The organism is uncultured Megamonas sp., assembly GCF_958438645.1.
Classification (GTDB): domain Bacteria; phylum Bacillota; class Negativicutes; order Selenomonadales; family Selenomonadaceae; genus Megamonas.
Genome location: NZ_CAUBSM010000008.1, coordinates 1 through 57,671 on the forward strand (window position 1 = coordinate 1; position 57,671 = coordinate 57,671).

Genomic DNA, 57,671 nt, shown 5'->3' on the forward strand with positions numbered 1-57,671 from the left:
TATTCGTTAGAATACTTGACCGAGAACCCTGCGACTTTAGTCGTGGGAGGTTCAGGTATTGGCTAATATTTGTCTAAAAAAGTCTCAAGGATTTAAATATAAATTATATGGATTTTTGGCAATCAGTTTAGTCGGATTTGCGTTTTTATGTTTAGCTTACGTTATTAGCATCATGGATTTAAGCATTGCTTATGCCTTATTTGGTGCTTGTGGTTTACTATTAACTACAATTATTGATAAATTATTTTTCGGTCTACGCATTAAACCTTTAGGTATTATCGGTTTAATAACTATGCTCATAGGAATAATCTTAATAAAAATGATTTAAATAAATAAAACCACTATTTAGTATGAAATTATATCTTTAACATTATACTATAATAGTGGTTATATTTATTCACGTCATTGAACAATTTTATCAAAATCTTTTCGTGGTCTAACTACAGGTTTTTCATCAGCATAACCCAATAATGCAATATAATCTATTATTTCACCCTTTTTATTTAACCAATGTTTTAATTCTGGATATACAAAGAAAATATCTCCTATCCATAAACTTCCTAATCTTAAATTGTTAACAGTTAATAACATATTTTCAATACTTGCACATATTGCTTGAATATCACAAATTTCAGCAATATGTTCCTCAAAACTCAAGAATTTTCTATATTCTTTAGATGATGTATTTATTACAAAAATAAGTACTGTAGCTTCTTGCATAATTTTAAAACTATTTTGAGCACTATTGATATAGTTAACATAATTAGGTAATAATGATTGCATTAATTCCCTAGTTATTCCTTAATTTAAAATCTGCATACATTCTTGTTTTGATTTATCCATAACCACTATAAAATACCATGGTTGTCTATTCTTAGCAGAAGGAGCTTATCGTCCAGCTTCTAAAATTTTTTAATTAAATCTTTTGTTACTTATTCTGCTTAAACTTATGTATACTTCTCCAATTTTCAATATCAATTATCATAGATATTCACCTTCTTATTATATAAAAATAACCACTATCTAATAAAAAATTGGGCTAGATAGTGGTTATTTTTATTTTTCTTGTAAAGAATCCCATAATAATAAAATATTATTACCTACTTCTGCATAAAAACGAATACTTTTTGTTTGTTTTCTTTCTTCCCAAGCTACATGGTTTTTTGATTTTTCCTGTGCATATTTTTCTTTAAAAACTTTTAACATTTTATCATTAAACTGTACATCAATCATCATATTATATCTTTGAAAATTTTTATCTACTAAAATATAATGATTATCTAATACTTTTAAATTATATTTTTTCTCAATTAAATCAACATAACCTTTTGGTAATTTATAATCCATATCTTAAAAATCCTTTCTTCATTTATAAATAAAGGCGTAATCCCTAAGGATACGCCTTTATTATTCATTTTAAATCAAATGGAGATAAGTTTCTTAAACTATTTTCATTAATATCAGCATTAGCAAATTTATCTATCAACTGTTGCACTGCTAGTGTTGCAGATAATTTTCCATTAATTACATCTTCTTCAATTTTTCCTTTGTTTTTTATAATCTCTGGACAACGATAAAATAAATTATGCAAATGTTCTTCTATCATAGTATACACCCAAGAAATCGTTTGTTGTTTTCGACGTTCCTTCAAAACACCATTAGCAAAACCTTGTTTCATAAAAACTTTCACAACATTTTGCCAAAAATCCATAATTCCTTCACCTGTATATGCTGAACAAGTATAAGCATGTGTAGTCCAGTGCTCTGTTGCTTGTCGCAAAAATTGCAAAATACGTTCATATTCTGCACGAGTCACCAATGCTCTTTGCTTATTATCTCCATCAGCTTTATTTACTAAAATAGCGTCAGCTAATTCCATAACACCTTTTTTCATGCCCTGTAATTCATCACCAGCACCTGTTAATACAACTAAAAGGAAAAAATCTACCATAGAACGTACTGTCGTTTCACTTTGTCCTACGCCTACCGTTTCCACTAAGATTGTATCATAACCAGCAGCTTCACATAAAAGTAATGTTTCTCTACTTTTACGTGTTAATCCTCCCAAAGTACCTCCAGATGGTGATGGTCGAATAAAAGCATTTGGCTCTCTTGATAACTGCTCCATTCTAGTTTTATCCCCTAAGATACTACCACGTGTAACTGTACTAGATGGGTCTACTGCCAATACTGCTACTTTATGCCCTTGTTGACATAATTTAGTTCCTAAAGCTTCAATTAAAGTAGATTTACCTGCACCTGGTACACCTGTAATTCCAATTCGCATAGATTTTCCAGTATAGGGTAAAATTTTTTGAATTACTTCTTGTGCCATAGCAAAATGTACACTTGCATTACTTTCAATTAAAGTAATAGCTCTTGATAAAATCATACGATTTCCAGCTAAAATACCTTTAACATAATCATCTACTGTTAATTTTACTCGTTTAACTATTTTAGGTTTATTTACATGATGTTCAGTTTTATTTTGTTCACTCATACCATCATGTCCACCTTCTACACCTCGCATAACTCTACAGGCAAATTTATCATCATTATTATCAGGTCTCCATGAAGGCTTATACGTATCAGTCATAACATTAGTCCTCCAGACGTTTGTTAAGAAGCTCCAATACTTTTTTTGCACAAACAGGAATTATCGTACCTGGTCCAAAAATGGCAGCAGCACCATGTTCATATAAGAAATCATAATCTTGAGCAGGTATTACCCCACCAATTACTACCATAATATCTTCACGACCACGTTTTTTCAATTCTTCAATGAGTTGTGGCATTAAAGTTTTATGACCAGCTGCCAAGGAACTCATACCTACAATATGCACATCATTATCAACAGCATCTTGAGCAGCTTCTTCTGGTGTTTGGAATAATGGACCAATATCAACATCATAACCCATATCAGCAAAAGCAGTAGCAATTACTTTTGCTCCACGATCATGACCATCTTGTCCCATTTTAGCAATATAGATACGAGGACGACGACCATATTCCACTTCAAACTTATCTGTCATATCACGAACTTCTTTAATAACATCATCATCACTAAATTCACTACTATATACACCAGATATAGAACGAATAATTGCTTTATGTCTACCACAAACTTTTTCTACTGCATCAGAAATTTCACCTTTAGATGCACGTGCTCTTGCTGCTTCTACAGCTAATTCTAATAAGTTACCTTCACCTGTTTCCATAGAACGAGTGATAGCTTCAAGACAAGAACGAACTTTGTCATTATCACGATTTGCACGTAATTTTTTAAGTCTTTCAATCTGAGCTAAACGAACTGCTGTATTATCAACTTCTAAAATATCAAGTGGATCTTCTTTATCTAAGCGAAGATAATTTACGCCAACAATTTTTTCACTACCAGAATCAATATGAGCTTGACGACGTGCTGCTGCTTCTTCTATACGCATTTTAGGCAGACCTGTATCAATTGCTTTAGACATACCGCCGAGAGCTTCAATTTCTTGAATATGTGCCCAAGCTTTTTTAATGAGTTGATTTGTTAAAAATTCTACATAATACGAACCACCCCATGGGTCAATTACCTTACATACTTTAGTTTCATCTTGAATGTATAATTGCGTATTACGAGCAATACGAGCTGAAAAGTCTGTAGGAAGAGCTATAGCTTCATCTAGTGCATTTGTGTGTAAAGATTGTGTATGACCAAGAGCTGCTGCCATAGCTTCAATACAAGTTCGAGTAATATTATTAAATGGATCTTGTTCTGTAAGACTCCAACCAGAAGTCTGAGAATGTGTACGTAAAGCCATAGATTTTGTCTTTTTAGGATGAAAAGAATTGACAATTTTAGCCCAAAGCATACGACCAGCACGCATTTTAGCAATTTCCATGAAATAATTTTTCCCCATAGCCCAAAAGAAAGATAATCGTGGTGCAAATTGGTCAATGGTTAATCCATGTTCTGTACCTGTACGCAAATATTCAAGACCATCAGCTAATGTATAACCTAATTCAATATCTGCTGTTGCACCTGCTTCTTGCATATGATAACCAGAAATAGATATACTATTAAATTTAGGCATATATTTAGAAGTATACTCAAAAATATCACCAATAATTCTCATTGAAGCTGCTGGTGGATAAATATAAGTATTACGTACCATGAACTCTTTTAAAATATCATTTTGAATAGTACCTGCCATAACAGCTTTATCTACACCTTGTTCTTCACCAGCCAAAATATAAAAAGCCATGATAGGAAGTACTGCACCATTCATAGTCATGGATACTGACATCTGATCAAGTGGAATGCCTTTAAATAATATTTCCATATCTAAAATAGAGTCAACTGCTACTCCTGCTTTACCAACATCTCCTACTACACGAGGATGGTCTGAATCATAGCCTCTATGTGTTGCTAAGTCAAAAGCAATAGATAAACCTTTTTGCCCAGCTGCAAGATTTCTACGATAAAAAGCATTTGATTCTTCTGCTGTAGAAAAACCTGCATATTGTCGTACTGTCCATGGTCTTGTTACATACATAGTTGCATATGGACCACGCAAAAATGGTGGAATACCTGCTACAAAATCTAAATGATTACAATCTTTATAAACATTTTCATCATAAAGTGGTGCTACATCTATTTGCTCCATAGTGCGATAAAAATTTTCCTCAAAAGATTTTCCAGTTTCTGCTTTTAAACTTTCTTTCCATTTAGCAAAAGCGACCTCACTCTGTATTGCTTGCTGAAAAGGAATTTGTGTAAAATCTGGTATTTTAGACATTATTCAATCATCCCCTTTTCTTTTTGCATACGAAGTAAAGTTTCATAGCAATTAGAACGAACACTTATATAATCGTCCATACCCGCTTCATCGCATGCTTTTTTTAATTCTGGTGTTGGTGCACCTGCTAAAAAAACTTTCATACTAGGTTTTACAGCCTTAATACCAGAAGTAACAGCTGGTGCGAGTTCTGAATAAGTTGAATCTGTAGAACAAACAATAGCTACATCAGCATTTGAATCAATAGCTGCTTGTACAGCTTCTTCTACTGTTGGAAAACCATTATTAGTAAGTACATTAAATGCTGCTACTTGCATAAATGAAGTAACAAAATCTGCACGTGCTTTATGCTGTGGAATAGGTCCCATATTAGCAAGGAAAATATTTACATTTTCCCCTGTTTTTTCTAGATACTTTTCTGTGCGATGACGAAGTTGTTCATATCTTTCAGTCCAGCGATGTGGCAAAATAGCTTCTATAACTTCACCTGTCGCCTCTCCTGTAAGTGCTGTAGATATTTCACCTAAAGTGGCACCCGCTTTAATAGTCTGTTTAACTGTATTTATTAATGAACCATGTTCACTAAAATCACGTTTACTAATTTCCGATAATAATAATTTAACATAATCATTATCACGTACTTTTACATTAACTTTAAGTGCCATTTTTCTATCTGCTATAATTTTATCAAAATCAATTTCTGGTACTTCCAATAATTTTTCAGTCATATTTGGATACATATTATTACCAACAGCACGATCTTTTCTTGTTGCTAAATTTTTAAAACGAGCTTGTAATACTTCATTAATAGCTATCTGTACAGTATTATTTTCTAAAGCTTTTATTAAACCACCATGAGCTTCAATTTCTTGAAATTTTGCCCAAGCCTTTTGAGTAAACTCTTCTGTCAATGGTTCAAGATACCAACTACCACCAGCAGGGTCTATTGGTTGAATAAAATTAAATTCATGTTGCTCCATAATTTGAATATTTCGTGCAATACGACGAGAAAATTCATCACTAGGACGTATACAATGGTCAAATGGCTTTACAAACATACCATCCATACCACCAACAACAGCAGAAAATGATTGTGTAGCTGCACGAAGTAAATTTACATAAGGATCATATACTGTTTGACAAAAAGACGATGTACTTACATATACATTAATTTTTTGAGCTATATCATCTCCACCACAATTTTTAACAATTTGAGCCCAAATCATTTTCACACTGCGTAATTTAGCAATTTCCATAAAAAAATTTGCACCTATACTAAAATGAAAACGTAAATGACGACAAAAAGTATTCACATCAATGCCACGTCGTTCCATAGATTTCATATATGTTACAGCTTCATTCATGGCATATGCTACTTCTTGGATATCATTTGCACCACCATTGTGATAAACATCTGTATTTACTACTACAGTCTTTAATTCTGGTGCAAATTTTTCTGCCCAACAAATACTATGAGCCATTTCATCATAATATTCATCAAGAGGTCGTGTAAGCTTTCCATCTAAAGCTAATTCTCCAATAGGATCTGCTGTAATAGCACCATGAAGTTTTTTTAGTGATAATTTTTTCTGTTCACACACCACTGCAACAGCAGAAAGTAATGCTATATTAGAAGCACCTGCATAAATATCAATTTCAAATTTTTCTAAATCAACATCATCTAATAATTTATTTACATCTGATAAAGTCGATAAAGAAACACCAATATCTGCGATTTCTTCTTTATTAGCTGTATCTACATCATAACCTTTACGTGTTGCTGTATCCAAAACTACACTTGCAGCTGTTGAACCTTTTAATAATTCATATTTTACCATTTCATTGGCTTCACTAGGAGTTTTAGCATCACACTTTTGAGCTATTGTCCATGGTTTATGTATATAACCACTAGCATTAGCTCCACGTAAATTACTTTCCATTCCTGGATAAGTCTTATTATGAGTTAACCCTTCCAAATCTTCCATACGATAAATAGGGTTTAATGTAATACCTTCATAAGTTTTAGTAAACATACTTTTTTCAAAAGGTTTTCCCTTTAATAATACCACTACAGCTTCTTTCCATTCTTCATATGAAGGAATTTCAAACTCATCAAAAGTAACAGCAGGAATATCTTGTTCTTGTTGTTCTTCTTGTCGAATTTCTTCGCCAAGTGTTTTATCTTGTTCCATATATAATAATTTCCCTTCTCTACTTCTGCATTTTCATTTAAGGGGATAATTTAATACTATTATTGAATAGTTAATAAATACTCTTATATATCTAATAAATGGTTCGAGTTCCTCCTACCTAGATATTAAATATAAAATTTATAAAAAAGCCATCACTAAATTTAGTGATGGCTGGATTGGTAATATATATTCCCCAAATATTATTTACCATTTTTATTAAATTATTCAAGCATTTATGCTAATCATAATAATGATTAAATTTTTCAGTAAATTAAACATAATTTACAACAAATTAATATGATACATCGATGGCACTTGCTTAAGATAATCATGAGCCATCTTCATGGATTATCTCTATAAACAGAAAAACCGCTTTTCATAAACAATATATGAAAAACGGTAGAAAATTATAATCAGAATTTACATGTATAAAAAACATATACATTCTACTACATCTCTCCCCGTCTCTCGCAGGTCAAACGACGATGCTTCTTATAGGCAGTTCTTCTGACTCAGTATCATTGCTCACTTCGCCTTCCCAGTTTCCCAGTGACATTCATGAAGTTTGCTCCTCTTTACAGCGGCGGGACCGTGCCGGATTTTAACCGTCTTCCCTATTAAGCATAAATATGCACCTATAAGGTTTCATTATCAACTTGTCGCCTTTATTATACTTTTTATTTTATATATTTGTCAACGATAAATTAAAATAATTTTAAGATAATTATTTTATATAGAGTATTGACACAAATTCTATATAGTGATATTCTAAAAAAGAACTGAATATAGTTCAATGAATCAGGTGTCCATTTGGACTTAATAGGGAATTCAGTACGTGATTATTCACTAATCTGAAACGGTCCCGCCACTGTATGAGGGAACTTATCCAAAATATGTCACTGGGAAACTGGGAAGGCTTGGATATAGTAATGAACTCGAGTCAGGAGAACTGCCTGATTAACAATCACCGTGTGCAATTGATTTATTTTAATTGCCATACCTGCGAGCGATGGGGAGGAGATTAGACAGTAAATTTTTAAATTTACTCAATTCGTCTATTCACCTCTTTTCAAAGCGAAAAGGGGTTTTTTATTTATCGGTTTTACTTTATGTCTTCAGCAAACATAAGGTAATCATTGCTCAAAATTCCAAACTAATCATTATATTGTTTTATTATTATGCGTATAGCATGCTTAAGTATTATCCTAAGCATGCTATTTTTTTCTTATAATTTGATTTTAAAGATAGCTTTTTTTATAGTTTGACTTTGTTGACAAATAATAGCAGTGCGATGAGCATCTTCTGGATAACAAATTAAAAAATCACCTTTGTTGATTAAGTTAACAGTAGCTTTTTCTTCACCTGTTAATTCCACAAAATCGCGATTTTCATCAAATGATTTTATTTGCATATCATCGCAAAAGTTCACATCAATACTTTCTTTACCTTCAATAATCACATGCACATCAATATATTTTTTATGTGCTTCCCAAAAACGCTCTTCACGTTTTACTGTAGCATAGTTTTCGATATTAACAAAAAACTCATCGCCATTTATTTTATAACTACCTTTTTCATATGTAGCTAAATCATGTTCTTTTGCATAAGTGAAACAAGCTTTTATTTTTTCTGTCAAAAAATCATATTTATCTGCGTATTTAATATTGCCAAAAATCACTTTTATAACCTCTTTTCTTAATTTATTAAAATAATTATATCATGATATTGAAAAAATATTCTTCTCCATTTATCATTAAAGCTAAATATTAATATTATAAGTGAGATGATTTTATGGTACACATACCAAAATTAAATACATTACAAACTGAAAATAAAATTTCCTTTAAAGTAGAAGCACCTTTTGAACCTACAGGCGACCAACCTCAAGCGATTGAAGCTCTAGCTCAAGGCATTCAAAATGGTCAAACATCGCAAGTTTTATTAGGTGCTACAGGTACAGGAAAGACTTTTACTATTGCTAAATTAATTGAAAAAGTCCAAAAACCTACACTCGTTATTGCTCATAACAAAACGCTAGCTGCACAGTTAGCTAGTGAGTTTAAAGAATTTTTTCCGCATAACGCTGTAGAATATTTTGTCAGTTACTATGATTATTACCAACCAGAAGCTTATATTGCCCAAACAGATACTTATATCGAAAAAGATTCTTCCATCAATGATGAAATCGATAAACTTCGCCATTCTGCAACTTGTTCTTTATTTGAACGTCGTGATGTCATCATTGTTGCTAGTGTATCTTGTATCTATGGCTTAGGTTCACCAGAAGATTATTATGATTTAGTCTTATCTGTGCGCGAAGGTCAAGAATATCCTCGTGATGATATTTTACGAAAATTGGTTTCTATTCAATATGAACGCAATGATATAAATTTTGACCGTGGTAAATTCCGTGTTCGTGGCGATGTCATTGAAATTTTTCCTGCTGGTTATAGTGATAGAGCCATCCGCATTGAACTTTTTGGTGATGAAGTCGACCGCATTTTAGAAGTAGATACTCTAACTGGTGAAGTCTATGGTCAACGCAAACATATTTTAATTTACCCTGCTTCTCACTATGTAACTTCTAAAGAACATATGAAAGAAGCTATCGACTCCATACAAGAAGAGCTTCAACAGCAATTAAAAATCCTTGAAGATGATAATAAACTCTTAGAAGCTCAACGTTTAAAACAACGCACAAATTATGATTTAGAAACTATGGAAGAAATGGGATATTGCTCTGGCATCGAAAATTATTCACGCCATTTGACAGGCAGAAAAGCTGGTGAAGCTCCTTATACACTTCTTGATTATTTCCCTGATGATTTTTTAATCGTCATTGATGAATCTCATGTTACTATACCCCAGATAAAAGCCATGTATGCAGGCGACCGCTCACGCAAAGAATCACTTGTTGCTAATGGTTTTCGTCTGCCTTCTGCCTTTGATAATCGCCCTTTACGCTTTGAAGAATTTCTCGATCATATCAATCAGATAATCTATGTTTCTGCTACACCAGCACCATTTGAATTAGCACAAGCAAATCAAGTAGTAGAACAGATAATCCGCCCAACAGGTTTATTAGATCCTGAAATAGAAATTCGCCCACTTGAAGGGCAAATGGACGATTTACTTGGAGAAATAAAAATCCGCACTAAGAAAAATGAACGCGTGCTCATCACTACTTTAACTAAAAAAATGGCTGAAAATCTCACTGATTATTTAAAAGAAATGGGTATCAAAGTTCGTTATCTTCATTCTGATATTGCCACTATTGAAAGAGCAGAAATCATTCGCGATTTGCGTTTAGGAAAATTTGATGTACTCGTAGGGATTAACTTATTGCGTGAAGGATTAGATATGCCAGAAGTTTCTTTAGTAGCTATCTTAGATGCTGATAAAGAAGGCTTCTTGCGTTCAGAGACATCTCTCATTCAGACAATCGGTCGTGCTGCTAGAAATGCTCATGGTAAAGTAATCATGTACGCCGACCGCATCACCGATTCTATGCAAAAAGCCATTGATGAAACTATGCGTCGTCGAGAAGTCCAAGATAAATATAATCAAGAACATCATATAACACCGAAGACAATTCAAAAGAAAATAAAAAATCTCATTGAGACTACTATGGTTGCAGAAGAAAAAGCAAGTTATGATGCTGAAAAACCAAAGAAAAAATTGAAAATGACTGCTAAAGAAAAGAAGAAATTAATTCTTTCTTTAACTAAAGAAATGCAAGAAGCTTCTCGCAACTTAGAATTTGAACGAGCTGCTCAAATTCGCGATATCATCTTTGAATTAAACGAAAAAAAATAATTTATTTTATCTATCTATACTACAAAAAAGCACTATAGCATAAAAACTATAGTGCTTTTTACTTATTCATCATAAAGATGACAACGTACATATCTGTTATTTATCATTTTCATTTCAGGTAATTTCTGTCCGCAAATTTCTTTAGCTTTTGGGCAACGCGTATTGAATGGACAACCTTTTGGCGGATTTAACGGACTTGGCAATTCACCTTGCAAGATAATTCGCTGTTTATGTTTTTCTTTTTGTGGATCTGGCAATGGAATTGAAGATAACAAAGCTTTTGTATATGGGTGTAGAGGATTTGTATATAAAGCTTCTGTATCAGCAAGTTCTACAATTTGCCCTAGATACATAACTGCTACTTTTTGGCTGATATAACGCACCATAGCTAAATCATGAGCGATAAATAAATATGTCAAACCTAATTCATGCTGTAATTTTTCTAGCAAATTTACGACTTGTGCTTGAATAGATACATCAAGTGCCGAAATCGGCTCATCGCAAATAATCAGTTTAGGTTCACAAGCAAGTGCTCTAGCTATACCGATACGCTGTCTTTGTCCACCACTGAATTCATGAGGAAAACGGTTTGCCTGCTCTTTACTCAATCCCACTAATTCCAACAATTCATAGATACGCTCTTGTCTTTGTTTTTTATCTGTATATAAATTATGCACAAGCAAAGGCTCTTCAATGATATCTGCCACTGTCATTCTTGGATTTAATGAAGCATATGGATCTTGAAATATCATTTGAATATCTTTTGTCATCTCTTTATTTTGTGAAATATCTTTGCCTGCAAATATGATTTTGCCTTTTGTCGGTTTATACAATCCGATAATAGTCCTGCCTGTAGTTGATTTTCCACAGCCTGACTCACCTACAAGACCTAATGTTTTTCCCTCTTCTATAGAAAAACTGACATCATTTACTGCTTTCAAAATCTGTTTTGGTCTTCCCCAAAAAGAACGCTTCACTACAAAATCTTTATGTAGATTTTTGACTTCTAATAAATTCATCAAAATTCCTTCCTATTCTCTTTGGGTGCAAATTCATGCTCCAACCAACATTTTACATAATGATCTTTATTTAATTGTGTCTTTTCTGGCATCAACTGCATACAAATTTTCATTGCTTTTGTACAGCGTTTGACAAATGGACAATAATCAATACTTTCTTTTAAATCTGGTGGCTGTCCATCGATCACATATAATTTATCTTCTTTATTTAAATTTAAATGAGGTAAAGATTTTAATAAGCCTCTCGTATAAGGGTGATGTGCATGATAAAACAAATCATCAACATTTGCTTTTTCTACAATTTGCCCTGCATACATAACTGCTACTTCATCGCAAATATTGGCAATAACCCCTAAATCATGCGATATCATAATGATGGACATATTCAATTTTTCTTGTAAGGATTTCAATAAATCTAAAATTTGTGCCTGCACAGTTACATCAAGAGCTGTTGTTGGCTCATCTGCTATCAATAATTCTGGCTCACAGGCAAGTGCCATTGCAATCATCACACGTTGACGCATACCGCCACTGAATTGATGGGGATAATCTTTTAATCTTTTTTGGGCAAATGGTATCCCTACTAAATTTAATAATTCTACAGCTTTTTCTGTCGCTTCTTTATCCGATAATTGTTTATGCAAAAACAAAACTTCTTTTATCTGCATACCAATCGTAAGTACAGGATTTAAAGATGTCATCGGGTCTTGGAATATCATCGCAATTTTATTGCCACGAATTTTGGCTAAATCTTCATCTTGAAAATTGACTAAATCTTGACCTTGCCATAAAATCTGACCATTTTCAATAATACTATTTTCCTTAGGCAACAAACCCATGATAGCATGAGCCGTCACTGATTTTCCACAGCCTGACTCGCCCACTATTCCCAAAGCTTGTCCTCTTTTTAAATCAAAGCTGACATTGCGTACTGCTTTTACTTTTCCTCGATAAGTTTGAAAAGCAACTGCTAAATCTTTTACTTGTAAAATTTCTTTATTTTCTTCCATGATAAACACTCATTTCTTCACTATTTTAACGACGCATCTTAGGGTCTAAAACATCTCGCAGACCATCACCTAAAAAGTTAAAAGCCAACATAGTGACACTGATAGCTACTGCTGGAAAAAATAATTGAAAAGGATATGCACGCAAATTATTTACGCCCTCTGACGCTAAAACGCCCCAACTAGCCATCGGTGCAGAAACACCAAGTCCGATAAAACTCAAAAAAGCTTCTGTAAATATTGCATCAGGAATAGCTAATGTCATTGTTACAATGATTGCACCCATAGCATTTGGCAATAAATGTCTAAATAAAATTCTTTTTTTCGATACACCTATTGTTCTAGCTGCCAAAATAAATTCTTGTTCCTTCATCGATAAAATTTGACCACGCACAATTCTTGCCATTTGTAGCCAATAACCAATACCTAAAGCAATAAAAATATTTATAAGTCCCGGTTTTAAAATTACCATCAATAAAATCACATATAACAAAGTCGGTACACTATATAAAATATCGACAATATTCATCATTATGCGGTCAATCTTGCCACCGCAAAAACCTGCTATTCCGCCATAGATTACACCAATAAAAAGATTTAATAAACTAGCCACTATACCAATAGCTAGAGAAATTCTCGCACCATATAACACGCGAATAAAAATATCTCTCCCCAAATTATCCGTACCAAACCAATGCTCCCAACTTGGAGAACTATTCGTCATCATCAAATTCTGTTCATCATAAGTATGGCTAGAAAAAATAGGGCCCAAAATAGCTACAACTATCAAGCATACGATAATAATTAATCCCAACAAAGCCATTTTATTTTTCTTTAATCTAATCCACGCATCTTGCCAATATCCCAAAGTTTCTTCTTTTTTTTGCACCTGCAAAATTTCTCGCTCTAAAGGAACAAATAAATCTTTATTTATCATCTTCATTCACCTTTTTCTTCACCGATTTTAATGCGTGGGTCTAATAATGGATAAAGTAAATCCACTACCATATTTAAAACAATTACAATCACACTATAAAAAATTGTTACACCTAAAATTACAGTATAATCTCGATTATAAATACTAGTTACAAAATATTGCCCCAATCCTGGTATCGCAAAAATAGTTTCAATGACGAAGCTACCTGTCAAAATACTAGCTGTCATTGGTCCTAAATAAGTTACTACAGGAATTAATGAATTGGGCAAAGCGTGTTTTATCAAGACTCTGCTCCATGATAAACCTTTGGCTCTCGCTGTTTTTATATAATCTTGTGATAAAATATCCAACATACTAGAACGCGTCAATCTAGCGATAAATGACATTGGCATTCCTGATAAAGCTAAAGCTGGCATGATTTCATATCGCCAACCATTCCACATAGCAGCCGGCAATAAATGTAATTTTGTCGATAATACATATATAAGTAATGCCGCCACAACAAAACTAGGCACAGCAACACCTAAAGTCGTAAAAAAATTAACTGCCCTATCTTGCCATTTATCTTTTTTCACACCTGCTAATATTCCCGCTGGTATACCGATGATAATTGCTATTAAAATTGCTTCTATACCCAATTTAAATGATACTGGAAAACCGTCTTTGATGATATCATTTACACTACGACCTGGATATTTAAATGATGGTCCTAAATCGCCTTGTACTAAATTGCATAAATAATCACCATACTGCTTATATAAAGGATCATTTAATTTATATCTTTCTTCTATACTATGTAATACATATGGAGGTAAAGATTTTTCTGCCGTAAAAGGCCCTCCTGGTATAGCATGCATTAGAAAAAAAGTTATCGTTATAACTATCCATAAAACAATAAATGCGTTAAAAATTCGCTTGATTATATATCCCATATTTCATCTAACCTCCAATATAGATTAAACTATATTATAAAATTTAATCATCTAAACTGCAAATTTATTATATCATCAAAATTTTATATCTATAAATTTATAAACAAAAAGACTCAAATCAGCATTTACACTAATTTGAGTCTTTTTCATATTTCAATAAAAATTCAATTTAAAATTATAAACATTGTTCAGTTCTGCCGATGATATCATCTTGAGTTTTCTTAGACAAAACATTGAAAAAGGCACTATAACCTGCTACGCGTACGATTAAATCTTTATGTTTTTCTGGGTGTTTTTGTGCATCAATTAAAGTTTCTCTCGATACGATATTATATTGAACATGATATCCATGCAATCTATTGAAGAAAGCACGAATTAACATTTCTAATTTTTGTTTATTTTCTTCTGTAGAAAGCATTTGCGGTGTCATTTTTTGATTTAATAACACTCCACCAGTTATTTTTTCTGTAGGCAATTTAGCTACAGATTTAAATACAGCTGTTGGTCCATTTTTATCTGCATTATGTGCAGGGCTACAACCTTCCGCAAGTGGTTCATAAGCATTTCTTCCATCAGGTGTTGCCATTGTTCCCATACCTTGACCTACATTAGCACTGATTGAAGATGTACCGCCATAGCGAATGCCACCGATTGGGCCTCTATGATAACGAGTATTTGGATATTTTTTGATTTCATCTAAATAAGAATCATAAGCTTCTACTACTAGATTATCTACATAATCAATATCATTACCATATTTTGGCACTTCATCAATCAACATTGCTTGAATTTTTTTATTTTCATCAGATTGGAAATCATCTAAAATAGCACTCCAAAGTTGAGTTGGTGTGATTTTCTTTTCTTCAAAAACTAATTTTTTAATTGCAGCTAAAGAGTCTGCCATATTGGCAATACCGACTTGAAGTCCAGATATGAAATCATATACTGCACCGCCTTCTTTGATAGTTTTTCCTCTACCAATACAATCATCAGTAAGTGCAGAACATAAAATATCTGGCACATCTCGCTCAGAAGCTTTATCAATAGCATTTTCGACAATAACACTATAACGAGTCATTTCACGTACAGTTTTATCCCATGCAGATAATAATTCTTCATAGCTCTTCATATCTTTAAAATAGCCATAGCCTTTAGTGAAGCGTTTTCCTGTAGTTAAATCCACACCATCATTCATAGCACAAAGAAGCACTCTTGGGAAATTTATATAAGACATACCAGTACAACGATAGCCCCATTTTCCTGGAACAGCAGTTTCTACACAACCAATAGCACTATAATTATAAGCGTCTTCTTCTTTTACACCCCAATTGATAAAAGATGGAATGATGATTTCATCATTATTTAAAGCAGGCATACCAAAACCTAATTTCATAACTTCAATACAATCATCAAAGAATTTTTTATTGATATTTTTATGATAACGAACTGTTAAGTTTGGCTGTGTAAGTCTAGTCTGTGCTACAGATTGCAATACCACAAAACTCAATTCATTGACAGCATCTTTTTTGTCTGGAGTTTGTCCACCGATAGTGACATTTTGATACATTGGTGAACCTGCTGAACTTAAAGTATGAGCTTGAGAACGCACTTTATTAATTGTTAAAGTTTTTATCCATAAACAAGTCAAAAGTTCTAAAGCTTCATCTTTGATTATGACTTTTTCTTGAATATCTTTTATATAGTAAGGATACATATATTGGTCAAATCTGCCATAGCTCAAAGAATGACCATTGGATTCAATCTGTAAAATCAATTGAATAAACCATACAGATTGCACTGCTTCATAAAAAGAAGTTGCTGGTTCATATGGAACTTTAGCACAAATTCTACTTATCTCTAATAATTCTGCTTTTCGTTTACTATCTTTTTCTTTATCGACTAATTCTTGAGCTAATTTACTATAACGCTGTGCAAATTGATGAACGGCTTCAATAACGATTAACACAGCCTTATAAAATATATTTTTATCAATGCTATCTGGATCAGTAAGGTCAAGCTTTGCTTTTAAATCTTTTACTCTTTCTTCATAGCCTTTTAAGCCAAAAGCTAAGATTTTTTCATAATTGACAGCTAAATGAGCATCTCCTGCATTTAATTTTCCTTCCATGCCAAAGACACCAGTTTCCATAAATACGCTGACTTCTTCTGGTAAAAGAGCTTCACCTCTAGCACGAAGATTATTATTTTCCCAAAATGGAGCTATATCTCTCAATTGCTGTTTTGTTTCTTCTGTGATATAAAAAACATCACCATCTCTTTTTTCAAAAAGGTCTAATTCATTTAATACAAACTCCATAGTATATTCTGGGAAAATTGGGGCATTTTTATTTTTTGTAGCCTGATTACCTACAATCAAAGTTTTATCTTCAATATAAATGCTCATGTTTTCTAAAATTTTTTGTAACATGAGTGCTCTTACCATTACACGTGGCTGATTTTGATTTTCTCTATATACTTGTGTAGCTAATACAGCTCTTTGAGCATCAATATATGGCTTTTCATCTAAAACTTCCTCACGAAAAGCTTTCATTCTATCAGTTAATGAGCCAAAATATGCTTTATTTTCCATAATCAATACCTCCAACAAGTATAAAAAAAAAAAATATTTCAATTCGTAAATATTATCTATTTCATCTATAATTAAAATAACTTATTTAAACTCATATGTCAATATTTTTTATTTTAATAAATAATTTTACTTTCAAATGAAAGTTTTATGTTTTATTTTTATTAACGAAAATGATATAATTTATATAAAGTAAAATTAAGCGAGGAAATTATCATGCGTAAAGCTAATTATATGCAAACAGGTGTAATTTTTAATATTCAAAAATTCAGTATAAATGATGGCCCTGGTATCCGCACTGTAGTTTTTTTCAAAGGTTGTCCTTTGCATTGTAAATGGTGTGCTAATCCCGAAAGTCAATTAGCTAAAATCCAAATTCTCTGGGATAAGAAGAAATGTCTTCATTGCCATCATTGCTTAGAAATTTGTCCCGTAAAAGCTATTTCCCTAAAAGATGATAATATTTTTATTGATACTAATAAATGCACTTTATGCAAACAATGTATAAATATATGTCCACAAAAAGCATTAACAAGTGAAGGAAAAATTAAAACTGTACAGCAAGTTTTAGATATAGTGCTTCAAGATGAAGTCTTTTATGAAGAAAGTGATGGCGGTATCACTCTATCTGGTGGCGAATTTCTCATGCAAACTCAATTTGCCGAAGAATTATTAATCGCAGCTAAAGAAAAAAATCTACATACATGCTGTGAGACGACTGGCTTTTGCACTCCCGAAAAATTTCAGCATATCATACAATATATAGATTATATTTTATTTGATTTAAAACACTGGGATAGCCAAAAACATCTCGAAGGTACTGGCATAGATAATAAATTAATCTTAACTAATATGAAGTATGCTATCTCTATGGGTAAAACAGTTCTTCCTAGAATTCCTATAATCCCAAAATTCAACGACTCCTTAGAAGACGCTAAAAAATTTTGCGAAGTTCTACACGCTGTAGGTAGTAATCAATGTCAATTATTGCCATTTCATCAATTCGGAGAAAATAAATATCATCTTTTAAATAAAAAGTACGCTTATGAAAATCAACCTGCACTTCACCGTGAAGACTTACAAGATTATTTGCAAATATTTTTAGATAATGATATCCATGCCTTTTTCTAATTTTTATAATCGTTTAAGCTTATGTTATACTAATAGATAATATTTCTATTAAAGATTGGAGTCTACAATGAAAAAATGAAAAATAGAGCAAATAAAATCTTAGAATTGCTTACACTCTCACCTGAAAATAAAATGGAAGTAACTGCACTTGCAGAAAAATTACAAGTCTCTCAAGTAACTATCCGCAAAGATTTAGATGCTTTAGAAAATAAAGGTATTATCAAACGAGAACATGGTATTGCTCTTTTATGTAGCACTGATGACATCAATGGCAGAATAGCTTATCATTATGAAGAAAAACGCAAAATCGCTCAAAAAGCTGCTGAACTCGTAAAAGATGGCGATACTATCATGATTGAAAATGGCAGTTGTTGTGCTCTTTTAGCTGAAAACTTAACCTTATCCAAAAAAGATTTAACCATCATCACCAATAGTGCATTTATTGCCGACTATATTCGCGGTAAAGCTAATTTTCAAATCATTCTCCTCGGTGGAATTTATCAGCCTGATTCCCAAGTCATGGTAGGCCCTATGGTTCGCCAAGGTGCAGAGAATTTTTTTGTAAATTTCTTTTTCATTGGCACTGATGGTTATTCCTCAAAAATAGGTTTTACCAATAAAGACCAAATGCGTGCTCAAGCTGTACGCGATATGGCTCTTCAAGCAGAACAAGTAGTCGTCTTGACTGAAAGTGAAAAATTTTCTAAGCATAGCGTTGTTCCTTTAAATTTAAAAGACAGTGTAAAAATAGTAATAACTGATGATAATATCACAGATACCATCAAAGCTGAATTAGAAAGTAAATCCATCCAAGTCATAATTTCATAGAGAATAATAAAAAAATAGCATTATCTTTAAAGATAATGCTATTTTTATTGCTAACTTTATATTTATTTTTTATTTACTTTTATTATTTACCTTTTGCTGGTTCAATATTTAATTTATAACCTTTAATAGTATTTCTATGCATTACAGATATTACTTTTTCAGCTATATCTTTTGGAACTTCTACAAATGTGAATTTATCATAAATATTGATTACACCGATTATACTTCCCGGAATATCAACTTCTGAAGCAAATGTACGTACGATATCCTGCGGGCGAATACCTTGTTTACGTCCAATATTTAAGAATAAACGTACCATGCCAGGTGCTGCACCTGTATTTTCAAAACGTTCATCTAAAACTTTGTCTTCTTTTTCTTTTACACCTTCAATAGAAAGTTGTAAAGCTGCTGCTGCAATATCTACATAATCAAAACCTTCATTGGCAATATCAGAAATAATTAAATGATAATCTGCATACGTATTATTATTTAATGTTTTTAATAAACGTTCTTTTATTGCTTCTTTTTGACGTTCAATAACATCAGCAGGTGTTGGAAGTTCTCCTCGTATCATGCGAGATTTTGTCATGCGTTCAATTAATTTTAATTGACGATATTCTTTTGGTTCAATGAAAGTAACCGCAATACCAGTACGGCCAGCACGACCAGTACGACCTATACGATGTACATATGATTCATGGTCTTGTGGAATGTCAAAATTGATTACATGACTGATATCATCTATATCAATACCACGAGCAGCTACATCTGTTGCAATTAAAATTTCAAGTTTCCCTTCACGGAAACGACGCATAACGCGGTCACGCTGTGCTTGGCTCATATCACCATGTAAGCTACCAGCCATATAACCACGAACTTGTAATGATGCTTGGAGATCATCAACATTTTTCTTTGTACGGCAGAAAATGATATATTTACCACTATCTTCTATATCAAGTACACGACAAAGACCTTCAAATTTGTCACGAGTTTCAAAATATAATTGGTCAACTGATGGCACTGTGAGTTGTTCACGACTGATCATTACTTTTTGCGGATTATGCATATAGCTACGTGCTAATTTTTCAATTGGTGCTGGCATTGTCGCAGAAAATAATAAAGTTTGACGAGTTTCACTTTGTGCCAAATTTGACATGATTTCTTCAATATCTTCAATAAAGCCCATATCGAGCATTTCATCAGCTTCATCTAAGATGAGCATTTTTACATGGTCAAGTTTTATAGTATTACGACGAATATGGTCGATAAGTCTACCTGGAGTACCTACTACAACTTTTACGCCAAAACGGAGAGCTCTAATTTGACGGTCTATCATCTGACCACCATATACAGGTAAAGTTTTTACACGTTTATATTTACCAATTTTATTAAATTCTTCTGCAATCTGAATAGCGAGCTCACGTGTTGGTGTCAATACTAAAGCTTGAATATATTTATTTTTTTCATCAATCTTTTCAATAGTTGGAATACCAAACGCTGCTGTTTTACCTGTACCTGTTTGGGCTTGTCCTATAACGTCGTGACCTTCTAATGCTAAAGGTATTGTCTGTGCTTGAATTGGAGATGGTTCTTCAAATCCCATATCACGAACAGCATTTAATACCTTTTTACTTAATTGCATATCTTCAAATTTAATAATTTTTTCTTCCAAAAATAGTCCTCCTATTTACTTTATTCCTTCATATCAAAGAAATATAATCCATTATTTATTTTTAATATATTGTCTTATCATTTCTAATGCTTGCTGAGTTGAACGATATCGTATACGTGCTCTATCGCCTGAAAAAATATTTTCTTTTACTACTGTACCATTTTTACCAGCAATTGCAATATAAACTAGACCTACAGGCTTTTTATCTGTACCACCAGTAGGACCTGCTATACCAGTTATACCCACACCAAGGCTAGAGCCTATAGTTTTTCTTATACCTTCAGCCATTTGTTTAGCTACTTCTAGTGATACTGCACCCTTTGTATTTAAAATATCTTTATCTACATCGAGAAATTTCATTTTAGCTTCATTGCTATAGGTAACAATACTGCCTTTGATATACATAGAACTACCAGAAATAGATGTCAATCTACTAGCTAACATTCCGCCAGTACAAGATTCAGCACAAGCTACAGTCAAGCAATTATCTTTCAATAATTTAGCCACAACTTCTACCATATCTTCATCATCAACTGCATAGATATATTCACCTACACGAGCTCTTACTTGCGTTTCTACTTCAGCAATCATTTTTTCAGCTTCTTTTTTATCTTGTGCCTTTGCTGTGATGCGAATGATTACCCCTTCTGGTCGAATAAGTAGAGCTAATGTCGGATTAGACTGGGCTAAAATCAAATCTTTTATCTTTGTCTCTAATAAAGACTCTCCTATACCACAAGTATTTAATACTTTAGATACAATTACATGCTTAAAGCCAAATTTTCTTTGTAAAAACGGTTTTAGACTGCGTTCAAACATATCTTTCATTTCACTTGGTGGCCCTGGCAAATTAATTAAATATTTACCATTATTTTCCAAGACAACACCAGAAGCTATACCATTATAATTTAAAAATACTTCTGCACCTTCTGGAAGTGTTACCTGACGCAAATTATTTTCAGTCCAGACAACATGTCTTTGTGCAAAACGCTCATCCATACGTCGTTTACTTTCGGCATGGATTTTTAATTTACGTCCAAAAATCTCTGCTGATACTTCTTTTGTTATATCACCTTGTGTTGGCCCTAAACCGCCAGAAGTTATGACGATATCTGCTCTAGACAAAGCATGTTCCAATACTTCTTTCATGCGATCATGATTATCGCCAACAGTCGTTTGATACACTACATCAAAACCTAATTCATTAAGACGAGTTGACATATATGCTACATTCGTATTGATTACTTGCCCTAATAACAATTCACTACCTGTAGTTACAATTTCTACTATCATCTAAAACTCATCTCCAATTAAATTATTTATACGTCTACGCGTTCACCCACTACGTCATAATCAAAGCCCTGTAAAATTTTGACTTTAACAATATCACCTGGCTGACTGATATCATCACCTTCGATAAAGACTTGACCATCTACATCTGGAGCCTCACGATAAGAACGACCATATGCCATATGCTGTTCATCATCGCGACCTTCAATCAATACATCAAGGATTTTGCCTTCCATTTCAATATTGATAGTTTCAGAAATTTTGCTTTGAAGGCTCATCAAATCATGATAGCGTTCTTGCATTATATTTTCATCAACCTGATTTGGCATATCATAAGCAGGTGTTCCTTCTTCACGAGAATAAGAGAAAATACCCACTTTATCAAAACGCTGTTTTTCTACAAAATTACGAAGTGTAGTATATTGAGAATCTGTTTCTCCAGGGAAACCAACAATAAAGCTAGAACGAATTACAACACCTGGAATGCGTGTACGTAATTTGTCCAATAATTCTTCTACACTTTCTTTTGTATCACTGCGACGCATACGTTTTAACACATCATTATGTGCATGCTGTAATGGTAAATCTACATAATTACAGATTTTTTCCTCACTAGCAATCAAATCAATTAATTCATCTGTAAATGTATGTGGATAAGCGTATTGTATACGCAACCATTTTACTTTTTCAATCTTAACCAATTCTTTTAATAATTCCACTAAAGATGGCTTACCATAAATATCTCTACCATAGTATGTTGTATCTTGAGCAATAATATTAAATTCTTTTACACCTTTTTCGGCTAAAGCTTCAACTTCTTGTTTAATATCTTCAATAGTACGACTGCGATAATTGCCACGTACATACGGAATAGCACAATATGCACAACGATGATTACAACCTTCAGCAATTTTAATATATGCACTATAAAATGGAGTAGTAAAAATACGAGGTGTTGAAGCTGTATAAATTTCTTTAGATTCACCTGTAATCAATACACGTTTTCTTTCTTGAATAGTAGCTTCAACAGCTTCCATAATACGGCTCCATGCACCAGTGCCAACAATAGCATCTACTTCAGGAAATTCTTCTAATAATTCCTGACCATAACGCTGCCCCATACAACCAGCGATAATTAAAGAACGACATTTTCCTTTGCCCTCTTGTTTGTATTCTGCCATATTTAAAATAGTTGTAATTGATTCTTCTTTAGCAGACTGAATAAAAGTACATGTATTTACAATCAAAATATCAGCTTTTGCTGGTTCAGATGTAATTTCTATATTATTTTTGGCTAAAATACCTAGCATCACTTCTGTGTCTACTAAGTTTTTAGAACAACCTAAACTTATAAATCCAGCTTTTAACATATTTTCTCCTCCTGAGCCCAAGCCCTTTTAATTATTTTAATTTTTTAAACGTATATTTGTTACCCATTCATCTAAAATAGCATTTCTAGCATTATCATCAAAGACATTATTTTTAGCTAAAAATTTTATATTTTTACCAGCAAATTCTTTATACGTCAAAGATGTATAATTTGTTGGCACATAATAATAACGATTTTTTTGTAAACTTATTTGAACATCATCGCCCAATAACCATTTAATAAAGTGATTAGCTTCCACTTGTTGTTTACTATCTTTAACTATACCTACTGCTGTTAATTGATAAGCTGTTCCATCTTTAGGATAAATGATATTCAACGGATAATTATCATTTATATATCGTATAGCTTCACTTTGAACTGATACAGCTATATCAGCTTCGCCCATGCCAACCATACGTACAGGCGTAGATAAATATTTAGCATAGCGAACTACTTTAGGATGAATCTGTTGCATTAACATCATTGTATTTTCTACATTTTTATCTTCACTTAAAGAATATAATACATTTGCAGCTGCTGACGCAACCATAAAATCCGTCATGCCTATTTTTATATTATTATTTTGTGCCAATTCATCCCATGTAAGTGGAATATGCCAATTATTTTTCACATAATCTAAATTATAACAAAAAACAATAGGATCATACCATACACCAATCCAAGAATTATTTTTATCTTTAAATTGTTCGTTTACGATATCTTCTTCTTCTGAGATATTACTCGTTAATTTATTTGCATCACTTAAATTTTCCAACACTCGAGAATCAGTTAATACCATATCTATATTTTCTATATCATCTTGCTGAAAATGATTTAACAATTCATCTTTCGATACGGGGATAAAATTTACTTGAATATTAGCTTCTTTTTGATATTCATTAGCAATAATCGAAGCCATCTCTACAGGAATTGTAGTATATACTGTTAAAGTTTTTGTTACAGGGATAAATTTATCTGCCACTTGTTTTTTGCCAACACTTTGTGTCATGTAAAGTAAAGATGCTAATACCACAAATAAAACGCATAATCCAATTATCAATAAAGGTATATATCTTCGCATACTTTCACTTCCTGTAAAATAATTTCTTTGTTGAGCAAAAAACAGGCAATCAATGTTATGATTGCCTGTTAATAACTCTATTTACTACTATGTCTCATCCATGGTGGAAGATCTGGGAATCCCATTCCCACTTCTTCTACTGCTGGTTGTTTTGGTACTGAAGGAAATTCAGGTACACCTTCATCAGCATTTTCATCAAATCCTGTAGCTATAACAGTTATTCTTACAGTATCATCAAGAGTTTCATCAATTGCTGTACCAAAAATGATATTTGCATCTTCATGTGCTGCTTCAGAAATAATTCTTGATGCTTCATTTACTTGTGCTAATCCTAAATTTGGACCACCTGTAATATTATACAATACGCCTTTTGCCCCTTGGATAGAAGTTTCCAATAATGGACTGTTTACAGCAATTTTTGCTGCATCAATAGCTGCATTATCACCTTGGCCTTCACCTATACCCATGAGTGCAGAACCTGCATTGCTCATGATTGTTTTTACGTCGGCAAAGTCAAGATTGATAAGACCTGGAACTGCTATCAAGTCTGAAATACCCTGTACACCTTGACGAAGAACATCATCTGCGATACGGAAAGCATCTACCATTGAAGTCTTTTTATCAATGATATCCAATAATCTATCATTTGGAATTGTGATCAAAGTATCTACATTTGCTTTTAAATTGGCAATACCAGCTTCTGCCTGTTTTAAACGTTTTTTACCTTCAAAAGTGAATGGTCTTGTAACTACACCTACAGTAAGTGCACCGACTTCTCTAGCACATTCAGCTACGATTGGAGCACCACCTGTACCTGTGCCACCGCCCATACCAGCAGTTACGAAAATCATATCTGCACCTTGCAATGCTTTTATGATATCATCGCGATTTTCTTGAGCTGCTTTTTCGCCAATTTCAGGTCTAGCTCCAGCACCTAATCCACGAGTTAATTTTTCACCAATCTGCATGCGATTTTGTGCCATAGCATGAACTAATGCTTGAGCATCTGTATTAATCGCTATGAATTCTACTCCTTTTAAACCAGAAGCAATCATTCTATTTACGGCATTATTACCGCCACCACCAACGCCAACTACTTTTATTTTCGCAATTGGCTCCATTTCTTGTTCCTGATCAAACTCAAACACAACTGTTACCCCCAGTTCTTTATCCTCATAGATTTCTTATTTGTAAATATAATTTCTATTAAAATATTTGTTTCAAAAATACTATAATTTAATTTATTATTTGTTAATCAAATTATATTTATCTTTGTTTAAAAAATAATGCACTTAATAACTAATTATATACCAAAATAAATAATTAGCCAATATCATATTTTTTCATTTTAGTACTTAGCTAAAACAAAATATTTTAATCTCTCTATATATGTAATAAAAAAGCTCTTAATCCATCGATTAAACAGCTAATATAAAATTAAACTATTATCTTATTGGTATTAAGAGACTTCATTTTATCGATTGAATAAATATAATTTTACTATATCTAAATCCTGCAATAATTTAAATCCTAAAGCTAATAAAACTACATAATATAAGTCCAATCCTAAATTATCACCAATAAATACAAATAAAACTACAATTATTACATTGACAAAAAAATTCATAACAAAAATTTTACTATTAAATTTTTCTTTAATTATTGAACGAAATGCATTGCATACAGATTCTATACCAGCCAATATAGCTACAGAAAATAATTTATTATATTCTACAGGTATAATTATCGGCATCATATGACCTATAATGCCCCCTAATAAACCTGCTATTATACATAAGATAACTATATATTTCATAAAAATCTCCTAAAACCTTCTCATGGGGATATAGATGTCACATATTTAAATTCTGTAGCACCTTTATATGCAGGAATAACTATATTATTATCCTTTTTTATATCTATTTTTATTCCCCATACACTCAAACTCTCCGCTACGCCACCACGCATATTTATAGCATCTTCCATGCTTTTTGCATTTCCTATGGCTTTTATCACAAATGGAGCTGCTACTCTAGTGTTATTCACTGAAATAGTCGGCCCTGCACAGCGTATCTCTGAAGTCGAAATAAGTCTTTGATCATTTAATGATATTGCTTCAGCTCCAGCAGCTCTCAATTCATTAATTACTTTCAAAACATCTTCATCATGAATTATATATAGATTAGTATTATCCGTACTTGATATATTTTTTTTACTATCCTCTATGGATAACACCACTCCAGGACCTTTAACAGCGGTAGTTCCTGCTAAAAAATTGACTTTTTGTGGAAACTCATTATGCACATTATTATCTTCTTTTAATCTTACAACTTCTACTTTTAATTCATCACGTTCTTGTTCTGTACGCAATAACATATCAGATAATTTTTCTATTCTTTGATATTGAGTAGATGTTTTTAAATTATCTTGAGACGTCTTTAATTCAATAGACACCATAAAACCCAATAAAAAGCATATCAAAATTATCGAATAAAATTTTGTATACTTAATCATTATTTAGCCTCATTGTTTTATCTTTAAAACTGGTCGAGAATAACTAAAATCTATATATTCAATTGGAATATTTGTTACTTTCATATCATTAAAAAATTCATTTGTTTTATTTGCTAGTTCTTCTGGATTTTCTACTTTTCCCAAAATAATTTTTGTACCATTCATTGTATATGCTTCAATATTATCCACATTGGCAATATTTATCTGCATAATCTGTTGTAATAACTCTGGCTTCAAATATCCTAAATAATCTAAAACTTTGTTTATGGCTTCATTTTCTACCTTATCACCAGTATAAACATCTTCTAAAAAAACACCTATAATAACAGGCTTTTGTATTTTTTTAGGATCTTTATATGTGTCTATGATCATGCTATTCTTGTCTAAATCAACATAACCATAATTACAACTAACAACTGCGAGCGGCGTTCTTTCTACAATTTCGATATTTAAACAATTAGGAAAATCTCTCCAAACTTTAGCAGTATCTATACGCAAATCACTTTGCAAATAATTTTGAATAACATCTGTTTGCACAGAAAAAATATTTAAAGGCTCTCTTATTCTAGCTATTTTTAATACATCTTCTCGAGGTAAATATGTATTTCCAATAACTTTTACATAGCCTATTTTAAAAATAGGTGAATTAATTATAAAAATAATTGCTAGTATAGCAAAGAGGCCAATAAGGCCTCTTTTTAAATTTTTCTTGGCAATTAAACTTTTTGATTTAACTTGTTTTTTTACCATAAATTATTCCTTATTTTTCTTCTATAGCCATCTGTAAAATCATTTCACATAATTCGCCAAAAGAAATACCTACGTGTTTCGCTGCATCTGGAACTAAAGATGTCTGTGTCATACCTGGTACAGAATTTATTTCCAATACATATGGAACATCATCTTCACTTAGCATAACATCCACACGTACAACTCCACGGCAATCGGCTACTGTACATGCATCTATACATAATTTTTGAATTTTAGCTGTTAATTCATCACTAAGAGGTGCTGGAATAATATGGAAAGATTCACCTTTTGTATATTTACTCTTATAATCATATCTACCAGAATTAGTAGTTATTTCAATAATTGGTAAAGCTTTCTTTTCTTTATTTCCATAAACAGGAATAGATAATTCTCTACCTTTGATGAATTCTTCAACTAAAATAGCATCATCATATTCAAAGCATGCATCAATTGCTTTTTGTAAATCTTCTTTTTTCTCTACAATTTCTACCCCAATACTAGAACCTTGAGAAGCTGCTTTTACAACAACTGGCATAGAGAATTTACTAGCAATTTCTTCTACTAAATTTCTATCAGTATCTGTTTTACGATAAATAAGACAATTTGGTGTAGAAATTCCTGTTGAACGGAAAAGATGTTTACTAGCTACTTTATCCATTGTTATCGCACTAGATAAAACACTGCAACTTGTATATGGCATATCAATCATTTCAAGCACTGCTGCAATTCTGCCATCTTCACCATATTTACCATGAACAGCATTAAATACAATATCACAGCCACTTTCTTTGATATCTTCCACTAAAGTTTTAGGCACAAATTCCATACCTACTGCATTATAACCTTTTTCTTGCAAAGCATTCAAAATAGCTGTACCAGTCAATCTAGAAATTTCAGCTTCACTAGATGGTCCACCCATCAATACAACAATCTTTTTAAAATTCATCTTCTATTCCTCTCAATTATAAATTTTGAGCTAATTTTTCACCAACAGTATAGATATTACCTGCACCCATAGTAATAATTAAATCTCCAGCTTGAATATTTTTTTCAAGCCATGGTGCAATATCATCTAATTTTTCAATGTAAACAGCGTCTACACCTGTCTGTCTTTTAACTTCATCTACAATAGTTTTACCTGAAATACCTCCGATAGGATCTTCACTTGCTGCATAAATATCAGTTAAAACTAATACATCAGCTCCTACAAAACAAGAACCAAATTCTTTTTGTAATAATTGTGTTCTACTATAACGATGTGGCTGGAAAGCTACAATTAAACGTTTTGGATTTGTCTGTTTAGCAGCTTTTATAGTTGTTTGAATTTCAGTTGGATGATGTGCATAATCATCTACAATCCATATATTTTCATTTCTAAATTTAGTTTGGAAACGGCGTTTTGTACCAGAAAATACTTTAAATCCTTCTGCTATTTCCTCTATACTCAATCCCATTTCACGACATACAGCAATTGTAGCTAATGCATTTAATACATTATGTCTACCTGGAATATTAAGAGCTACATCTCCTAATACTTCACCTTTGTAAATAACAGTAAAGCTTGTATGTGGACCATCTACTTTAATATCTTTTGCCATATAATCAGCATCATGATCTAAAGCATAAGAAATATATTTTCTATCCACTTTATATGCTATATTTCTGATATTTTCATTATCAAAGCACAATACAGCAAGACCTGTTTCTTTATCCAAGTTCTGTACAAATTGGATAAATGCTTTAATGATATTTTCCATAGAACCGTAATGATCCATATGGTCATCTTCAATATTAGTAACAACTGCAATTTTAGGATAGAATTTTAAGAAAGAACCATCACTTTCATCAGCTTCAGCTACTAAATAATCAGATTTACCAAGTTTTGCATTGCCTTTTAAATAATCTACAAAACCGCCAATTAAAATTGTAGGATCAACTTTTGCATGCTCTAAAACTACACTGATCATAGAAGATGTAGTTGTCTTTCCATGAGCACCTGCTACTGCAATTCCTTTAGCATCATTTAATAAATAAGCTAAAATATCGGAACGATGAAATAATTTTAAGCCCTTAGCTTTTGCAGCTACAAGTTCAGGATTATCTTGATGTATAGCAGAAGATAAAACCAAGGCTTCTTTACCTTCTACATTTAAAGCATTATGACCTTTATAAATTGTAGCACCTTTTGCCTGTAAATGTTTTACTACAGCTGATTCACTCAAATCAGAACCAGATATTTCATATCCTTTATCTAACATCACTTCAGCAATGGCACTCATACCTACACCGCCAATGCCGACAAAATGTAATTTTTTTATACCTTCAAGCACTTTTCAAGTACACCTCTCAAAATTAATATTTAGGTTTCTTAGCTAATTCTACCACCATTTCAGCAATAGCTAAAGCTGCACTAGGTTTTCCCATATTACGGCTAGCTTCTACCATTTTCTGTAAACGATTTTCACTAGCAAGCATTTCTTCTAATACATTAATTAATTTTTCACCTGTAAGCTCACGATTTAAAATAACTTTAGCTGCCCCATTTTTTTCTAATTCACGGGCATTATATTCTTGATGATTTTCTGCTGCAAATGGATATGGTACCAATACTGCCGGTACACCTCTTGCTGTAAGCTCTGCTAAACTTGTAGCACCAGCTCTAAAAACAGCTATATCTGTGGCTGCCAATGCCTTTGGCATATCATATAAATATGGATAAACGGCAATATTATCTACTTTATCTAAATTAACACCTAAATCAACTAAACCATTTTTTACAAAATCATACTCATTTTTACCTGTAACATGCATAATCTGCACACGATAATTATTAGCAAAATGTTTATGAACTTCAAGCATAGCTTTATTAATACTATGAGCTCCACGACTGCCACCAGATACTAAAATAGTTTTTCTATTTATATCCAAAGAAAATTCCATTAAGCCTTCATTTCTTGTACTCAATAAAATATCGTCACGAATAGGATTACCTGTGAATACTACCTTATTTTCAGGAAAATAACTCATTGCACGTTTATATCCTACTGCTATCTTATCTACAAATCTTGCTAAAATTTTATTAGTAACACCTGGAATAGCATTTTGCTCTTGTATCAATGCTGGTATTCCCATCAAACTTGCAGCCATCAAAATAGGGCCACATACATATCCACCTGTACCAATAGCTACATCTGGTTTAAAATTTTTAACTATATTTCTAGCTTTTACCACAGCTTTAAACGCTTTACCTGCTACTACAAAATTTTTCATAGTTAAATGACGTTCAAAACCACTTATATCTAAGGTAACAAAAGGAATTTGTTCACGTGGTATAATATCTGCTTCCAATCCTTTTTTTGTGCCTACATAGAGAAATTCTGCATTTGGTACTATTTTTTTTATATTATTTATCAGTGTAATCGCTGGATAAATATGTCCTCCTGTACCACCGCCAGATACAATTATCCTCATACTTTTTCTCACTTTCTCTATTTAAAATTATTCTAATTCATTAACTATACGTTTAAAATCACGGCCACGAGCTTCATAACCTTCATACATATCAAAACTTGCACATGCTGGTGATAATAACACTACCTGCGGAGCTTTCGCTATTTTATGAGCATAATTTACTGCTTCTTGCATAGAATATCCTGCTTCATAAATTTTATCTTCTGGATAATCATGTTTTAAAGCTTCTTCTTTAAAACGTTTTGTAGCATCGCCAACTAAAATCAGATTATCTACGCGTTCATTTACTAAAGCATAAAATTCATCAAGTGGAGTATTTTTATCATCACCACCAGCGATTAAAATTATATGTGGAAAAGTAGCAATTGCTTTGTTGGCAGCTTCTGGATTTGTTGCTTTAGAGTCATTATAATATGTTACTCCATCAATAGTTTTAACAGGTTCAATGCGATGTTCCACTGGTGCAAAAGCTTTTAATGCTTTTGCCATTTTTATCGTATCGCCACCTGCCAAAAAGGCTAAACTCAATGCCGCTAAAGCATTTTCTATATTATGACTGCCTTTTATCTGCATATCATCTACATTACAAATAATATGCATTATACCTTTCCAACGAATAACAAGTTGATGATCTTTGACGAAAGCTCCTTCTTCTAATTCTTGAGAACTACTGAAAAAACAAATAGTGCTTTTAGCTCTATTTGCCATATCACGAGTACGTTCATCATCATAATTTAAAACTAAAAAATTTTCTTTTGTATGATGAGCAAATACTTTCTCTTTTTCTGCCTGATAAACTTCCATTGTTTTATGACGAGCCAAATGATCAGGAGTTACATTTAATATAGCCGCACCTTTTGTAGCAAATTCACTAGAAGCTTCCATCTGATAACTTGATATTTCAGCCACTACACAACCATCTTCACCAATACGATAACATTCTTCACAAAGTGGTGTACCGATATTACCACCCACACCCACTTTATCTTCACCGTAAATGGTCTTCATCAATTCACCTAAAAGCATAGTTGTTGTTGTTTTACCATTAGTTCCTGTAACAGCAAATATTGGAGCTTTAGCTAATTTATAAGCAAATTCTACTTCGCTAATGATTTTTACTTTTTCAGCAACTTTTTCAAAAAGTGGTAAATGTCTTGGTACAGCTGGAGAAATAATCACTAAATCTGTACCTTCAAATAAAGCTTCTGTTTGTTTTCCTAAAACTACTTTTATATCTAAAGCAGTAAGCTCAGTTAGATCGTGCTTTTCACCTAGTTTTTCATTCGCATCACTTAAAATAACATCTGCTCCTAGTTTCTTAGCGAGTTTTGCTACTGCAAAACCACTAATTCCCGCACCGATTACAATAACTTTCTTATTGCTTAAATCCATTAAAAAAACCTCCTAAAAATCCTTATACTTATTTCATTTAAGGAATGAAGAAATAACCGAAAAGAACCATTGCCTTATTTAAAATATTAACGACTATTAGCTATAATGTAAAGTCAATAACGCTAAAATGCAAAATACAAATTCAGCAAACCAAAAAGTTGTAACTACACGAGTTTCTGACCAACCTTTTAATTCAAAATGATGATGAATTGGACTCATTAAAAATACACGTTTTCCAGTAGTTTTAAAAGATGTTACTTGAATAATTACAGATAAAGTTTCGATTACAAATAACCCGCCTAAAATAATCAACAATAATTCTGTTTTAGTTAAAATACCAAGGCCAGCTAAAACACCACCTAAAGCAAGAGAACCAGTATCTCCCATGAATACTTTTGCCGGATGATAATTAAATTTCAAAAAGGCTACACATGCTCCAAAACAAGCAAAACTATAAATAGCTAAATCAGTTTTATTAAAATATAAACAAACAGCTGCAAAACCTAAAGAAGCTACTGCCATAGCACCTGAAGCTAAACCATCTAGACCATCTGTTAAATTTACGGCATTTGTTGTACCAACAAGTACACCAATTACCAATATATAATAAAACCAACCAATATCATAAGTTTGTCCAATAAATGGTATCCAAACATCTTGTGTAAGCCCAGCATAATTTATACCAATATAAGTTACAATGATTGCAATAATAAATTGTCCTAGTAATTTTTGCTTAGCTTTTAATCCTAAATTACGTTTTAAGACAACCTTAATATAATCATCTAAAAATCCTAAAACAAAATGACCTAACATCACAAATAAAGCTAATGCTACTTCTATAGTAAAATCTGCAAAAATTAAAGTTGCAATAGTAATACCACCAATGATCATAATACCGCCCATTGTTGGTGTTCCTGATTTAGCTTGATGACTCTTTGGCCCTTCTTCACGAATGCTTTGACCAAATTTTAATTTATGTAATTCTGGAATTAAAAATGGTCCTACTGCTAAAACTACGAGGGCAGCAGCTATTGCTGCCCAAATCATATTTAAATTAAATGCTTCTATCATTTATATTCTTTCTCCAATAATTCAATTATTTTTTCCATATGCATACCATGGGAACCTTTAAACAAAACAGTATCTTCTGCTTGCAATTCTCTTTTCAATACTTGCACTGCTTCTTCATGACTTGCACATTCAAAAACTTTTGCTACACCTGCTTTTTTGGCAGCTTGAGCCGTAAATTTTGTCAATTCTCCTCGAGTTATGACTATATCTACACCTAATTTACCTGCCAATAAACCAATATCTTCATGAGCTTTTTGTTCTACACTACCTAATTCAAACATATCACCCATTACTAGGATTTTACGTTTTTTAGCCACTTTAGTTAAATTTTCTAAAGCCGCTTTTGTAGACATTGGACTTGCATTATATGCATCATTTATCAAATTATATTGACCTAATCTTTTATATTCAAAACGCATAGCTGTAGGTTTAAAAGTATCTAAACCTTTTTGCATCTCTTCAACAGTAAGGCCGCAAGCATATCCTACAGCCAAAGCTGCTAAACAGTTATATACATTGTGTATACCTATCATATTTAAAGTGAAATGTGCTATTTTATCGCCAACAATCGCATCAAATTCCGTTTTACCATCATCTACAGTCTTAATATCAAAAGCCTTGATATCACCTGCATGATTAATGCCAAAATAAATTGCATGTGCTCTTGTTAATCTATTCATTTTAGCAACAAATTCATCATCAGCATTTAAAATAACTTTCCCATCAATTTCTATTGCCTGTGCCATCTCACCTTTAGCTTTCGCTATATTCTCCATGGATCCTAAAAGTTCCATATGTGTTTCACCGACATTAGTGATTACACCCATTGTAGGTTTAGCAATATCTGTCAATTCTTTTATTTGACCTAATCCTCGCATACCCATTTCTACAACAGCTACATCATAACTTCCATCTAATTGTAATAAAGTCATTGGAAGACCGATTTCATTATTAAAATTAGCTTGTGTTTTCAATACATTATATTTTCCTGATAATACAGCAGCTGTTAAATCTTTAGTTGTAGTTTTACCATTTGAACCAGTTATAGCTATTACAGGGATATTGAATTTATTACGCCAAAAATGAGCTAAATCTTGATAGGCTTTTAATGTATCATCTACGGCCAAAATATCTATATCAACATCTTCAAGCAAAGAAATATCATAATCTTTATTTACTATAGCTCCAATTGCTCCTTTTTTGGCAGCATCAGCAATAAAATCATGCCCGTCAAAATTTTCACCTTTAAGGGCGATAAATAACATTCCTTCTTCAATTTTTCTAGTATCTGTTGTTACACCACCAAAAACCGAAGCTGAAGTTACTTTTTTCAAAACAGCATTAGTTGCCTGCATTACTTGTGTCAAAGAAAATTGATAATTAGCCATTAATCTTCCCCCTAATTGCTTCAATAGCTACTTCTTTATCATCAAAATGGATAGTTCCTGTTTTTAAAATCTGATAATTTTCATGACCTTTACCAGCTATAAGCACAATATCATCTTTTTGTGCAAGTTCAATAGCTCTGAAAATAGCAGTTCTTCTATCTGTAATTTTTTCATGGAAATTGCCATGAAGTGCAGGAAGTACACCTGCTTCTACTTCAGATAAAATAAATTCTGGATCTTCTGTTCTTGGATTATCAGAAGTTGCAATTACCACATCTGCAAGCTGTGCTGCAATACGGCCCATAATAGGACGTTTTGTTCTATCGCGGTCACCGCCACAGCCAAATACTACGATCAAACGTTTTTTAGCGATTTCACGTGCTGTTTTTAAAACGTTTTCTAAACCATCTGGAGTATGAGCATAATCGACTATTACGCTGAAATCTTGACCTTGACGTACAAGTTCAAAACGTCCTGCTACAGCTTCAAATGCTTCAAGAGTTTCTTTGATTATATCAAAAGAAATTTTTTCAGCTAAAGCAACGCCAATTACGCCTAATATATTATAAACATTGAACATACCTGTAACTTTTAAATCAAAATGAGCTTTTTCGCCTTTATATTTTACATCAAAAGACGCTCCAGATGCCTTAATTTCTACATTTTCAGCTTTTAAAGTTGCATCATTTTTAATGCCATAAGTTATTAAATTGCATTTTGTATGCTCAATCATTGTTTTGCTACCAAGTTCATCATCTAAATTAATTACGGCATTTTTATTAGTTTTTACTAAATTTGGTGCAGATAAACTATCAAATAATTTTGCCTTAGCTAGAGCATAATTTTCCATAGTTTTATGATAATCTAAATGGTCTTGTGTTAAATTTGTAAACATTGCTGTATCATATTCACAACCTGCAACACGATTCATATCAAGAGCATGTGAGGATACTTCCATAACTACATAATCAATATTTTGTTTATACATCTTATCTAAAATTTCTTGAAGGTCAATCACATCTGGTGTTGTATTGTGAATTGGCATCTCTTCATCTTCAATCATGATTTTAATTGTGCCAATGACGCCCACTTTATATCCTGCTTTACGCAAAATATCGCGAAGCATATATGTGCTACTTGTTTTACCATTTGTTCCTGTAACACCAATCATACGCATTTTTTTGCCCGGATAGTCATAAAAATATGGTACAGCAAGTTCCATTGCTTCACGAAGATTTGGTACTTTTATAACTGTAACACCTGTAGGTACTTCTACATCTTTTTCAGTCATAATCGCACAAGCTCCAGCTTCTACAGCTTGAGGAATAAATTTATTACCATCTACCCTAGTACCACAGATACATACGAATAAAGTATTTTTTCTCACACGACGTGAATCATGAGTGATAAACTCAATTTCTTTGTTCACATCTCCTTTTATTTCTACATCATTTAATACTGACACTAGTTGTTCAATGGTCATTATAAACCCTCCTGAATTTGCTTTTTGTATCTTTTAGCAATCTAAAATCAAACTATATTATAGCTCACTTATTTATATATGTATACTACAAAAAATTAAGCCATAAAATCCTAAATTTAAAATTTATTTAAGAAATTTATGGCTCAATTAATAATTTATTTTTTAGTTGAAAAGAAAAATTTATCTGGTAGTATCATTCCTAATTCATTTGTAGCAATAGATTGTATTCTTTCTGGAGATTTTAGATGTGCTATTTCTAAATGAAGACGAGAATTCTCTGCTTCTAATTTTGTAGATTGATTTTTTAATTGATTTAAATGATAGGCATCGCTGGCAGCTACTCCACTGCGTAAAATAAAGAATCCTGCCATTGCCACTACAATTACAAATAAAATAATACATCTTGAACGCAACGCATTATTTAAATCTGCGTCTTTTTCCTGTCTTGATTTCACTGATTTTTTTACTTTCATTTGTTTATATCTCTCTTGATTTTCTTCATAAACAATTTTGCGTTGCGCTAACATAATAAAATCCTCCTAAGATTATAACTTCTCTGCTACTCTCAACTTTGCACTTTTAGATCGTGAATTATCATCCATCTCATGTTTTGATGGTTTTATAGCTTTACTACAAAGCTTTATCTCAGGCTTATGATTACATACACAAATTGGTAAATGTGGTGGACAAATACAACCACGGGACAGTTCTTTAAACACATTCTTAGTAATACGATCTTCTAATGAATGAAATGTTATTACTGCAATTCTTCCACCTTTATTTAAATGTTTTACTGCTACTTTAAAAGTATTTTCTAAAATTCCTAATTCATTATTTACTTCAATACGAATAGCCTGAAAAATACGTTTTGCTGGATGACCTGTTGATTTTTTTCGCACAGCTGCTGGTATAGCACGGCGAATGATATCCACTAATTCGCCTGTAGTCTCTATCTTCTTTTCCTGGCGATATTTTACAATAAATTCTGCTATACGCTTGCTCCAGCGTTCTTCACCATATGTTTTAAAAATATCATTTAATTTTTCTTCATCATATTCATTGACCACATCATATGCAGAAAAATCTTGTGCCTTATCCATACGCATATCAAGTGGAGCATCTTGCATATAGGAAAAACCTCTATCGGCTTCATCTAGCTGATATGATGAAACACCTAAATCAAATAAAATTCCATCAATATATTCTATATTTAAATTCTTTAGTACAGTTTCTAAATCTTTAAAATTGCTATGCACAATATCTATTTTACATTTATATTGCTTTAATCTTTCAGTTGCGACTTTAATCGCATCTTCATCTTGATCTATGCCGATTAAATGCCCATTTTCATTTAACTGCGTAGCAATTCTCGATGAATGACCTGCTCCGCCCAAAGTGCAATCTACATATACACCATCAGGCTTTATAGCAAGCCCCTTTATTACTTCCTCTGGTAGAACACTAATATGTTCAAATTCCACCAACGAAACACCTCGCGTCTTTTATAAAATTATTTACGTAAATATAATTTTAACAGTCATCAAAATTTATTTCAATAGAAAATTAAATTTAGCTCTTATACCAACCTAAACGTTCAAATACTGGTATATAGTGCATTCTTTCATAGAAAGATAAAAATGTATTTTCTGTATGGAAAATAGGTACTCTTTCTAAAGCATAAATATTACTTGCTCTATCTACATTACCATATTTAATAGTAAATGCCCCTTTATATCCTGCTTCATTAACCAATTTAGCGATATATAAATTATATGTTCCTGTAGGATAAGCCATAAATTTAGTATCTTGATTTAATTGAGCATCTAATGTTTGCTTAGATTTTGTAAGCTCTTCTTTTAATTGATCTTCAGTGAGTTCTGTCATAGATTTATGGCTAGCAGTATGCGATTGAAAATCCATGCCATTTGCCTTCATTTCTTTTATCTGCTCCCATGTTAAATAATTAGGTTGATTGCTAACAAAATCTGTAATTACAAAAATAGTACCTGTAAAACCATATTTTTTCAAAATAGGATATGCATTTTGGTAATTATCTTCATAACCATCATCAAAAGTGATTAAAATTGGATTTTCAGGCAGTTCTGCTCCATTTACCATATAATCATACAATTGATCTGTATTTATTGTATTATAACCATTTTCTTTTAAATAAGCCATTTGTCGATCAAAATCTTCTGGCAGTACGGATAAAGCAATATTCATATTATCTATCTTATGATAATTTAATATTGTAATCGGTATATCTTCTTCATTTTCTGCCGCGGATACAGGCATTACTTTTGGACTAGATAAAATCAATGGCAAACAAATTAACATAATAAGTAATATTAATTTTGCATATTTTTTCTGTTTAAACACACTCATCTTCCCACTTTCATTTTTAATTTTTATATTTCTATAATAAGTAAAAATTTAATTATGTTGAAAACGTTTAGCTATATACACCAATACTGTCATTATCATAACAGTTAAAGCTATCCATTGCATAGGATATAATAACATATCTTTATTCACACTAAAATACATAAAACCAATACAAAATCTAATTATAGCCATTAACATTATACTAAATAAAAAAGTAGTTCCTTCAGCCAAAAACTTATACTTTCTATTAAAGAGTAAAACTAAAATAGATATTATAAATACTATGCTATAAGCAAAAGCTTGATATAATGCTACAGGTTGAAAATATTGATATGCTTCAAAACCTGTTGGACGATATCTATATTCTACATATTCTGCCAAACTATGATCATTTGGAATATCTAATCCCAGTGGTGTGCCAAGTGAAAACTGCATCATGAAATTGGCTAACTGTAAAACAGTCAAACCGAATAATAATGCTGGCATCATCAAATCAAACCACAACCATAAATTATAATCATATTTATGCAAAAAAACTATACTCGTCATCAAAAAACCAAATAAAGCACCGTATATAGATAATCCACCTTGCCAAATGCAAAATATTTGAATTAAATTTGACGCATAAACATCTATGTGCATAATTACAAAAAAAATCCTAGCACCTATTAATCCTGCTGGTATCATCCAAACTAATAAATCCCACATAGGGCTGAAATTTTCACCGTATATTTTAAATAAAATTTTACTTATCACCAAACCTATCAACAATGAACATACGATTATCAAGCCATACCAATAAATATTAATATTGCCCAAACAAAAAGCTACAAAATCCATAAAATCTCCCTCTCTATCCCCATAACTCGTTTTTTATTTTTCATAATGTCTTATTGTACTGCTATCTAAAAAATTTATCAATTATTTACAATCATTTAAAATAACATTTACAAAATATACTTATAAAATCTAAAATATTATATTTCGTTATTTTTAATAAAGATTATTCAATCATAAATAAGTATTATATTCATATCATTTTCCTATGATTATTTATAAAATTATCATTTACTTATACCAAAACTAAAAAAAATATGATATAATTCCCATGTGAATAAAATTAATTATCAAATTTCACTATAAAATATAGATAAAGGAGATATTTTTCATGACTATAACTAAAGAAATGGGTATTATGGAAGTTGTTAGCCAATATCCTGAAACTGTAGAAGTATTTGTAAACGCTGGTATGGGTTGCCTTGGTTGTGCTGCTGCTCACTTCGAAAACATCGAACAAGGTGCAGGTGCTCATGGCATCGATATCGACAAACTCATCGAAGATTTAAATGCTGCAATCGAAGCAAAATAATATATCATAAAATAAAGCCACTAACTTTTTGTTGGTGGCTTTTATTTTTAAAGGAGCTGTTTTTCTTGTCTATTGAAAAAGTAAAATCATATTTTAAACAATTTCATATGGAAGATAAAATTATGGAATTTCCTGTTTCTAGTGCTACAGTTAGTGAAGCTGCCAAGGCTTTAAATTGCCAAGAAGCTCATATTGCCAAAACAATGTCTTTTAAATTAAATGATAAAGCTATTCTCGTAGTCATGGCTGGAGATATGCGAATTGACAATCATAAATTTAAAGAAAAATTCCATAAAAAAGCTACTATGCTTAAAGCTGATGAAGTTGAACCTATGACTGGTTTTCCTGTTGGTGGTGTTTGTCCATTTGCTCCTAATGATGGCATAAAAGTATACCTTGATGAATCCTTAAAACGTTTTGATAAAGTATATCCTGCTTGTGGCAGTAGAAATAGTGCTATTGAACTTAGCATTCCTGAACTTGAAAAATACTCCAAAGCTGTCGAATGGGTAAATATTGGTAAACATTAAACAGTATGTAAATATATAAATGTAAAGGAGAATAAAATGGTATCAGGTGTAATCCATCAAAAAAATAATTTCTATACGGTTAGAATTATAGGCAATTGTGGTGAATTTTCAGCAGAAGAATTAATAGCTATCGCTCAAATTGCTTCAACGTATGGCAATGGCAAAATCACTGCTACATCTAGAGGAACTATAGAAATTGAACAAATTTCCCCAGATAATTTAGAAATCGCTTTAGAAAAAATAAAAATAAATAATCTTCGTCTAGGTGGTACAGGAACTACAGTTAGAGCTATAGTCAGCTGTAAAGGCACTACTTGCACTAAAGGTCTATACGATGTGCATGCTTTAGCAACAGAATTAGATAATTTATTTTATGGTCAGACCGTTCCTAAAAAATTAAAAATAGGTGTCTTTGGCTGTATCAACAGTCTTGGCAAAGCCAAATCTCAAGATATTGGCATAATGCCATCATTTAAAAGTCCACATAAATTTGAATTATATATCGGTGGATTATTAGGAAATAGCCCTGTCTATGGTCAACATATTGATATTGCTTTAAATAAAGAACAATTAATTTATGCTATAAAATTTATCATTGAAATTTATCAAAAAAATGGCAAATATCCTCAACGATTACGCAAAGTTTTAGATGCAAATCCTAATCTTTGGCAAGAAATAAATAATTATTTAATTGAATTAATTCAAAAATAATAAAAATAATAAAAATAATAAAAGCACCTTAAAAGCTAAATCAATGACTTTTAAGGTGCTTTTTTATATAATGTCGTACTTAAACCCTATTATAAGTTTTTAAGCATATCTTTTACTGTTTGTGCACAATCATCAACTTTTACATTAGAAGTAGCACCATCACGGCGAACTTTGATTTCAACTTCATTAGCATCTAAAAGTTTAGGGCTTACAGTAATACGTACTGGATAACCAATTAAATCAGCATCTTTGAATTTTACGCCAGCTCTGTCTTTTCTATCATCTAAAAGTACATCTATACCAGCATTTTTCATATCAGCATAAAGTTTTTCAGCAACTTGCATTTGAGCTTCATCTTTAGCATTAATAGGCACAATAACTACTTCAAATGGTGCAATAGCTACAGGCCAAATAATACCATTATCATCATGGAATTGTTCAATAGCAGCTGCCATTGTACGGCTAACACCGATACCATAGCAACCCATGATCAATGGTTTTTCTTTACCATTTTCATCAAGGAAAGTAGCACCGAGTGCTTTACTGTATTTTGTACCAAGTTTAAATACTTGCCCTACTTCAATACCATGAGTCATTTTTACTGGTGCTCCACAATGAGGACATGGATCTCCTTCAGCAATAAGACGAATATCAGCTACAATTACATCGCCAAAATCGCGTTTTGGATTAGCATTTTTATAGTGGCAATCTTCTTCATTTGCACCGCAAACAGCATTATGCATTTCCATTACTGTAGCGTCAACAACTACAATTGCATCTTTGCTAAGACCAATTGGACTCATGAAACCAGGCACACCACCAATAGCACGAATAGCAGACTCTTCTGCCATTTTTAAAGCAATTGCACCTGTTACATTTTGTAATTTTACATCATTTACTTCATGGTCACCACGAACAAATGCACAGATAACTTGGTCTTTTTCATTTTGGAAAATAACAGCTTTAATATTTTTTTCAAGTGGCATATTTAAAAATTCAGCTACAGCTTCAATAGTTTTTGTACCAGGAGTATTTACTTTTTCAAGTGGTAATTCTTCTTCAACTGGTGCAATAATTGGTTTTAATTCGGATTTTTCAGCGTTTGCTGCATAATCACATTTTTCACAGTAAACGATATCAGATTCACCAGTTTCAGCTAATACAGTGAATTCATGTGTTGTAGCATTACCAATAGCACCGCCGTCAGCTTCTACAGGACGGAAAGTAAGACCGCAACGAGAGAAAATCTTTGTATAAGCATCATACATATCTTGATAAGATTTATCAAGACCTGCTTCATCTTTATCAAAAGAATAACCATCTTTCATGATAAATTCACGTCCACGCATAAGACCAAAACGAGGACGAATTTCATCGCGATATTTATTTTGAATTTGATATAACAATAATGGTAATTGTTTATAAGAACGTACTTCATTACGTACTAAATCTGTAATAATTTCTTCATGTGTTGGGCCAAGACAAAATTCACGATTATGTCTATCTACCAAACGGAACATTTCTTCGCCAAAAACTTCCCAACGACCAGTTTCTTTCCAAAGTTCAGATGGTTGTAAAATAGGAAGTGCTAATTCTTGTCCATCTTTAGCTTCCATTTCTTCACGAATAATTTGTTCTATTTTGCGTAAAGTACGCCAAGCAAGTGGTAAATATGTATAAACCCCGCCTGCTACTTTACGAATAAAACCAGCTCTAAGCATTAACTGATGACTAGGCACTTCAGCTTCTGCTGGAGTCTGACGCAATGTAGGTGCATAAAGTTTAGATGTACGCACTATAAATTCCTCCTAAAATATATGGGAAAAACCCTTTTCAATATTAATTAACTTATATATTCTATCATACTTTAGCTAAAATAAAAATGTTCATTATCTTCTTTGCCACTAAAAAAGCTGTAATAAAATCAAAAACAAAAATCTTATTACAGCTTTCTTCTTATTTTATTAATTTATCTAGTTCTTCAAATAAAGCATCTACTAATTTATCTTCAGCAACTTTATTTATAACTTCGCCTTTGCGAAAAACTAATCCTTCGCCTTTTCCACCAGCAATACCAATATCAGCATCACGAGCTTCACCTGGGCCATTTACAATACACCCCATAACAGCGACTTTAATTGGTTTTGTTATTCCTGACAATCTTTGTTCTACTTTTTCAGCAATACTTGGTAAATCAATATTACAACGACCACAAGTAGGACATGAAATAAGTGTAGGTCCATATTCTTTAAGACCTAATGCTTTTAAAATTTCATTTGCCACTTTCACTTCATTTACAGGATCACCAGTCAAAGAAATGCGGAATGTATCACCGATGCCTTCAGCAAGTAAAGCACCTATACCTACAGCAGATTTAATAATTCCTGTATTTACGGTGCCTGCTTCTGTTATGCCTAAATGAAGTGGATAATCCACTGTTTCACTCATCAAACGATAAGCATCTAACGTCAATGGTACATCATGTGCTTTTAGTGAAATTTTAATATCATAGAAATTTAATTTTTCTAAAATTCTTATATGCTCTAAAGCACTTTCAACTAATGCTTCTGCTGTCACTTTACCATATTTTGCCAACAATTTTTTATCAAGTGAGCCTGCATTAACACCTATGCGTATAGGAATATTTCTTGTTTTTGCAGCTTCGACTACTGCCTTTACACGCTCTTCATCACCGATATTGCCAGGATTAATGCGAAGTGCATCTATACCTTGTTCTATAGCTTTTAAAGCTAAACGATAATCAAAATGAATATCTGCAACTAAAGGCACATCGACTTGATTTTTAATATTGTAAATATTTTCAGCTGCGGACATATCAGGCACAGCTACACGAACAATATCACAACCAGCAGATACTAATGCTTTGATCTGTGCTACCGTAGCATTTGTATCTGTTGTCTTAGTATTAGTCATAGATTGTACAGAAATCGGTGCACCGCCACCAATTTTTACATTACCTATACTGATTTGTCGTGTCATTTTTCTTTTTATCATTACATCCAACACCTTTTTATGTTGTATTTATTAACTCTTAACCAAATAAACGACCAACATCTTGAGCTGTGGCAAAAAACATCAAAGATAATAATAAAATTATGCCAGCCATTTGCACTACTCTTACATATTTAGCTTCAATAGCTTTGCCACGAATTGCTTCTACCAATAAAACTACGAAATGACCACCATCTAATGCAGGAATTGGCAATAAATTTATTACACCTAAGTTCAAACTCAATAATGCAGCAAATTGTAATAATGGAACTAATCCCAAATGAGCAGCTTGACTTGTCATTTGAGCTACACCCACTGGCCCAGATAACTCTGCACTCACACTACCTGTTATCATGCCCACAAGTCCACTATACATCTGATATATAATATTTATCACGGTAGAAAAAGCTAATACTATTGCTTCGCCAAAACCTACACTTTTTACATTAACAGGTGCAGTTACACCGATCAATGCACGTTTAGCTTGTTCATCATATTTCGGTACAACAGAAGTCGCCATCTGTTCATTATCGCGGATAAATTCTATTTTTAAAATTTTGCCATCAGCAGTTTGTACTTTTTGCACAAAATTTGTCCAAGAAGTGATCTGTTCTCCATTTACACTTAAAATTTTATCCCCATCTTTTAATCCAGCTTGACTTGCTGGCTCGCCAGCAATTACTTGTCCCAAAACTGGAGCATTCGATGGAGTTTGTATACCATTAAAGAAAAAGACTCCTGCAAAAATCAAAAACGGTAGAATAAAGTTCATTATCGAACCAGCCAAAATTACAATCATTCTAGCCCATACAGGACGAGCCCAATATGCTCTATCTCCTGCATCTTCATCCATGCCTTTTTCCATTCCTGCAATTTTATTGAAACCACCAAGAGGAATAGCTCTTATTGAATATACTGTTTCTCCCTTTTTAGTATTTACTAATTTAGGACCAAAACCAATTGCAAATTCATCTACACGCATACCTGTTTTTTTTGCAGTAATAAAATGTCCAAATTCATGAACTAATACGAGTAAACCAAAGACAAATATAATAGCAATGGCACTGATTAACACTTATAAATCTTCTCCTTTACTTGCTTACGAATATTGCTATCAATTTCAAATAAATCTTCAAGTTCTGGTTCTACCAAAGTTATATGAGATTGCATAGCTTCTTCTATTATATCATAAATATCTAAGAAACTAATCTTTTCATTTAAGAAAGCTTCTACAGCTATTTCATTGGCAGCATTCATCACACAAGGCATAGAACCACCTATTTTCCCAGCTTCATACGCTAAAGCAAGACCTCTAAATGTGTCTGTATCTGGCTTTTCAAAAGTTAAATCTTTCATTTGCCAAAAATCTAATTTTTCAGCAGGACAAACCATTCTTTCTGGATATGTGAGTGCATATTGTATAGGAAGTCTCATATCAGTTGAGCCTAATTGAGCGATAACTGAGCCATCCACATATTGCACCATAGAATGAATGATACTTTGAGGATGAACTACTACCTGAATTTTATCATAATCCACATTATATAATTGTTTTGCTTCAATTACTTCCAAGCCTTTATTCATCAATGAAGCACTATCAATAGTAATCTTGCGTCCCATTTTCCATGTTGGATGACTTAAACACTGTTTTACTGAAACATTTTTTAAATCTTCTATTTTCTTACCTCTAAAAGGACCGCCAGAAGCAGTGATTAATAATTTGTCAACTTTATTCATATCTTCGCCATGCAAACATTGAAATAATGCTCCATGTTCACTATCAATTGGCATGATATCAATTTGTTTTTCACGAGCTTTTTTCATGACTAAATCGCCAGCTACTACTAAAGTTTCTTTATTAGCTAGTGCGATATTTTTACCAGCTTCAATAGCCTTCATTGTTGGACGAAGACCTGCAAAACCCATCAAAGAAGTAACTACTGTATCTATTTTATCTGTAGTAGCTCCTTCAATTAAGCCTTCTTCTCCATAATATAGTTTAGTTTTTCCTACATAACGAGCTTTTAATCTCTCATAAGCATCTTTATTATTTAAAATCGCCATAGCTGGCTTAAATTCATTTATTTGCTGTTCTAATAATTCATCATTATTATTAGCTGCTAAAACTTCAATCTTCAAAAAATCACTATGATTTCTAACTACATCTAAAGTCTGAGTTCCTATGGAACCAGTTGAACCTAATACTGCAATTTTTTTCATTATATTATATTCCTTTACTTTAAATATCTAATAAAAATATTGCTATATAATAAACGAGCGGTGCTGTAAATAATAAACTATCAAATCTATCCAATACTCCACCATGTCCTGGAATTAAAGTACCAGAATCTTTGATACCGACAAATCTTTTAATACAAGATTCTACTAAATCGCCAAAAGTACCAATAATCGCTATCAATGCTCCCATTACAAGCATAATAACTATATCAAAATTAAAATAACTACCTAAAAGACCTACACATATCATTGAACCTATTATGCCACCAACAAAACCCTCAATACTTTTTTTAGGACTGATTTCTGGACATAAACGATGTTTACCTATACTACAACCTACAAAATAAGCAAAACTATCACTAGCCCATGTACCAATAAAAGTAAGCCATATTAAAATACAACCTACAGAAAATTCACCTAATAAACTATTAGTTGCTAAAATAGTTGTATCCTCAAACATTCTAAGCATCACTAAATGATAAAAAGGAATTGCTATATACATGGTTCCTGCTAAAGTAATACAACCATCTAATACAGAGAAATGTTTATGATTAAATATCATATTCATCAAAGAAACAAATATAGCTATTACAATACTAAATGCAATATTATTTGTTAAATACGTTCCTAATATGATGAAACAAATATTAAACAATCCCCAAAATAATGGTATATTATAATCCTTATGTGTAAAAGCATTTACATACTCTCGCCAAGCAAGACAAGCAAGTACTATCGAAACTGCAATAAATACTGTGCCTCCTGTCTGAATAACGCCTGTAGCTATTATTATTCCAATAATTCCACTGATAATTCGCGTTAGCAAAATCTTCCACCGCCCCAAAAATTATTTACTACTTAATCCTCCAAATCGTCTATCTCTTTTTTGGAAATCAACAATTGCTTGTAAAAATTCTTCTGAAGAGAAATCCGGCCAATTTGTCTTTGTAAACCAAAATTCAGCATAAGCTGCTTGCCATAATAAGAAATTACTCAATCGTATATCACCACTTGTTCTAATCATTAAATCAACAGGTGGTAAATCTTTTGTATATAAATTATCGTCAATTACTTTATCATTTATTTCTTCAATAGATAACTTACCCGATTGTACTTTACTAGCTATATTTTTTACTGCTGTTATAATTTCATCTCTACCACCATAATTTACAGCAACATTAAATCTTACACCAGTATTATTTTTAGTGCGTTCTTCTGCTGCATGCAATTCATTTGGTAAATTGCCAGGTAATTCATCTATTCGTCCAATAAAGTGAATACGTACATTATCTTCACACATTTCATCAATCTGTTCAGCTAAAAAACTTGAAAATAAGTTCATCAAAAAATTTACTTCAGTTATTGGTCGTTTCCAATTTTCAGTAGAAAACGCATATACTGTTAAAATAGGGATATTATATTTAATGCAAGTCTTGAGAATTTTCTTTAGTGTTTTTACGCCAGCTTTATGTCCAGATGTCCTAATTAAACCCTTTCCAGTAGCCCAGCGACCATTTCCATCCATAATTATACCAACATGCTGTGGCAATTTAGTTACATCTAATTGTTCATCAATAGAAATATTTCTTTTTTCCTTTTTAGAAGAAAATATTTTTTTGAGCATACTAGAGGCCCCTCCTAAACAAATTATAAGAAATAAGCCCCTCTTTATTTCCAGAGGGGCCTTTCCAGTGGTTATTGTTAATCAAAGTCAATTAAGCTTCGATAGCACCTGCTGGACAACCAGCTTGACATGCACCACATTCTACACACATATCTGCATCAATTTCATAATGGTTTTCACCTTCAGAAATAGCACCTACAGGACAAGTACCTGCACAAGCACCGCAAGAAATGCAATCATCAGTAATTTTATAAGCCATCTATTACACCTCCTTTCGCATTTTAGCAGCAGCTGTAAGTTCTAATACATTATCATCTAAAACTTTTACTCTGACAATATATAATTTGCTATCATCAACTTTAAAATAGCCTCTCATTGGCACAGTATAATTTATTTTAAATTTTATATTTCTAGAATTTAATCGTTCTATAGCCTCAACAGCTGGTAATCCTAAATATTCCATACAATCAAACTTCCATTATTTCTTTTTCTTTTTCTGCTCTAGCAATGTCAATTTCTTTAATATATTTATCTACGATTTTTTGAATATCTTCTTGAGCTTTTTTAGCATCATCTTCTGTGATAGATTTTGCTTTTTCTAATTTTTTAATAGCTTCATTAGCATCACGACGAATATTACGAACAGATACTTTAGATTCTTCTGCACGTTTATTCAATGTTTTTACAAGATCAGTGCGACGTTCTTCTGTAAGCTGAGGTATATTTAAACGAATTACTGTACCATCATTATTTGGGCTAAGACCAAGATCAGATCTTGTAATTGCTTTTTCTATTTCATGAAGCATTGGTTTTTCCCATGGTTGAATTAAAATCATACGAGGTTCAGGAACAGAAATATTACCTACCTGATTTACTGGTACTAAAGAACCGTAATATTCTACCATTACTTTATCTAATAATGCAGGAGTTGCACGACCTGCACGAAGAGAAGCAAATTCAGATTTTGCTGCACTTAAAGTTTTTTTCATACGCTCTTCATTTTTAGCTATTACTTCTTTAATCATTAATCATTACCTCCAACAGTTGTTCCAATATTTTCGCCTAAAGCAGCTTTTAAAATATTTTCATGATCATCTATATTAAATACTACTAAAGGAATTTTATTATCCATGCAAAGACTTGTTGCTGTAGAATCCATTACTGCAAGTCCACGATTTAATACTTCTAAATATTCAAGGCTATCGAATTTTTTAGCTTCAGGATTTTTATTAGGGTCAGAATCATATACACCATCTGTATTCTTTTTACCCATTAAGATAACTTCAGCTTCAATTTCAGCAGCACGAAGAGCAGCAGTTGTATCTGTGGAGAAATAAGGATTACCTGTACCAGCACCGAAGATAACAACTCTACCTTTTTCTAAATGACGAATTGCTTTACGGCGAATATAAGGTTCAGCTACTTGACGCATTTCAATAGCAGATTGAACACGGCTGTCAACGCCCATACCTTCTAAAGCATCTTGAAGTGCTAAAGCATTCATCACTGTAGCAAGCATACCCATATAATCTGCTGTAGCTCTATCCATACCTTTATTGCTACCAGCAAGACCACGCCAAATATTTCCGCCACCTACAACAATAGCTACTTCTATACCATATTCACGTACTTTTTTGATTTGTTTAGCGATAGATTCTACTACTTCTGGATTAATGCCAAAACGCTGTTCACCGGCTAAAGATTCACCACTTAATTTAAAAACTATACGTTTATATTTAATATCTGCCACAATAAAACCTCCATCAAAAACTTCTAATTTTTTTAACCTGCATAATATCTTTTCTTATTTTATCATATATCTATAATAAACGGTAGATATTATAATTTTTTTCTATATTTAAAATTTATAACTAAATATATTTTATTATAAAAAAGAGAACACCGAAGTGTTCTCTCTTTGTATTTCATAATGAAATTATTTTACAGCTGCCATAACTTCTTCTACAAAGTTATCAGCTTTCTTTTCAATACCTTCACCAAGTTGATATCTTACGAAACGACGAATGGAGATATTTTCACCGATTTTAGCAATTTTACCTTTTACAAGGTCAGAAATTGTAACATCTGGATCTTTAATGTATGGCTGATCTAAAAGACATACTTCTTTATAATATTTTTCGAGGCGACCTTCAACCATTCTTTCAACGATTTTTTCAGGTTTACCTTCATTAATAGCTTGTTCACGAAGAACTTGACGTTCATGTTCGATAGCTGCTGGATCTACTTCTTCACGACGAATGCAAGTTGGGTTAGCAGCAGCAATCTGCATAGCAATATCACGAGCGAAATCCTGGAATTCAGGAGTACCAGCAACGAAGTCTGTTTCACAGTTAACTTCTACTAATACACCAATACGTCCACCAGCATGAATATAAGATGTTACAACACCTTCAGCTGCTACACGACCAGCTTTTTTAGCTGCGGAAGCAAGACCTTTTTCTCTTAAAAAGTCAATTGCTTTTTCCATATCACCATCAGTTGCAGAAAGAGCTTTTTTACAGTCCATCATACCTGCACCAGTTTTTTCACGTAATTCTTTTACTAATGCTGCAGTAATAGCCATTAATATTTCCTCCTTAGTCAATAAAAGGCAAGGGTTTTAGCCCTTACCTTTTTTAATTGTTATATAAATTTAAGATTAACTAAAATTATTCAGCGTCTTCGCTAGTAGCAACTTCTTCTGCTACTTCGCCAGCTTCACCTTGACGACCTTCGATAACAGCATCAGCCATACGGGAAGTTAAAAGTTTAACAGCACGGATAGCATCGTCGTTACCAGGAATTACATAGTCAATTTCATCTGGATCGCAGTTTGTATCAACGATTGCAACGATTGGAATGTTAAGTTTTTTAGCTTCTGCTACAGCAATTCTTTCTTTACGTGGGTCAACGATGAATAAAGCACCTGGTAATTCTTCCATGTCTTTAATACCGCCAAGAGATTTTTCAAGTTTTTCTTGTTCACGTTTTAAAGCAAGAACTTCTTTTTTGCTAAGAACTTCAAAAGTTCCATCTTCTTCCATAGCTTCAAGTTCTTTTAAACGATTGATGCTTTTGCGGATAGTAGCGAAGTTAGTCATCATACCACCGAGCCATCTTTCGTTAACATAGAACATGCCGGATTTTAAAGCTTCTTCTTTAACAGCTTCTTGAGCCTGTTTTTTAGTACCTACGAAAAGAATGCTTTTGCCTTCTTCAGCAACGCTACGTAAGAAATCATAAGCTTCGTCAACTTTTTTTACAGTTTTCTGTAAATCGATAATATAAATACCATTGCGTTCTGTGAAAATGTATGGAGCCATTTTAGGGTTCCAACGTCTAGTCTGATGACCGAAATGAACGCCTGCTTCTAATAATTGTTTCATGGAAATAACTGCCATGATGGTGCACCTCCTGTTATTTTTTCCTCCACATTCTTTAGCTTTGTTTCAACCCTTTTAAATATTCTTATCAGCGTACCAATAAGGTATATTTAACTAGGACACAGTACAAAATCGGAATGTGTGCGTTTTTTACACCGTTAAGCATTATATCATAATTTATTTGTAAACACAATACAAATTATTGTAATCATAAACAAAAAGAACGATGTTTTTCTCAACATCGTTCTTTAAAATTATTATCTTTTTAATTTTTGAATTTCATCTAATAAGTGTTCATTTAAAACTCTGATATAAGTACCTTTCATACCGAGAGATTTAGATTCAATAACACCAGCAGATTCAAATTTACGAAGTGCATTTACAATTACAGAACGAGTAATACCTACACGGTCAGCAATTTTAGATGCAACGAGTAAACCTTCTGTACCATTTAATTCACTTAAAATATTTACAGCTGCTTCAATTTCAGAATAAGAAAGTGTAGCTAAAGCAATCTGTACAGTAGCTTTTTTGCGTGCTTCAACTTCAATTTTTTGAGAATTATCACGTAAAATTTCCATACCTACAACAGTGGCACCATATTCAGCTAATAATAAATCATCATCATTGAATTCTTCATTAAATTTAGCTAATACTAATGTACCAATACGTTCACCCACACCATAAATAGGTACAATAGTTGTAATTTTACCTTCAACTAAACATTGACTTTTATCATCAAAAGCACAGTTTTCCTTCTGTGGAATATTAGAAGATGTACTGTCCATCTTCAAGAGCCAATTAACATAATGCTTTGGAAATTCTCCTTGGCTTACGATTTTATCAATCATTGTATCGCATTCAAAATCATCACGAAAGGCATATCCATAGATTTTTCCAGTTTTGCTAACAATATAAACATTTGCTTCTATAACATTGCTAAGCACACGAGAAATACTATCATATTCTACCACTTCTGCTTTTTGTAAAAGTTTGTTTATTTTTCTTGTTTTTTCAAGTAATGTTGCCATCTGTTATCCCCTTCCTGCACAGAAAACATTTTTATTTTCTGTTAAACCTTTCCTTTTTTATTCTATCATATCCATAAGTTATTTTAAAGGAAAATTTTTACATTTTTTTGAATTTTGTACAATATTTATTAAATTAAAGAATAAACTGGCTCAAATCGCGGTTTTTAACAATTCCACCAAGTTTTTCATTTACATATTCAGCATTAATTACTACATTTTTATCTTCCAATTCTGGTGCTTCGAAAGATAAATCTTCCAATAATTTTTCCATGATTGTATGAAGTCTTCTTGCTCCAATATTTTCCATTTGTTCATTTACTTCACAAGCAACTTGGGCTAATCTTTCAATTGCATCATCTGTAAATTCAATGGAAACACCTTCTGTAGCAAGTAGTGCTTTATATTGTTTTAACAATGCATTTGTTGGTTCTGTCAAAATACGTTTAAAATCTTCTTCATTCAAAGAAGTCAATTCTACACGAATTGGGAAACGTCCCTGAAGCTCTGGTATTAAATCAGAAGGTTTTGCCATATGGAAAGCACCTGCTGCGATAAATAAAATATGATCTGTTTTCATCTGTCCATATTTTGTAGATACTGTAGAACCTTCAACTATTGGTAAAATATCACGCTGTACACCTTCACGAGATACATCTGGTCCAGAAGAAGCACCTTTTACAGCAACCTTGTCAATTTCATCTAAGAAAATGATACCATTGCGTTCTGCAAGTTCAATAGCTTCATGGGCAATAGATTCCATATCCAATAATTTTTGAGCTTCTTCTTGTGTAAAGATTTCTCTTGCTTGAGCAACTGTAACTTTACGTTTTTTGCGTTTTTTAGGCATTAGATTGCCAATCATATCTTGAATATTATTGCTCATGTCTTCCATGCCAGAACCTGCAAACATACCAATTACAGGAGCAGCTTTTGGTTCAACATCAATTTCAATAATATCATTTTCTAATTCGCCTTTTAAAAGACGTTTTCTGCACCATTCTCTACCAGCAGAATATTTTGGTTCTTCCACTGTTTCTTTATTTTCTTCTTCTTTATTTGCTCCACCAAAAATAGCACTTAACGGATTAGATACTGAGCTGGATTTTGGTTCTGGAACATAAATATCTAAAATACGTTCTTGAGCCATTTCTTTAGCTTTATCTTGTACCTGTTCTAATTTTTCTTGTTTTAACATACGTACAGCAGATTCAGCTAAATCTCTAACCATGGATTCTACATCTCTACCTACATAACCCACTTCAGTAAATTTAGTAGCTTCAACTTTTACAAAAGGTGCTTTTACAAGTTTTGCTAAACGTCTTGCAATTTCAGTTTTACCTACACCAGTAGAACCAATCATCAAGATATTTTTAGGAATGATTTCATCTCTCATATCTTCTGGAAGATGACGGCTACGCCATCTATTGCGAAGTGCAATAGCTACGGAACGCTTTGCCTGTGACTGTCCTACAATATATTTATCTAATTCTTCTACGACTTGACGAGGAATTTGTTCATTCAATTTCATGAATTTATTCTCCTTTATTTATCTAATTCTTCCACTATAATATTGTGATTTGTATATACACAGATATCAGCAGCAATAGTAAGAGCTTCTTTAGCAATTTCAGCTGCAGTCAAATTAGAATGTTTTACCAATGCACGACCTGCTGAAAGTGCATAAAATCCACCAGAACCAATAGCTGCAACATCACCATCTGGTTCAATTACTTCACCATTACCAGAAAGTAATAACATTGTATTTTCATCAGCAACGAGTAATAATGCTTCTAATTTACGAAGTACTCTATCTGTACGCCAATCTTTAGCAAGCTCTACTGCCGCACGAGTTAAATTACCATGATATTCTATTAATTTAGATTCAAATTTTTCAAATAAAGTAAAAGCATCGGCAACAGAACCTGCAAAACCTGCTAAAACTTTACCGTTATATAAGCGACGTACTTTGCGGGCATTTGCTTTCATGATAGCAGCTTGCCCAAAAGTAACCTGTCCATCACCAGCTATAGCAGTTTTACCATCTTTTTTTACTGCTATGATAGTGGTTGCTTTAAAATTTTCCATAATATCATCTCCATTTATAGGCTATATTCATAATATCAGTTTTTTTAAGATAATTTCAATACGTCTTCTTTAAATTTTGCTAAAAACTCTAACGCTCTTTGAGCTATTTTTTGTTTTTTTAACTTTTTATCACGAATTCTTTCTTCTAAAGGTGGCATTAAACCAAAATTAGCATTCATTGGCTGAAAATGTTTTGCTACAGCAGAAGTGATATATTTACACATAGAGCCATGAGCTGTTTGCTCTGGGAAAATCACTGGATTTTCTCCTTTGGCTAAATACGCTGCATTAACACCTGCCACAAGACCAGAAGCTGCGGATTCTATATATCCTTCAACGCCTGTCATCTGCCCTGCAAATAATAAATCATCTCTATCTTTGTATTGCAAAGTTGGTCGCAATAATTCCGGAGAATTAATAAATGTATTTCTATGCATCACACCATAACGCACAAACTCAGCATTTTCAAGTCCTGGTATTAAACCAAATACGCGTTTTTGTTCTGGCCATTTTAAATGAGTTTGGAAACCTACTATATTATATAAGCTATCTGCTGCATTATCCTGACGAAGTTGCACAACAGCATAAGGTCTTTTTCCTGTTTTAGGATCTTCTAAACCTACAGGTTTTAATGGTCCATATAGCAAAGTATCTATACCACGACGAGCCATTTCTTCAACAGGCATACATCCTTCAAAAAACTTAGCTTTTTCAAATTCTTTAATTGGTGCCAACTCTGCTGTTGTCAATTCTTGCCAAAATTTTTCATATTCTTCTTTATCCATAGGACAGTTAATATAATCAGCTGTTCCTTTGCCGTAGCGAGAAGCACGATATGCTTTACTCATATCAATAGACTCTTTGCTGATTAATGGTGCCGCAGCATCATAAAAGTAAAAATAATCCTGACCTGTCAATTCACCAATGGATTTTGCTAATACTTCTGAAGTCAATGGACCACTGGCAATAATTGTAATAGCATCATCTTCTTGAGGTATTGTTTCTATCTCTTTATTTATCACAGTAACATTAGGATGATTTTTTACTTTATCTGTAATATATTGACTAAAACCTTCTCTATCTACAGCTAAAGCTCCACCTGCTGGTACACGATTTATATCAGCAGATTCCATGATAATAGAATTCAGCTGTCGCATCTCTTCTTTTAATAAACCTACAGCATTTTCAAGTCCTGCACCACGCAAGGAATTGCTACATACTAATTCAGCAAATTTTTCTGTTTTATGTGCAGGTGTAGATTTTTCTGGTCTCATTTCATATAAATCTACTTTTATACCTCTTTGAGCCACTTGCCATGCTGCTTCACTGCCAGCCATGCCAGCACCTACGATAATAACTTTTTTCACGCAAAATTTCCTTTCTTATTTTTTATCTATGCTTCGTTTTCTTCTTTATGCTCTTTATTTTCGTTTTCTTCTTTTGCCTTTGCTTCTTTTTGTGCTAATTCTGCTAATTTCTTAGCAGTCTGCTGTTGAATTTTTTCTTTTAATTTATTAATTTCCTTATTTATAGGAGTATCTTCTTTTCTTGTAGCACAATCATCATTACTGCAATATAAAATAGTTCTTCCATTTTTAAAACGATGTCTAAATAAGAATGAACCACAAGTTTTACAATTACTTGTAAGTGGCATATCCCATGATACATAATCACACTGTGGATAATTTTCACAACCATAAAATACTACGCCACGACGTGTACGGCGTTCAATGATTTTACCACCACATTTAGGGCATTTAACGCCTGTATCTTTCAAAATAGGTTTTGTATTTCTACATTCTGGAAAACCTGGACATGCCAAGAATTTACCATAGCGACCTTGTTTTATGACCATCATGCGACCGCATAATTCACATTGTACATCAGAAACTTCATCTGGCACTTCCACTTCGCCGATTTCTTCTTCTGCATGTTCTAATGTTTTTTCAAATGGAACGTAAAATTCTTCAAGCAAAGTATTTTTTTGAATTTTACCTACTGCTATTTCATCTAATTTATTTTCCAAATCAGCAGTAAATTTCTCATCAACAATATCTTTAAAATATTTTTCCAATAAATCTACTACTACAAAACCTAAATCAGTTGGTTCAAATTTCTTATCACTGCGAACTACATAACCTCTAGCTAAAATAGTTTCAATAATCGGTGCATACGTACTAGGACGACCAATACCTCTTTCTTCCAAGGTTTTAACTAAAGAAGCATCATTATATCTAGCAGGTGGTTCTGTAAAATGTTGCATTGCCTCTAATTTTTGAATAGATAATTCATCTCCTTCTTGTAAATCAGGCAAGATGACATCTTTTTCTTTTTTATTATCGCTATCATTATATACAGCGGTAAAACCTGCAAATTTTAACTGTGAACCAGTAGCTTTTGCTAAATATTTATCGCCTTTCATAGCTACGCTCATAACATCATAACTAGCAGGTAACATCTGACAACCTAAAAAGCGTTGCCAAATTAATTTATAGAGCTTTAACTGTTCTTTGCTCAAATATTCTTCAACTGTAGCTGGACTCAAGGAAACATTTGTTGGACGCACTGCTTCATGAGCATCTTGTGAAG

The 57,671-nt window shown here is 32.4% G+C and carries 54 protein-coding genes and 2 riboswitches (1 of these 56 running past the window's edge); of the genes, 7 read left to right on the plus strand and 47 right to left on the minus strand.

What is annotated here, in order from left to right; genetic code table 11:
* The first annotated feature begins 58 nt into the window (after positions 1-58).
* Positions 59-328: an SMR family transporter gene (locus tag Q5I67_RS07005; protein ID WP_302486848.1), complete on the plus strand. Its 270-nt coding sequence runs from the start codon at positions 59-61 to the stop codon at positions 326-328.
* 74 nt (positions 329-402) lie between these two features.
* On the opposite strand, the gene Q5I67_RS07010 is transcribed toward Q5I67_RS07005, so the two are convergent.
* From Q5I67_RS07010 to Q5I67_RS07035, 6 genes are all read right to left on the minus strand, one after another.
* Positions 403-783, minus strand: a complete 381-nt coding sequence (locus Q5I67_RS07010; protein WP_302486849.1) for a nitroreductase family protein — start codon at positions 781-783, stop codon at positions 403-405.
* Positions 784-1,056: 273 nt separating this feature from the next.
* Positions 1,057-1,347, minus strand: coding sequence for a hypothetical protein (locus Q5I67_RS07015; RefSeq protein WP_018998955.1), 291 nt, complete (start codon positions 1,345-1,347; stop codon positions 1,057-1,059).
* A 64-nt stretch (positions 1,348-1,411) separates the two neighbouring features.
* A complete protein-coding gene (meaB, locus tag Q5I67_RS07020) occupies positions 1,412-2,596 on the minus strand; it encodes a methylmalonyl Co-A mutase-associated GTPase MeaB (protein ID WP_018998956.1) in 1,185 nt (394 codons plus the stop codon).
* A 4-nt stretch (positions 2,597-2,600) separates the two neighbouring features.
* Positions 2,601-4,784, minus strand: a complete 2,184-nt coding sequence (gene scpA, locus Q5I67_RS07025) for a methylmalonyl-CoA mutase (protein WP_008538331.1) — start codon at positions 4,782-4,784, stop codon at positions 2,601-2,603.
* The gene (locus Q5I67_RS07030; RefSeq protein WP_302486850.1) at positions 4,784-6,976 is read right to left on the minus strand and encodes a methylmalonyl-CoA mutase family protein; all 2,193 of its coding nucleotides are present in this window, start codon (positions 6,974-6,976) and stop codon (positions 4,784-4,786) included. The genes scpA and Q5I67_RS07030 overlap by 1 nt, the downstream gene beginning before the upstream one ends.
* Positions 6,977-7,455: 479 nt before the next feature.
* Positions 7,456-7,630, minus strand: a riboswitch (cobalamin riboswitch).
* A 129-nt stretch (positions 7,631-7,759) separates the two neighbouring features.
* Positions 7,760-7,948, plus strand: a riboswitch (cobalamin riboswitch).
* 253 nt (positions 7,949-8,201) lie between these two features.
* A complete protein-coding gene (locus Q5I67_RS07035; protein ID WP_302486851.1) occupies positions 8,202-8,654 on the minus strand; it encodes a YhcH/YjgK/YiaL family protein in 453 nt (150 codons plus the stop codon).
* Positions 8,655-8,767: 113 nt separating this feature from the next.
* Between Q5I67_RS07035 and uvrB the strand changes: the two genes are divergently transcribed.
* On the plus strand, positions 8,768-10,792 hold the full coding sequence (gene uvrB / locus Q5I67_RS07040; protein WP_302486852.1) for an excinuclease ABC subunit UvrB: 2,025 nt from the start codon (positions 8,768-8,770) through the stop codon (positions 10,790-10,792).
* Between the two features lie 62 nt (positions 10,793-10,854).
* Here the strand turns inward: uvrB and Q5I67_RS07045 are convergent, their stop codons facing one another.
* The 5 genes from Q5I67_RS07045 to Q5I67_RS07065 form a co-directional block, all read right to left on the minus strand.
* On the minus strand, positions 10,855-11,811 hold the full coding sequence (locus Q5I67_RS07045; RefSeq protein WP_302486853.1) for an ABC transporter ATP-binding protein: 957 nt from the start codon (positions 11,809-11,811) through the stop codon (positions 10,855-10,857).
* The gene (locus Q5I67_RS07050) at positions 11,811-12,821 is read right to left on the minus strand and encodes an ABC transporter ATP-binding protein (protein WP_302486854.1); all 1,011 of its coding nucleotides are present in this window, start codon (positions 12,819-12,821) and stop codon (positions 11,811-11,813) included. Before Q5I67_RS07050 ends, Q5I67_RS07045 begins: the two co-directional genes overlap by 1 nt.
* 25 nt (positions 12,822-12,846) lie before the next feature.
* The gene (locus Q5I67_RS07055) at positions 12,847-13,761 is read right to left on the minus strand and encodes an ABC transporter permease (protein ID WP_302486855.1); all 915 of its coding nucleotides are present in this window, start codon (positions 13,759-13,761) and stop codon (positions 12,847-12,849) included.
* The gene (locus Q5I67_RS07060; protein WP_118035378.1) at positions 13,758-14,687 is read right to left on the minus strand and encodes an ABC transporter permease; all 930 of its coding nucleotides are present in this window, start codon (positions 14,685-14,687) and stop codon (positions 13,758-13,760) included. The genes Q5I67_RS07055 and Q5I67_RS07060 overlap by 4 nt, the downstream gene beginning before the upstream one ends.
* 175 nt (positions 14,688-14,862) lie before the next feature.
* Entirely contained in the window at positions 14,863-17,277 is a 2,415-nt protein-coding gene (locus Q5I67_RS07065; RefSeq protein WP_302486856.1) for a glycyl radical protein, read from the minus strand.
* Positions 17,278-17,490: 213 nt separating this feature from the next.
* Here Q5I67_RS07065 and Q5I67_RS07070 point away from each other — a divergent pair, with 213 nt between their 5' ends.
* Positions 17,491-18,405 carry a glycyl-radical enzyme activating protein gene (locus Q5I67_RS07070; RefSeq protein WP_302486857.1) on the plus strand — a complete coding sequence of 305 codons (915 nt, stop codon included), beginning with the start codon at positions 17,491-17,493 and terminating at the stop codon, positions 18,403-18,405.
* Positions 18,406-18,480: 75 nt separating this feature from the next.
* Positions 18,481-19,233: a DeoR/GlpR family DNA-binding transcription regulator gene (locus Q5I67_RS07075; RefSeq protein WP_302486858.1), complete on the plus strand. Its 753-nt coding sequence runs from the start codon at positions 18,481-18,483 to the stop codon at positions 19,231-19,233.
* A gap of 82 nt (positions 19,234-19,315) precedes the next feature.
* Here Q5I67_RS07075 and Q5I67_RS07080 read toward each other — a convergent pair whose 3' ends face one another.
* The 19 genes from Q5I67_RS07080 to Q5I67_RS07170 form a co-directional block, all read right to left on the minus strand.
* Positions 19,316-20,905 carry a DEAD/DEAH box helicase gene (locus tag Q5I67_RS07080; protein WP_296895828.1) on the minus strand — a complete coding sequence of 530 codons (1,590 nt, stop codon included), beginning with the start codon at positions 20,903-20,905 and terminating at the stop codon, positions 19,316-19,318.
* A 51-nt stretch (positions 20,906-20,956) separates the two neighbouring features.
* The gene (locus Q5I67_RS07085; RefSeq protein WP_302486859.1) at positions 20,957-22,198 is read right to left on the minus strand and encodes a competence/damage-inducible protein A; all 1,242 of its coding nucleotides are present in this window, start codon (positions 22,196-22,198) and stop codon (positions 20,957-20,959) included.
* Between the two features lie 26 nt (positions 22,199-22,224).
* Positions 22,225-23,565 (minus strand): 30S ribosomal protein S12 methylthiotransferase RimO, encoded by a 1,341-nt coding sequence (rimO, locus tag Q5I67_RS07090; RefSeq protein WP_302486860.1) that lies wholly within the window; start codon positions 23,563-23,565, stop codon positions 22,225-22,227.
* Between the two features lie 36 nt (positions 23,566-23,601).
* Entirely contained in the window at positions 23,602-24,645 is a 1,044-nt protein-coding gene (locus Q5I67_RS07095) for an ABC transporter substrate-binding protein (protein WP_302486861.1), read from the minus strand.
* A 77-nt stretch (positions 24,646-24,722) separates the two neighbouring features.
* Entirely contained in the window at positions 24,723-25,766 is a 1,044-nt protein-coding gene (ftsZ, locus tag Q5I67_RS07100; protein ID WP_050900420.1) for a cell division protein FtsZ, read from the minus strand.
* Positions 25,767-26,119: 353 nt separating this feature from the next.
* Positions 26,120-26,461, minus strand: a complete 342-nt coding sequence (locus Q5I67_RS07105; protein WP_296895824.1) for a small basic family protein — start codon at positions 26,459-26,461, stop codon at positions 26,120-26,122.
* 20 nt (positions 26,462-26,481) lie between these two features.
* The gene (locus tag Q5I67_RS07110) at positions 26,482-27,159 is read right to left on the minus strand and encodes a DUF881 domain-containing protein (protein WP_296895823.1); all 678 of its coding nucleotides are present in this window, start codon (positions 27,157-27,159) and stop codon (positions 26,482-26,484) included.
* A gap of 9 nt (positions 27,160-27,168) precedes the next feature.
* Positions 27,169-27,909, minus strand: coding sequence for a cell division protein FtsQ/DivIB (locus tag Q5I67_RS07115; RefSeq protein ID WP_302486862.1), 741 nt, complete (start codon positions 27,907-27,909; stop codon positions 27,169-27,171).
* A 10-nt stretch (positions 27,910-27,919) separates the two neighbouring features.
* Entirely contained in the window at positions 27,920-28,855 is a 936-nt protein-coding gene (locus Q5I67_RS07120; protein WP_302486863.1) for a D-alanine--D-alanine ligase, read from the minus strand.
* A 16-nt stretch (positions 28,856-28,871) separates the two neighbouring features.
* On the minus strand, positions 28,872-30,239 hold the full coding sequence (gene murC / locus Q5I67_RS07125; RefSeq protein WP_302486864.1) for a UDP-N-acetylmuramate--L-alanine ligase: 1,368 nt from the start codon (positions 30,237-30,239) through the stop codon (positions 28,872-28,874).
* Between the two features lie 22 nt (positions 30,240-30,261).
* Positions 30,262-31,380, minus strand: coding sequence for an undecaprenyldiphospho-muramoylpentapeptide beta-N-acetylglucosaminyltransferase (gene murG, locus Q5I67_RS07130; protein ID WP_302486865.1), 1,119 nt, complete (start codon positions 31,378-31,380; stop codon positions 30,262-30,264).
* A 27-nt stretch (positions 31,381-31,407) separates the two neighbouring features.
* The gene (murD, locus tag Q5I67_RS07135; protein ID WP_302486866.1) at positions 31,408-32,772 is read right to left on the minus strand and encodes a UDP-N-acetylmuramoyl-L-alanine--D-glutamate ligase; all 1,365 of its coding nucleotides are present in this window, start codon (positions 32,770-32,772) and stop codon (positions 31,408-31,410) included.
* Between the two features lie 96 nt (positions 32,773-32,868).
* Positions 32,869-33,843 carry a phospho-N-acetylmuramoyl-pentapeptide-transferase gene (gene mraY, locus Q5I67_RS07140; protein WP_302486867.1) on the minus strand — a complete coding sequence of 325 codons (975 nt, stop codon included), beginning with the start codon at positions 33,841-33,843 and terminating at the stop codon, positions 32,869-32,871.
* Positions 33,840-35,231, minus strand: a complete 1,392-nt coding sequence (gene murF, locus Q5I67_RS07145) for a UDP-N-acetylmuramoyl-tripeptide--D-alanyl-D-alanine ligase (RefSeq protein WP_296895816.1) — start codon at positions 35,229-35,231, stop codon at positions 33,840-33,842. The genes mraY and murF overlap by 4 nt, the downstream gene beginning before the upstream one ends.
* Positions 35,224-36,714, minus strand: coding sequence for a UDP-N-acetylmuramoyl-L-alanyl-D-glutamate--2,6-diaminopimelate ligase (locus Q5I67_RS07150; protein WP_302486868.1), 1,491 nt, complete (start codon positions 36,712-36,714; stop codon positions 35,224-35,226). The genes murF and Q5I67_RS07150 overlap by 8 nt, the downstream gene beginning before the upstream one ends.
* 155 nt (positions 36,715-36,869) lie before the next feature.
* Positions 36,870-37,241 (minus strand): cell division protein FtsL, encoded by a 372-nt coding sequence (gene ftsL / locus Q5I67_RS07155; protein WP_296895814.1) that lies wholly within the window; start codon positions 37,239-37,241, stop codon positions 36,870-36,872.
* An 18-nt stretch (positions 37,242-37,259) separates the two neighbouring features.
* Positions 37,260-38,195, minus strand: coding sequence for a 16S rRNA (cytosine(1402)-N(4))-methyltransferase RsmH (rsmH, locus tag Q5I67_RS07160; RefSeq protein WP_302486869.1), 936 nt, complete (start codon positions 38,193-38,195; stop codon positions 37,260-37,262).
* A gap of 88 nt (positions 38,196-38,283) precedes the next feature.
* The gene (locus tag Q5I67_RS07165; protein ID WP_302486870.1) at positions 38,284-39,099 is read right to left on the minus strand and encodes a polysaccharide deacetylase family protein; all 816 of its coding nucleotides are present in this window, start codon (positions 39,097-39,099) and stop codon (positions 38,284-38,286) included.
* A 48-nt stretch (positions 39,100-39,147) separates the two neighbouring features.
* A complete protein-coding gene (locus Q5I67_RS07170; RefSeq protein ID WP_296895811.1) occupies positions 39,148-39,939 on the minus strand; it encodes a prolipoprotein diacylglyceryl transferase in 792 nt (263 codons plus the stop codon).
* A gap of 328 nt (positions 39,940-40,267) precedes the next feature.
* Here Q5I67_RS07170 and Q5I67_RS07175 point away from each other — a divergent pair, with 328 nt between their 5' ends.
* The 3 genes from Q5I67_RS07175 (at position 40,268) to Q5I67_RS07185 (ending at position 41,709) form a co-directional block, all read left to right on the plus strand.
* On the plus strand, positions 40,268-40,468 hold the full coding sequence (locus Q5I67_RS07175) for a DUF1858 domain-containing protein (protein ID WP_008538365.1): 201 nt from the start codon (positions 40,268-40,270) through the stop codon (positions 40,466-40,468).
* A 65-nt stretch (positions 40,469-40,533) separates the two neighbouring features.
* A complete protein-coding gene (locus tag Q5I67_RS07180) occupies positions 40,534-40,998 on the plus strand; it encodes a YbaK/EbsC family protein (protein ID WP_296895810.1) in 465 nt (154 codons plus the stop codon).
* A gap of 36 nt (positions 40,999-41,034) precedes the next feature.
* Entirely contained in the window at positions 41,035-41,709 is a 675-nt protein-coding gene (locus Q5I67_RS07185; protein ID WP_302486871.1) for a sulfite reductase, read from the plus strand.
* An 89-nt stretch (positions 41,710-41,798) separates the two neighbouring features.
* Here the strand turns inward: Q5I67_RS07185 and Q5I67_RS07190 are convergent, their stop codons facing one another.
* The 17 genes from Q5I67_RS07190 to topA all read right to left on the minus strand — a co-directional run.
* Entirely contained in the window at positions 41,799-43,505 is a 1,707-nt protein-coding gene (locus tag Q5I67_RS07190) for a proline--tRNA ligase (protein WP_302486872.1), read from the minus strand.
* Positions 43,506-43,665: 160 nt separating this feature from the next.
* On the minus strand, positions 43,666-44,724 hold the full coding sequence (ispG, locus tag Q5I67_RS07195) for a flavodoxin-dependent (E)-4-hydroxy-3-methylbut-2-enyl-diphosphate synthase (protein ID WP_302486873.1): 1,059 nt from the start codon (positions 44,722-44,724) through the stop codon (positions 43,666-43,668).
* 37 nt (positions 44,725-44,761) lie between these two features.
* Complete coding sequence (gene rseP / locus Q5I67_RS07200) at positions 44,762-45,796, minus strand: RIP metalloprotease RseP (protein ID WP_302486874.1); 1,035 nt, start codon at positions 45,794-45,796, stop codon at positions 44,762-44,764.
* Complete coding sequence (locus tag Q5I67_RS07205) at positions 45,790-46,941, minus strand: 1-deoxy-D-xylulose-5-phosphate reductoisomerase (protein WP_302486875.1); 1,152 nt, start codon at positions 46,939-46,941, stop codon at positions 45,790-45,792. Before Q5I67_RS07205 ends, rseP begins: the two co-directional genes overlap by 7 nt.
* A 19-nt stretch (positions 46,942-46,960) precedes the next feature.
* Positions 46,961-47,785 (minus strand): phosphatidate cytidylyltransferase, encoded by an 825-nt coding sequence (locus Q5I67_RS07210; RefSeq protein WP_302486876.1) that lies wholly within the window; start codon positions 47,783-47,785, stop codon positions 46,961-46,963.
* Between the two features lie 21 nt (positions 47,786-47,806).
* A complete protein-coding gene (locus tag Q5I67_RS07215) occupies positions 47,807-48,583 on the minus strand; it encodes an isoprenyl transferase (protein WP_302486877.1) in 777 nt (258 codons plus the stop codon).
* Between the two features lie 91 nt (positions 48,584-48,674).
* Positions 48,675-48,842 (minus strand): DUF362 domain-containing protein, encoded by a 168-nt coding sequence (locus tag Q5I67_RS07220; RefSeq protein WP_008538375.1) that lies wholly within the window; start codon positions 48,840-48,842, stop codon positions 48,675-48,677.
* Between the two features lie 3 nt (positions 48,843-48,845).
* Complete coding sequence (locus Q5I67_RS07225) at positions 48,846-49,046, minus strand: hypothetical protein (RefSeq protein ID WP_302486878.1); 201 nt, start codon at positions 49,044-49,046, stop codon at positions 48,846-48,848.
* 4 nt (positions 49,047-49,050) lie between these two features.
* Positions 49,051-49,608 carry a ribosome recycling factor gene (frr, locus tag Q5I67_RS07230; protein ID WP_015562568.1) on the minus strand — a complete coding sequence of 186 codons (558 nt, stop codon included), beginning with the start codon at positions 49,606-49,608 and terminating at the stop codon, positions 49,051-49,053.
* On the minus strand, positions 49,608-50,333 hold the full coding sequence (gene pyrH, locus Q5I67_RS07235) for a UMP kinase (RefSeq protein ID WP_296895798.1): 726 nt from the start codon (positions 50,331-50,333) through the stop codon (positions 49,608-49,610). Before pyrH ends, frr begins: the two co-directional genes overlap by 1 nt.
* Before the next feature lie 186 nt (positions 50,334-50,519).
* Positions 50,520-51,167: a translation elongation factor Ts gene (gene tsf, locus Q5I67_RS07240; RefSeq protein WP_296895797.1), complete on the minus strand. Its 648-nt coding sequence runs from the start codon at positions 51,165-51,167 to the stop codon at positions 50,520-50,522.
* Positions 51,168-51,252: 85 nt separating this feature from the next.
* Positions 51,253-51,984, minus strand: a complete 732-nt coding sequence (rpsB, locus tag Q5I67_RS07245; RefSeq protein WP_302486879.1) for a 30S ribosomal protein S2 — start codon at positions 51,982-51,984, stop codon at positions 51,253-51,255.
* 239 nt (positions 51,985-52,223) lie between these two features.
* Positions 52,224-52,997, minus strand: a complete 774-nt coding sequence (codY, locus tag Q5I67_RS07250; RefSeq protein ID WP_296922242.1) for a GTP-sensing pleiotropic transcriptional regulator CodY — start codon at positions 52,995-52,997, stop codon at positions 52,224-52,226.
* A 133-nt stretch (positions 52,998-53,130) separates the two neighbouring features.
* Positions 53,131-54,525, minus strand: coding sequence for an ATP-dependent protease ATPase subunit HslU (hslU, locus tag Q5I67_RS07255; RefSeq protein WP_296896731.1), 1,395 nt, complete (start codon positions 54,523-54,525; stop codon positions 53,131-53,133).
* A gap of 14 nt (positions 54,526-54,539) precedes the next feature.
* The gene (hslV, locus tag Q5I67_RS07260; protein WP_296896733.1) at positions 54,540-55,082 is read right to left on the minus strand and encodes an ATP-dependent protease subunit HslV; all 543 of its coding nucleotides are present in this window, start codon (positions 55,080-55,082) and stop codon (positions 54,540-54,542) included.
* Between the two features lie 44 nt (positions 55,083-55,126).
* Positions 55,127-56,449 (minus strand): FADH(2)-oxidizing methylenetetrahydrofolate--tRNA-(uracil(54)-C(5))-methyltransferase TrmFO, encoded by a 1,323-nt coding sequence (gene trmFO / locus Q5I67_RS07265; protein ID WP_302486880.1) that lies wholly within the window; start codon positions 56,447-56,449, stop codon positions 55,127-55,129.
* Positions 56,450-56,475: 26 nt separating this feature from the next.
* Positions 56,476-57,671, minus strand: the 3' portion of a protein-coding gene (topA, locus tag Q5I67_RS07270) for a type I DNA topoisomerase (RefSeq protein ID WP_302486881.1). The gene runs 1,054 nt beyond the window's last position; only the last 1,196 of its 2,250 coding nucleotides appear in the window; its start codon lies beyond the right edge, outside the window; its stop codon occupies positions 56,476-56,478.

Excerpts from the sequence above, each read along its gene's own strand:
- Q5I67_RS07010 (WP_302486849.1), bottom strand. The coding sequence starts at position 783 with ATGCAATCATTATTACCTAATTATGTTAACTATATCAATAGTGCTCAA.
- Q5I67_RS07015 (WP_018998955.1), bottom strand. The coding sequence starts at position 1,347 with ATGGATTATAAATTACCAAAAGGTTATGTTGATTTAATTGAGAAAAAA.
- meaB (WP_018998956.1), bottom strand. The coding sequence starts at position 2,596 with ATGACTGATACGTATAAGCCTTCATGGAGACCTGATAATAATGATGAT.
- scpA (WP_008538331.1), bottom strand. The coding sequence starts at position 4,784 with ATGTCTAAAATACCAGATTTTACACAAATTCCTTTTCAGCAAGCAATA.
- Q5I67_RS07030 (WP_302486850.1), bottom strand. The coding sequence starts at position 6,976 with ATGGAACAAGATAAAACACTTGGCGAAGAAATTCGACAAGAAGAACAA.
- uvrB (WP_302486852.1), top strand. The coding sequence starts at position 8,768 with ATGGTACACATACCAAAATTAAATACATTACAAACTGAAAATAAAATT.
- Q5I67_RS07045 (WP_302486853.1), bottom strand. The coding sequence starts at position 11,811 with ATGAATTTATTAGAAGTCAAAAATCTACATAAAGATTTTGTAGTGAAG.
- Q5I67_RS07050 (WP_302486854.1), bottom strand. The coding sequence starts at position 12,821 with ATGGAAGAAAATAAAGAAATTTTACAAGTAAAAGATTTAGCAGTTGCT.
- Q5I67_RS07055 (WP_302486855.1), bottom strand. The coding sequence starts at position 13,761 with ATGAAGATGATAAATAAAGATTTATTTGTTCCTTTAGAGCGAGAAATT.
- Q5I67_RS07060 (WP_118035378.1), bottom strand. The coding sequence starts at position 14,687 with ATGGGATATATAATCAAGCGAATTTTTAACGCATTTATTGTTTTATGG.
- Q5I67_RS07065 (WP_302486856.1), bottom strand. The coding sequence starts at position 17,277 with ATGGAAAATAAAGCATATTTTGGCTCATTAACTGATAGAATGAAAGCT.
- Q5I67_RS07070 (WP_302486857.1), top strand. The coding sequence starts at position 17,491 with ATGCGTAAAGCTAATTATATGCAAACAGGTGTAATTTTTAATATTCAA.
- Q5I67_RS07075 (WP_302486858.1), top strand. The coding sequence starts at position 18,481 with ATGAAAAATAGAGCAAATAAAATCTTAGAATTGCTTACACTCTCACCT.
- Q5I67_RS07085 (WP_302486859.1), bottom strand. The coding sequence starts at position 22,198 with ATGATAGTAGAAATTGTAACTACAGGTAGTGAATTGTTATTAGGGCAA.
- rimO (WP_302486860.1), bottom strand. The coding sequence starts at position 23,565 with ATGTTAAAAGCTGGATTTATAAGTTTAGGTTGTTCTAAAAACTTAGTA.
- Q5I67_RS07095 (WP_302486861.1), bottom strand. The coding sequence starts at position 24,645 with ATGCGAAGATATATACCTTTATTGATAATTGGATTATGCGTTTTATTT.
- ftsZ (WP_050900420.1), bottom strand. The coding sequence starts at position 25,766 with ATGGAGCCAATTGCGAAAATAAAAGTAGTTGGCGTTGGTGGTGGCGGT.
- Q5I67_RS07105 (WP_296895824.1), bottom strand. The coding sequence starts at position 26,461 with ATGAAATATATAGTTATCTTATGTATAATAGCAGGTTTATTAGGGGGC.
- Q5I67_RS07110 (WP_296895823.1), bottom strand. The coding sequence starts at position 27,159 with ATGATTAAGTATACAAAATTTTATTCGATAATTTTGATATGCTTTTTA.
- Q5I67_RS07115 (WP_302486862.1), bottom strand. The coding sequence starts at position 27,909 with ATGGTAAAAAAACAAGTTAAATCAAAAAGTTTAATTGCCAAGAAAAAT.
- Q5I67_RS07120 (WP_302486863.1), bottom strand. The coding sequence starts at position 28,855 with ATGAATTTTAAAAAGATTGTTGTATTGATGGGTGGACCATCTAGTGAA.
- murG (WP_302486865.1), bottom strand. The coding sequence starts at position 31,380 with ATGAGGATAATTGTATCTGGCGGTGGTACAGGAGGACATATTTATCCA.
- murD (WP_302486866.1), bottom strand. The coding sequence starts at position 32,772 with ATGGATTTAAGCAATAAGAAAGTTATTGTAATCGGTGCGGGAATTAGT.
- mraY (WP_302486867.1), bottom strand. The coding sequence starts at position 33,843 with ATGATAGAAGCATTTAATTTAAATATGATTTGGGCAGCAATAGCTGCT.
- murF (WP_296895816.1), bottom strand. The coding sequence starts at position 35,231 with ATGGCTAATTATCAATTTTCTTTGACACAAGTAATGCAGGCAACTAAT.
- Q5I67_RS07150 (WP_302486868.1), bottom strand. The coding sequence starts at position 36,714 with ATGACCATTGAACAACTAGTGTCAGTATTAAATGATGTAGAAATAAAA.
- ftsL (WP_296895814.1), bottom strand. The coding sequence starts at position 37,241 with ATGTTAGCGCAACGCAAAATTGTTTATGAAGAAAATCAAGAGAGATAT.
- Q5I67_RS07165 (WP_302486870.1), bottom strand. The coding sequence starts at position 39,099 with ATGAGTGTGTTTAAACAGAAAAAATATGCAAAATTAATATTACTTATT.
- Q5I67_RS07170 (WP_296895811.1), bottom strand. The coding sequence starts at position 39,939 with ATGGATTTTGTAGCTTTTTGTTTGGGCAATATTAATATTTATTGGTAT.
- Q5I67_RS07175 (WP_008538365.1), top strand. The coding sequence starts at position 40,268 with ATGACTATAACTAAAGAAATGGGTATTATGGAAGTTGTTAGCCAATAT.
- Q5I67_RS07185 (WP_302486871.1), top strand. The coding sequence starts at position 41,035 with ATGGTATCAGGTGTAATCCATCAAAAAAATAATTTCTATACGGTTAGA.
- ispG (WP_302486873.1), bottom strand. The coding sequence starts at position 44,724 with ATGATAAAAAGAAAAATGACACGACAAATCAGTATAGGTAATGTAAAA.
- Q5I67_RS07205 (WP_302486875.1), bottom strand. The coding sequence starts at position 46,941 with ATGAAAAAAATTGCAGTATTAGGTTCAACTGGTTCCATAGGAACTCAG.
- Q5I67_RS07215 (WP_302486877.1), bottom strand. The coding sequence starts at position 48,583 with ATGCTCAAAAAAATATTTTCTTCTAAAAAGGAAAAAAGAAATATTTCT.
- Q5I67_RS07220 (WP_008538375.1), bottom strand. The coding sequence starts at position 48,842 with ATGGCTTATAAAATTACTGATGATTGCATTTCTTGCGGTGCTTGTGCA.
- Q5I67_RS07225 (WP_302486878.1), bottom strand. The coding sequence starts at position 49,046 with ATGGAATATTTAGGATTACCAGCTGTTGAGGCTATAGAACGATTAAAT.
- frr (WP_015562568.1), bottom strand. The coding sequence starts at position 49,608 with ATGATTAAAGAAGTAATAGCTAAAAATGAAGAGCGTATGAAAAAAACT.
- tsf (WP_296895797.1), bottom strand. The coding sequence starts at position 51,167 with ATGGCTATTACTGCAGCATTAGTAAAAGAATTACGTGAAAAAACTGGT.
- rpsB (WP_302486879.1), bottom strand. The coding sequence starts at position 51,984 with ATGGCAGTTATTTCCATGAAACAATTATTAGAAGCAGGCGTTCATTTC.
- codY (WP_296922242.1), bottom strand. The coding sequence starts at position 52,997 with ATGGCAACATTACTTGAAAAAACAAGAAAAATAAACAAACTTTTACAA.
- hslU (WP_296896731.1), bottom strand. The coding sequence starts at position 54,525 with ATGAAATTGAATGAACAAATTCCTCGTCAAGTCGTAGAAGAATTAGAT.
- hslV (WP_296896733.1), bottom strand. The coding sequence starts at position 55,082 with ATGGAAAATTTTAAAGCAACCACTATCATAGCAGTAAAAAAAGATGGT.